This is a genomic window from Saccharopolyspora sp. NPDC047091 (genome assembly GCF_040643635.1).
Taxonomy (GTDB): Bacteria; Actinomycetota; Actinomycetes; order Mycobacteriales; family Pseudonocardiaceae; genus Saccharopolyspora_C.
In genome coordinates, this window is the sequence record NZ_JBEYUS010000014.1 from 1 (window position 1) to 56,635 (window position 56,635).

Annotated in this window: 51 protein-coding genes and 1 pseudogene (1 of these 52 cut by a window edge); 28 read left to right on the forward strand and 24 right to left on the reverse strand. The window is 72.8% G+C overall.

Annotation, left to right across the window (positions count from 1 at the left end; genetic code table 11):
• The first annotated feature begins 724 nt into the window (after positions 1-724).
• From ABZ805_RS09230 to ABZ805_RS09255, 6 genes are all read left to right on the forward strand, one after another.
• A complete protein-coding gene (locus tag ABZ805_RS09230; RefSeq protein WP_358436691.1) occupies positions 725-3,190 on the forward strand; it encodes an FAD-dependent oxidoreductase in 2,466 nt (821 codons plus the stop codon).
• Positions 3,191-3,293: 103 nt separating this feature from the next.
• Positions 3,294-3,914, forward strand: coding sequence for a cyclodeaminase/cyclohydrolase family protein (locus ABZ805_RS09235; RefSeq protein WP_358436694.1), 621 nt, complete (start codon positions 3,294-3,296; stop codon positions 3,912-3,914).
• Positions 3,915-4,147: 233 nt separating this feature from the next.
• Positions 4,148-5,053, forward strand: a complete 906-nt coding sequence (locus ABZ805_RS09240) for a bifunctional 5,10-methylenetetrahydrofolate dehydrogenase/5,10-methenyltetrahydrofolate cyclohydrolase (RefSeq protein ID WP_358436697.1) — start codon at positions 4,148-4,150, stop codon at positions 5,051-5,053.
• 9 nt (positions 5,054-5,062) lie between these two features.
• The gene (locus tag ABZ805_RS09245; RefSeq protein WP_358436699.1) at positions 5,063-6,436 is read left to right on the forward strand and encodes an L-serine ammonia-lyase; all 1,374 of its coding nucleotides are present in this window, start codon (positions 5,063-5,065) and stop codon (positions 6,434-6,436) included.
• A gap of 47 nt (positions 6,437-6,483) precedes the next feature.
• Positions 6,484-7,332, forward strand: a complete 849-nt coding sequence (gene purU / locus ABZ805_RS09250) for a formyltetrahydrofolate deformylase (protein WP_358436701.1) — start codon at positions 6,484-6,486, stop codon at positions 7,330-7,332.
• Positions 7,333-7,562: 230 nt separating this feature from the next.
• Positions 7,563-8,708, forward strand: coding sequence for an aromatic ring-hydroxylating dioxygenase subunit alpha (locus ABZ805_RS09255; RefSeq protein WP_358436704.1), 1,146 nt, complete (start codon positions 7,563-7,565; stop codon positions 8,706-8,708).
• A gap of 427 nt (positions 8,709-9,135) precedes the next feature.
• Here the strand turns inward: ABZ805_RS09255 and ABZ805_RS09260 are convergent, their stop codons facing one another.
• Positions 9,136-10,569, reverse strand: a complete 1,434-nt coding sequence (locus ABZ805_RS09260) for an MFS transporter (protein ID WP_358436707.1) — start codon at positions 10,567-10,569, stop codon at positions 9,136-9,138.
• A 432-nt stretch (positions 10,570-11,001) separates the two neighbouring features.
• Here ABZ805_RS09260 and ABZ805_RS09265 point away from each other — a divergent pair, with 432 nt between their 5' ends.
• Positions 11,002-11,346: a bifunctional 3-phenylpropionate/cinnamic acid dioxygenase ferredoxin subunit gene (locus ABZ805_RS09265; protein WP_358436710.1), complete on the forward strand. Its 345-nt coding sequence runs from the start codon at positions 11,002-11,004 to the stop codon at positions 11,344-11,346.
• Positions 11,347-12,510 (forward strand): FAD-dependent oxidoreductase, encoded by a 1,164-nt coding sequence (locus ABZ805_RS09270; protein WP_358436713.1) that lies wholly within the window; start codon positions 11,347-11,349, stop codon positions 12,508-12,510. It abuts the gene before it with no gap.
• 83 nt (positions 12,511-12,593) lie between these two features.
• Here the strand turns inward: ABZ805_RS09270 and ABZ805_RS09275 are convergent, their stop codons facing one another.
• From ABZ805_RS09275 to ABZ805_RS09285, 3 genes are all read right to left on the reverse strand, one after another.
• Positions 12,594-13,256 (reverse strand): GntR family transcriptional regulator, encoded by a 663-nt coding sequence (locus ABZ805_RS09275; protein ID WP_358436716.1) that lies wholly within the window; start codon positions 13,254-13,256, stop codon positions 12,594-12,596.
• Between the two features lie 179 nt (positions 13,257-13,435).
• Complete coding sequence (locus tag ABZ805_RS09280; RefSeq protein WP_358436719.1) at positions 13,436-13,618, reverse strand: hypothetical protein; 183 nt, start codon at positions 13,616-13,618, stop codon at positions 13,436-13,438.
• 357 nt (positions 13,619-13,975) lie between these two features.
• The gene (locus tag ABZ805_RS09285) at positions 13,976-14,665 is read right to left on the reverse strand and encodes a type 1 glutamine amidotransferase domain-containing protein (RefSeq protein WP_358436721.1); all 690 of its coding nucleotides are present in this window, start codon (positions 14,663-14,665) and stop codon (positions 13,976-13,978) included.
• Positions 14,666-14,843: 178 nt separating this feature from the next.
• Here ABZ805_RS09285 and ABZ805_RS09290 point away from each other — a divergent pair, with 178 nt between their 5' ends.
• Both ABZ805_RS09290 and ABZ805_RS09295 read left to right on the forward strand, forming a co-directional pair.
• Positions 14,844-15,695: a helix-turn-helix transcriptional regulator gene (locus tag ABZ805_RS09290; protein ID WP_358436724.1), complete on the forward strand. Its 852-nt coding sequence runs from the start codon at positions 14,844-14,846 to the stop codon at positions 15,693-15,695.
• A 151-nt stretch (positions 15,696-15,846) separates the two neighbouring features.
• Positions 15,847-17,004 carry a nucleotide disphospho-sugar-binding domain-containing protein gene (locus ABZ805_RS09295; protein ID WP_358436727.1) on the forward strand — a complete coding sequence of 386 codons (1,158 nt, stop codon included), beginning with the start codon at positions 15,847-15,849 and terminating at the stop codon, positions 17,002-17,004.
• 56 nt (positions 17,005-17,060) lie between these two features.
• On the opposite strand, the gene ABZ805_RS09300 is transcribed toward ABZ805_RS09295, so the two are convergent.
• Complete coding sequence (locus ABZ805_RS09300) at positions 17,061-19,097, reverse strand: glycosyl hydrolase family 65 protein (protein WP_358436730.1); 2,037 nt, start codon at positions 19,095-19,097, stop codon at positions 17,061-17,063.
• 165 nt (positions 19,098-19,262) lie between these two features.
• A complete protein-coding gene (locus ABZ805_RS09305; RefSeq protein WP_358436733.1) occupies positions 19,263-20,810 on the reverse strand; it encodes an LCP family protein in 1,548 nt (515 codons plus the stop codon).
• Between the two features lie 190 nt (positions 20,811-21,000).
• On the opposite strand from ABZ805_RS09305, the pseudogene ABZ805_RS09310 reads away from it, so the two are divergent.
• Positions 21,001-21,147, forward strand: a pseudogene (locus ABZ805_RS09310) (twin-arginine translocase TatA/TatE family subunit); the annotation flags it as partial.
• Positions 21,148-21,590: 443 nt separating this feature from the next.
• Here ABZ805_RS09310 and ABZ805_RS09315 read toward each other — a convergent pair.
• Together ABZ805_RS09315 and ABZ805_RS09320 are read right to left on the reverse strand one after the other, a co-directional pair.
• On the reverse strand, positions 21,591-22,913 hold the full coding sequence (locus ABZ805_RS09315; protein WP_358436736.1) for a cytochrome P450: 1,323 nt from the start codon (positions 22,911-22,913) through the stop codon (positions 21,591-21,593).
• Between the two features lie 107 nt (positions 22,914-23,020).
• Positions 23,021-24,484: an amidase gene (locus tag ABZ805_RS09320; RefSeq protein ID WP_358436738.1), complete on the reverse strand. Its 1,464-nt coding sequence runs from the start codon at positions 24,482-24,484 to the stop codon at positions 23,021-23,023.
• 189 nt (positions 24,485-24,673) lie between these two features.
• On the opposite strand from ABZ805_RS09320, the gene ABZ805_RS09325 reads away from it, so the two are divergent.
• Positions 24,674-25,477 (forward strand): GNAT family N-acetyltransferase, encoded by an 804-nt coding sequence (locus ABZ805_RS09325; protein WP_358436741.1) that lies wholly within the window; start codon positions 24,674-24,676, stop codon positions 25,475-25,477.
• 306 nt (positions 25,478-25,783) lie between these two features.
• Here ABZ805_RS09325 and ABZ805_RS09330 read toward each other — a convergent pair whose 3' ends face one another.
• On the reverse strand, positions 25,784-26,335 hold the full coding sequence (locus ABZ805_RS09330) for a TetR/AcrR family transcriptional regulator C-terminal domain-containing protein (protein ID WP_358436744.1): 552 nt from the start codon (positions 26,333-26,335) through the stop codon (positions 25,784-25,786).
• 92 nt (positions 26,336-26,427) lie between these two features.
• Here ABZ805_RS09330 and bioB point away from each other — a divergent pair, with 92 nt between their 5' ends.
• Genes bioB through bioD form a run of 4 tightly spaced genes read left to right on the forward strand, consistent with a single transcriptional unit; the run spans position 26,428 to position 30,582 of the window.
• Entirely contained in the window at positions 26,428-27,483 is a 1,056-nt protein-coding gene (bioB, locus tag ABZ805_RS09335) for a biotin synthase BioB (RefSeq protein ID WP_358436747.1), read from the forward strand.
• A complete protein-coding gene (locus ABZ805_RS09340; protein ID WP_358436750.1) occupies positions 27,480-28,739 on the forward strand; it encodes an adenosylmethionine--8-amino-7-oxononanoate transaminase in 1,260 nt (419 codons plus the stop codon). The genes bioB and ABZ805_RS09340 overlap by 4 nt, the downstream gene beginning before the upstream one ends.
• Positions 28,736-29,887: an 8-amino-7-oxononanoate synthase gene (locus ABZ805_RS09345; RefSeq protein ID WP_358436752.1), complete on the forward strand. Its 1,152-nt coding sequence runs from the start codon at positions 28,736-28,738 to the stop codon at positions 29,885-29,887. The genes ABZ805_RS09340 and ABZ805_RS09345 overlap by 4 nt, the downstream gene beginning before the upstream one ends.
• Positions 29,884-30,582, forward strand: a complete 699-nt coding sequence (gene bioD / locus ABZ805_RS09350) for a dethiobiotin synthase (protein ID WP_358436755.1) — start codon at positions 29,884-29,886, stop codon at positions 30,580-30,582. The genes ABZ805_RS09345 and bioD overlap by 4 nt, the downstream gene beginning before the upstream one ends.
• On the opposite strand, the gene ABZ805_RS09355 is transcribed toward bioD, so the two are convergent.
• The 4 genes from ABZ805_RS09355 to ABZ805_RS09370 form a co-directional block, all read right to left on the reverse strand.
• Positions 30,572-31,345 carry a 3-oxoacyl-ACP reductase gene (locus ABZ805_RS09355; RefSeq protein ID WP_358436758.1) on the reverse strand — a complete coding sequence of 258 codons (774 nt, stop codon included), beginning with the start codon at positions 31,343-31,345 and terminating at the stop codon, positions 30,572-30,574. The genes bioD and ABZ805_RS09355 overlap by 11 nt on opposite strands.
• 17 nt (positions 31,346-31,362) lie before the next feature.
• The gene (locus ABZ805_RS09360) at positions 31,363-33,171 is read right to left on the reverse strand and encodes an ABC transporter ATP-binding protein (RefSeq protein WP_358436760.1); all 1,809 of its coding nucleotides are present in this window, start codon (positions 33,169-33,171) and stop codon (positions 31,363-31,365) included.
• Positions 33,168-34,901 (reverse strand): ABC transporter ATP-binding protein, encoded by a 1,734-nt coding sequence (locus ABZ805_RS09365; protein ID WP_358436763.1) that lies wholly within the window; start codon positions 34,899-34,901, stop codon positions 33,168-33,170. The genes ABZ805_RS09360 and ABZ805_RS09365 overlap by 4 nt, the downstream gene beginning before the upstream one ends.
• A 413-nt stretch (positions 34,902-35,314) precedes the next feature.
• Entirely contained in the window at positions 35,315-36,886 is a 1,572-nt protein-coding gene (locus ABZ805_RS09370; RefSeq protein WP_358436766.1) for a GMC oxidoreductase, read from the reverse strand.
• Between the two features lie 135 nt (positions 36,887-37,021).
• On the opposite strand from ABZ805_RS09370, the gene ABZ805_RS09375 reads away from it, so the two are divergent.
• Together ABZ805_RS09375 and ABZ805_RS09380 are read left to right on the forward strand one after the other, a co-directional pair.
• Positions 37,022-37,591, forward strand: a complete 570-nt coding sequence (locus ABZ805_RS09375; protein WP_358436769.1) for a helix-turn-helix domain-containing protein — start codon at positions 37,022-37,024, stop codon at positions 37,589-37,591.
• 67 nt (positions 37,592-37,658) lie between these two features.
• Positions 37,659-38,630 (forward strand): TIGR03557 family F420-dependent LLM class oxidoreductase, encoded by a 972-nt coding sequence (locus ABZ805_RS09380; protein WP_358436771.1) that lies wholly within the window; start codon positions 37,659-37,661, stop codon positions 38,628-38,630.
• Positions 38,631-38,804: 174 nt separating this feature from the next.
• Here ABZ805_RS09380 and ABZ805_RS09385 read toward each other — a convergent pair whose 3' ends face one another.
• Entirely contained in the window at positions 38,805-39,617 is an 813-nt protein-coding gene (locus tag ABZ805_RS09385; protein WP_358436773.1) for a phosphatase PAP2 family protein, read from the reverse strand.
• Positions 39,618-39,970: 353 nt separating this feature from the next.
• Here ABZ805_RS09385 and ABZ805_RS09390 point away from each other — a divergent pair, with 353 nt between their 5' ends.
• The 7 genes from ABZ805_RS09390 (at position 39,971) to ABZ805_RS09420 (ending at position 45,784) form a co-directional block, all read left to right on the forward strand.
• Positions 39,971-41,299: an ATP-binding protein gene (locus ABZ805_RS09390; RefSeq protein WP_358436776.1), complete on the forward strand. Its 1,329-nt coding sequence runs from the start codon at positions 39,971-39,973 to the stop codon at positions 41,297-41,299.
• Positions 41,296-41,721, forward strand: a complete 426-nt coding sequence (locus tag ABZ805_RS09395) for a roadblock/LC7 domain-containing protein (RefSeq protein ID WP_358436779.1) — start codon at positions 41,296-41,298, stop codon at positions 41,719-41,721. The genes ABZ805_RS09390 and ABZ805_RS09395 overlap by 4 nt, the downstream gene beginning before the upstream one ends.
• Positions 41,718-42,086 carry a DUF742 domain-containing protein gene (locus ABZ805_RS09400; protein ID WP_358436782.1) on the forward strand — a complete coding sequence of 123 codons (369 nt, stop codon included), beginning with the start codon at positions 41,718-41,720 and terminating at the stop codon, positions 42,084-42,086. The genes ABZ805_RS09395 and ABZ805_RS09400 overlap by 4 nt, the downstream gene beginning before the upstream one ends.
• Positions 42,055-42,687 (forward strand): ATP/GTP-binding protein, encoded by a 633-nt coding sequence (locus tag ABZ805_RS09405; RefSeq protein WP_358436784.1) that lies wholly within the window; start codon positions 42,055-42,057, stop codon positions 42,685-42,687. Before ABZ805_RS09400 ends, ABZ805_RS09405 begins: the two co-directional genes overlap by 32 nt.
• Before the next feature lie 46 nt (positions 42,688-42,733).
• Positions 42,734-43,984 (forward strand): cytochrome P450, encoded by a 1,251-nt coding sequence (locus ABZ805_RS09410; RefSeq protein WP_358436787.1) that lies wholly within the window; start codon positions 42,734-42,736, stop codon positions 43,982-43,984.
• Positions 43,960-45,183, forward strand: a complete 1,224-nt coding sequence (locus ABZ805_RS09415; RefSeq protein WP_358436790.1) for a cytochrome P450 — start codon at positions 43,960-43,962, stop codon at positions 45,181-45,183. Before ABZ805_RS09410 ends, ABZ805_RS09415 begins: the two co-directional genes overlap by 25 nt.
• A 124-nt stretch (positions 45,184-45,307) precedes the next feature.
• On the forward strand, positions 45,308-45,784 hold the full coding sequence (locus ABZ805_RS09420) for a histidine phosphatase family protein (protein WP_358436793.1): 477 nt from the start codon (positions 45,308-45,310) through the stop codon (positions 45,782-45,784).
• 275 nt (positions 45,785-46,059) lie between these two features.
• Here ABZ805_RS09420 and ABZ805_RS09425 read toward each other — a convergent pair whose 3' ends face one another.
• The gene (locus ABZ805_RS09425; protein WP_358436795.1) at positions 46,060-47,058 is read right to left on the reverse strand and encodes an NAD(P)-dependent alcohol dehydrogenase; all 999 of its coding nucleotides are present in this window, start codon (positions 47,056-47,058) and stop codon (positions 46,060-46,062) included.
• Between the two features lie 81 nt (positions 47,059-47,139).
• Between ABZ805_RS09425 and ABZ805_RS09430 the strand changes: the two genes are divergently transcribed.
• The gene (locus ABZ805_RS09430; protein WP_358436798.1) at positions 47,140-48,030 is read left to right on the forward strand and encodes an AraC family transcriptional regulator; all 891 of its coding nucleotides are present in this window, start codon (positions 47,140-47,142) and stop codon (positions 48,028-48,030) included.
• Positions 48,031-48,395: 365 nt separating this feature from the next.
• Here ABZ805_RS09430 and ABZ805_RS09435 read toward each other — a convergent pair whose 3' ends face one another.
• From ABZ805_RS09435 to ABZ805_RS09445, 3 genes are all read right to left on the reverse strand, one after another.
• On the reverse strand, positions 48,396-49,670 hold the full coding sequence (locus ABZ805_RS09435; protein ID WP_358436913.1) for an MFS transporter: 1,275 nt from the start codon (positions 49,668-49,670) through the stop codon (positions 48,396-48,398).
• A gap of 555 nt (positions 49,671-50,225) precedes the next feature.
• Positions 50,226-50,609, reverse strand: a complete 384-nt coding sequence (locus ABZ805_RS09440) for an Imm1 family immunity protein (RefSeq protein ID WP_358436801.1) — start codon at positions 50,607-50,609, stop codon at positions 50,226-50,228.
• Between the two features lie 11 nt (positions 50,610-50,620).
• The gene (locus ABZ805_RS09445) at positions 50,621-51,400 is read right to left on the reverse strand and encodes a DddA-like double-stranded DNA deaminase toxin (RefSeq protein WP_358436804.1); all 780 of its coding nucleotides are present in this window, start codon (positions 51,398-51,400) and stop codon (positions 50,621-50,623) included.
• Positions 51,401-51,779: 379 nt separating this feature from the next.
• Between ABZ805_RS09445 and ABZ805_RS09450 the strand changes: the two genes are divergently transcribed.
• Positions 51,780-51,857, forward strand: a complete 78-nt coding sequence (locus ABZ805_RS09450; RefSeq protein ID WP_358436915.1) for a putative leader peptide — start codon at positions 51,780-51,782, stop codon at positions 51,855-51,857.
• Positions 51,858-51,918: 61 nt separating this feature from the next.
• A complete protein-coding gene (locus ABZ805_RS09455) occupies positions 51,919-53,244 on the forward strand; it encodes an MFS transporter (RefSeq protein WP_358436807.1) in 1,326 nt (441 codons plus the stop codon).
• 4 nt (positions 53,245-53,248) lie between these two features.
• On the opposite strand, the gene ABZ805_RS09460 is transcribed toward ABZ805_RS09455, so the two are convergent.
• The 6 genes from ABZ805_RS09460 to ABZ805_RS09485 form a co-directional block, all read right to left on the reverse strand.
• Entirely contained in the window at positions 53,249-53,440 is a 192-nt protein-coding gene (locus ABZ805_RS09460; protein WP_358436810.1) for a DUF397 domain-containing protein, read from the reverse strand.
• 64 nt (positions 53,441-53,504) lie between these two features.
• On the reverse strand, positions 53,505-53,693 hold the full coding sequence (locus ABZ805_RS09465) for a DUF397 domain-containing protein (protein ID WP_358436812.1): 189 nt from the start codon (positions 53,691-53,693) through the stop codon (positions 53,505-53,507).
• A gap of 10 nt (positions 53,694-53,703) precedes the next feature.
• Complete coding sequence (locus ABZ805_RS09470) at positions 53,704-53,988, reverse strand: Scr1 family TA system antitoxin-like transcriptional regulator (RefSeq protein ID WP_358436815.1); 285 nt, start codon at positions 53,986-53,988, stop codon at positions 53,704-53,706.
• 77 nt (positions 53,989-54,065) lie between these two features.
• On the reverse strand, positions 54,066-54,302 hold the full coding sequence (locus tag ABZ805_RS09475) for a hypothetical protein (RefSeq protein ID WP_358436818.1): 237 nt from the start codon (positions 54,300-54,302) through the stop codon (positions 54,066-54,068).
• 417 nt (positions 54,303-54,719) lie between these two features.
• Positions 54,720-55,862 carry an LLM class flavin-dependent oxidoreductase gene (locus tag ABZ805_RS09480; RefSeq protein ID WP_358436821.1) on the reverse strand — a complete coding sequence of 381 codons (1,143 nt, stop codon included), beginning with the start codon at positions 55,860-55,862 and terminating at the stop codon, positions 54,720-54,722.
• A gap of 289 nt (positions 55,863-56,151) precedes the next feature.
• Positions 56,152-56,635, reverse strand: partial view of an SDR family oxidoreductase gene (locus tag ABZ805_RS09485; RefSeq protein WP_358436823.1) — the 3' portion only. The gene runs 425 nt beyond the window's last position; 484 of the gene's 909 nt are visible here — the last part of the coding sequence; the start codon falls outside the window, past its right edge; it ends in the stop codon at positions 56,152-56,154.

The window sequence follows — 56,635 nt, forward strand, 5'->3', positions numbered from 1 at the left end:
ACGCGATCATCTCCAACGTGTTCTGCTGACGACCCAGCTCCGCCCCCACAGCAGCGGCCACCTCCGGATCCACCACCGCAAGCCGGTCGTTGAACGCATCGATGCCCGCGGTGTTCCCGGAGGGGTTCGAGGGGGTGCCGGACGAGCTCATGGGACTCCTTCGGTGCGGGGAATCTGCATGGGAGCACTGGAGAGACGGCGGCTGAACGGCCGACCGGACGACTACCATCCAACTGAAATATCAGATGGCTTCCCGAGCGTAAGCAGCGGAATTCCCGGGGTCAAGGGCCGAAGGTCGCGGATGCGCGAACCCGCCGCGACCTGCGCCGACCACTGCCGCGCGACGCGCCCGGAGTAGCGACGCGCCGTGCGGCGGCCCGCGCGTTCAGCCATCCGCGTGCACTGCGACCAGGTGCGCCGAATCGACTCTTGACCGCCGCTCCTACCAGTGCTTACTCTGCCGTTCACTTGATATATCAGTCTTGTGTTCAGCTGTTCCGGTCGGTCCGGGGGCACACCCGGAATCCGGCATCCGGCTCGGCCAGGTCACCGCCGTCGGGCGGCCCGTTCCGACACGTCCCCCGTGCTCCGCGGAACTCCGCATCGGACGACCACCGAACCCCACCACTCCCCTTCGCCAGACCCGAGCTCCTGCCCCGTGGCACCCAGTCCGCACCTGCCGTCCTCGCAGCGGTCGCCGCAGGCCGCCCGTTAGGAGACCAGCATGAGCACCCCCCGCGTCGTCATCATCGGAGCCGGGATCGTCGGCACCAACCTCGCCGACGAGCTCACCGAACGCGGCTGGAACCGCGTCACCGTCCTCGACCAGGGACCGCTGCCGCTCACCGGCGGTTCCACCTCGCACGCCCCCGGACTCGTCTTCCAGACCGCCGGGTCGAAGACGATGACCGAGTTCGCCACCTACACCAGGGACAAGCTCGCCTCGCTGGACGTCGACGGCGGGTGGTGCTTCAACCAGGTCGGCGGTCTGGAGATCGCCACCACGCCGGAACGGCTCGCCGACCTGCACCGCAAGCAGGGCTGGGCGACCTCCTGGGGCGTGCCCGGCACCGTCCTCGACCCGGCGGAGTGCGCGAAGCTGCACCCGCTGCTGGACCGGGACCGCGTCCTCGGCGGGCTGCACACCCCCACCGACGGGCTGGCCAAGGCCTCCCGCGCCGTCATCGCCCTCGCCCGCCGCGCCGAAGCCCGCGGCGCCCGCTTCCAGGGCTCCACCCGGGTCCTCGGCATCAGCACCAGCGGCGGCAAGGTCACCGGCGTCGAGACCGACCAGGGCGAGGTGCCCGCCGACATCGTGGTCTCCTGCGCCGGGTTCTGGGGCCAGGCCATCGGCGACATGGTCGGCATGCGGGTGCCGCTGCTGCCGCTGGCGCACCAGTACGCGCAGACCGACCAGCTGCCCGAACTCGCCGGGCGCAACGACCCGCGGATCGAGGCGCGGCTGCCGATCCTGCGCCACCAGGACCACGACCTGTACTACCGCGAGCACGACGACCGGCTCGGCATCGGCACCTACGCGCACCGCCCCATCCCGGTCGGGCTGGACGAGCTGCCGCAGGACGAGGACGCGCCCAGCGAAGCGGCGATGCCGTCGATGCTGGCGTTCACCGAGGAGGACTTCGCCCCGTCCTGGGAGCACAGCAAGCGGCTGCTGCCCGCGCTGCGCACCGCGAAGGTCGAGACCGGGTTCAACGGCGTCTTCTCCTTCACCCCCGACGGCGGGCCGCTGGTCGGCGAATCCCCCGACGTGGCCGGGTTCTGGATCGCCGAGGCGGTGTGGGTGACGCACTCCTCCGGCGTGGCGCGCGCCGTCGCGCAACTGCTGGTGGACGGGCGCAGCGAGATCGAACTGCACGGCTGCGACGTGCAGCGCTTCGACGAGATCGAGGTGACCCCGCAGCACGCGGACGAGACCTCGCAGCGCAACTTCGTGGAGATCTACGACGTCAAGCACCCGCTGCAGCCGAAGTTCTCCCCGCGGGACCTGCGGGTCAGCCCGTTCCACGCCCGGCAGCGCGAACTCGGCGCGTTCTTCCTGGAAGCGCACGGCTGGGAGCGCCCGCACTGGTACGAGGCCAACGCGCCGCTGGTCAAGGAACTGCCGATGGAGTGGCAGCCGCCGTCGCGGGACGCCTGGTCCGCGATGTTCCACTCCCCCGTCGCCGCCGTCGAGGCGTGGAAGACCCGCACCGCCGTCGCCCTCTACGACATGACCCCGCTGAAGCGGCTGGAGGTGTCCGGTCCCGGGTCGCTGGAGTTCCTGGACCGGCTCACCACCGGCAAGATGGACAAGTCCGTCGGCTCGGTCACCTACACGCTGATGCTGGACCGGGCGGGCGGCGTGCGCAGCGACCTCACCGTGGCGCGGCTCGGCGAACGGCTGTTCCAGGTCGGCGCCAACGGGAACCTGGACCTGGACCACCTGCGGCGGAACCTGCCCGACGACCACGGCGTGCAGGTCAGGGACATCACCGGCGGCACCTGCTGCGTCGGGGTGTGGGGGCCGCTGGCCCGGGATCTGGTGCAGCCGTTGAGCCGGGACGACTTCTCCCACGAGGGCTTGAAGTTCTTCCGCTGCAAGCAGGCGCGCATCGCGGGCATCCCGGTCACCGCGATGCGGGTGTCCTACGTCGGCGAGCTCGGCTGGGAGATCTACACCAGCGCCGAGTACGGGCAGCGGCTGTGGGACGTGCTGTTCGAGGCGGGCCGCGAGCTCGGGGTGGTCGCCGCGGGGCGCGCCGCGTTCAACAGCCTGCGGCTGGAGAAGGGCTACCGGGCGTGGGGCGCGGACATGACCACCGAGCACGACCCGTTCGAAGCGGGCGTCGGGTTCGCGGTCCGCCGGAACAAGGGCGACTTCGTCGGCAAGGACGCGCTGGAGGGCCGCGACCAGGAGTCGGTGGCGCGGCGGCTGTCCTGCCTGACGATCGACGACGGGCGCAGCGTGGTGCTCGGCGCGGAGCCGGTGTTCGTCGACTCGGCGCCCGCCGGGTACGTCACCTCGGCGGCGTTCTCGCACACCCTGGGCTTCCCCATCGCCTACGCGTGGCTGCCCGCCTCGGCGGAACCCGGGACCTCGGTGGAGATCAAGTACTTCGACCGGATGGTGCGGGCCACCGTCGCCGCCGAACCGCTCGTCGACCCGGAGATGCACCGGATCCGCAGGTGATCCCGGACCGCTCGCGAGGTGGGCGGCCCCTCCGCTCCGAGCGGGGTGGGCCGCCGGCCCGGTCACCTGGAACGGGTTTTCCGCACTACGACGAAGGATGCTGATGCGCACGGATTCGATCGACACCTTCCTGCAGCGGCTCGCCTCCCGCGATCCCGCCCCGGGCGGGGGCGCGACCGCCGGGCTGCACGCCGCGCAGGGCGCCGCCCTGATCGCCATGGTCGCGCGGTTCAGCGACGGCCCGAAGTACGCCGAGCACGCGGCGGAGATCGACGCGGTGCTGACCGCGGCCGACGAGCTGCGCGGCCTGGCGCTGGATCTGGCGGAGCGGGACGCCACCGCGTTCGGCGCGGTCGGCGCCGCCTACGGCCTGCCGAAGGACACCGCGGAGGCGAAGGCGGCGCGGTCCCGGGCGATCGCGGCGGCCCTGGCCGAGGCGAGCCGGGTGCCCGCCCAGGTCATCGCGGTCGCCGGCCGGGTAGTGGGGCTCGCCGAGCGGTTGCGGCCGATCGGGAACCGCAACGTGATCACCGATGTCGCGGCGGCCGCGGACGCGGCGCGCGCGGCCGCCGCCACCTCGCGGGTGAACGCGGAGGTGAACCTGCCCGGCATCGCCGACCCGGCGATGCGGGACGAACTGGCCGCGGCGATCGCCGCGGCCACCGATGTCCTCCACCGAGCCGATGAGACCACCACCGCGGTACGGGAGCAGATCCAGCGATGACCACTTCCCCGGCAGTGCCCGACACCGACCCGCCGACGGCCGACGTGTCCGAAGCCGCCCGGTCCGAAACCCCGGCGTCCGAAACCCCAGCGTCCGAAACCCCTCGGGCCGAAGCCGCTGTGCCCGAAAACCCCGTGCCCGCAACCTCTCTGTCCGAAACCCCTGCGTCCGAAACCGCTGCGCCCGCAACCGATCCGCCCGCGACCGGCGCACCCGCCACCGCGACGCCGCCGGTGGAGACCGCGGTCCTGGACGGCACCGGCCCGGCCCGTGCCATCCGGGCCGAGGTCGCCGCCGCGGCGGCCGAACTCGCCGCCGCGGGAGTGCCCGCCCGGCTGGCCGTCGTGGTGGCCACCGACGACGAGTCGAGCGCCTGGTACGTGCGCTCGATCGCGAAGGCCGCCGCGAAGTCCGGCGTGGAGTGCGAGGTCGTGGACCTCGGCGCCGACGCCACCGCGGACCGCATCCGCGAGGAGCTCGCCTCGCTGAGCGCCGAACCGGAAGTGCACGGCATCATCCTGCAGACCCCGCTGCCGCCGGGCGCCGACTTCGACGAGCTGGCCGCCGCGATCGCGCCGGACAAGGACGTGGACGGGGCGAACCCGCTGTCCGCGGGCAGGCTCGCCGCCGGGCTGCCCGCGTTCCCGCCCGCGACGGCGGCCGCGGTGCTGGCGGTGCTGGACCACCACGGCGTGCCGCTCGCGGGCCGGGACTGCGCGGTGGTGGGCCGTTCCACCGTGGTGGGGAAACCGGTGGCGCAGCTGCTGCTGCAGCGGGACGCGACGGTGACGGTCTGCCACCGGCACACCGCGGACCTGGCCACGCGCACCCGCGCCGCGGAGGTGCTGGTGGTGGCGGTCGGCCGGCCCGACCTGATCGCGGAGGCGCACGTGCACCCGGGTTCGGTCGTGGTGGACGTGGGCACCAATCCGACGCCGGACGGCGGGCTGGTCGGCGACGTGGCTCCCGGGGTGTCCGGCCGGGTCGCGGCGTTGACGCCGGTGCCGGGCGGGGTGGGGCCGGTGACGACGGCGCTGCTGCTGCGGCACACCGTGCGGGCCGCGCTCGCGGAGAGCGGCCGTGAGCCGGCTGTCGACGGCGCGGACCGCGCCGCGCCGGACCGGGAAACCTCCAGGTGAGGAGCGCGCATGACCCTCTCAGTGTTCGACCTGTTCAAAGTGGGCATCGGGCCGTCGAGTTCGCACACGGTCGGCCCGATGCTGGCCGCCTTCCGGTTCGTGGCGCGGCTGCGCGAGTCCGGGGTGCTGCCCCGGGTGGCGGCGGTGCGCTGCGAGCTGTTCGGTTCGCTGGGCGCGACGGGCCACGGCCACGGCAGCGTCCCGGCGGTGGTGCTGGGCCTGCTGGGCGAGCAACCGCACCTGGTGGACCCGGTGCGCACCGAACCGGACGTGCGGGCGGTGCGGGAGGAGGGCCGGATCAGCCTCGGCGGGGAGCGCAAGATCGCGTTCTCGGTGGACCGGGACGTGGTGCTGCACCGGCGGAAGCGGCTGGAGTTCCACACCAACGGCATGCGCTTCGACGCGTTCGACGAGCACGGGGAACCGCTGCTGCGCCGCGAGTTCTTCTCGGTCGGCGGCGGTTTCGTGCTGGACGAGGACGAGGCGGGCCGGCCGGTGCTGGTGGCGGGCGGGCCGGAGGTGCGCTTCCCGTTCCGCACCGGCGCGGAACTGCTGGCGCGGGCCCGGGAATCCGGCTCGCGGATCAGCGACGTGATGCTGGCGAACGAGCTGTCCTGGCGGCCCGAGCAGGAGACCCGGGACGGCCTGCTGCACATCTGGTCGGTGATGCGGGAGTGCGTGGACAACGGTTCCCGCACCGGTGGCGTGCTGCCCGGCGGGCTGCGGGTGCGGCGCCGGGCCAAGGAGCTGCGGGAGCGGCTGGAGTCCGGCGTCGACGAGAGCGACGCGCTGCACGCGATGGAGTGGGTGACGCTCTACGCGCTGGCGGTGAACGAGGAGAACGCGGCGGGCGGCCGGGTCGTGACGGCGCCGACGAACGGCGCGGCCGGGATCGTGCCCGCGGTGCTGCACTACGCGCACCGGTTCCTGGCCGGGTTCGACGAGGACTCGGTGGTGCGGTTCCTGCTGACGGCGAGCGCGATCGGCGTGCTGTTCAAGGAGAACGCGTCGATCTCGGGTGCCGAGGTGGGTTGCCAGGGCGAGGTCGGGTCGGCGTGCTCGATGGCCGCCGCCGGCCTGGCGGAGGTGCTGGGCGGCACCCCGGAGCAAGTGGAGAACGCCGCGGAGATCGGCATCGAGCACAACCTGGGCCTCACCTGCGATCCGGTGGGCGGCCTGGTGCAGATCCCGTGCATCGAGCGGAACGCGGTGGCCGCGATCAAGGCGATCACGGCGGCCCGGATGGCGCTGCGCGGCGACGGCGAGCACCACGTCTCCCTGGACAAGGCGATCAAGACGATGCGCGAGACCGGGGCGGACATGAAGGACAAGTACAAGGAGACCGCCCGCGGCGGCCTCGCCCTCAACGTCGTCGAGTGCTGACGACCCCCGACCGCGACCAGAGCCGTGCGAGCACAGGAGGAACGACGATGACCAGGAAGTTCACCCTGACGTTGAGCTGCCCCAACCGCAGCGGCATCGTCCACGCGGTCAGCAGCTACCTGGTGGGCCAGGGCTGCGACATCGCCGAGTACCGCCAGTTCGACGACGGCGTGAAGGGCCGCTTGTTCCTGCGCACCCAGGTGACGGCGGACCGCGAGGTGGACCTGGCGGCGGTGTCGCGCGGGTTCGAGCCGGTGGCCGCGGACTTCGAGATGTCCTTCTCGTTCGACGCGGACCGCGACGCCCGGGTGCTGGTGATGGTCTCGAAGCTGGGCCACTGCCTGAACGACCTCATCTTCCGCTGGCGGTCCGGCGGGTTGAGCGCGGACATCGTGGCCGTGGTGTCGAACCACGAGACACTGCGGCCGATGGCGGAGTCGGCGGGCCTGCCGTTCATCCACGTGCCGGTGACGCCGGAGACGAAGGCCGCCGCCGAGGCCCGGCTGCTGGAGCTGGTGGACGAGTACGACGTGGAGCTGGTGGTGCTGGCCCGCTACATGCAGGTGCTCTCGGACGAGGCGTGCAAGGCGCTGGAGGGCCGGGCGATCAACATCCACCACTCGTTCCTGCCGGGCTTCAAGGGCGCGAAGCCGTACCACCAGGCGTATTCGCGCGGGGTGAAGCTGGTGGGCGCGACGGCGCACTACGTGACCCCGGACCTGGACGAAGGCCCGATCATCGAGCAGGAGGTGATCCGCATCGACCACACGCACGACCCGGTGGCGCTGCAGACGGTGGGCCGGGACGCGGAGGCGCTGGCGCTGTCCCGGGCGGTGCGCTGGCACTGCGAGCGGCGGGTGCTGCCGAACGGGCACAGCACCGTGGTGTTCCGGTGACCGGTTCCGGCCGCGGGTCTTGACATCCCGTTCGCGACGCGCTGCCATCTGTAGCGCAATGCGCACCCCGTTGCTGTTCGTGCAACGACTCTCGACTTCCACTCAGCAGCCACCGCGCGGAATCCGCCGCGCGGTGCGTTCCCGACGTTCCGCGGGCGGCCCCTGCGCCCGCCGGTTCCGATGCCGTAGCGAGTTGTGTCCCCTTCCCCTCTGCCGCGAGGAGCACTGCCATGACCACCGGTGAGCTGTCCACTCCCGACACCGGCGAAGCGCTGCCCGAGAGCCTGCGCGAGACGCTGGCCGGCTACTACTACACGGACCCGTCGATCTTCCGGACCGAGCAGGAGGCGATCTTCGAGGCGGGCTGGTTCTGCGCGGTGCTCAGCGCCGACCTGGAGCGCCCCGGCCAGTACGAGACGGTGCAGATCGGCCGGGAGAGCGTTCTGGTGACCCGCGGCCGGGACGGTGCCGTGAAGGCCTACCTGAACGTGTGCAGGCACCGCGGGGCCCGGTTGTGCACGGAGGAGAAGGGCGAGGTGCGGCGCTCCTTCCAGTGCCCGTACCACGCGTGGACGTACGGCTTGGACGGCAAGCTGGTGGCGGCGCCGAACCTGAACGCAATGCAGGACATCGACCGCGTCGAGTACGGGCTGCACACCGTGCACGTGCAGGAGTGGCTGGGGTACGTGTGGCTGTGCCTGGCCGAGGACCCGCCGTCGTTCGAGGAGACGGTGATCGGGGACGTCACCAACCGCCTGGGCTCGCCGGAGGCGATCGTGGGCTACCAGGTGGCGGACCTGAAGCTGGGCAGGCGCATCGAGTACGACGTGCGGGCGAACTGGAAGCAGATCGTCGAGAACTTCATGGAGTGCTACCACTGCGCGACGATCCACCCGGAGCTCACCGAGGTGCTGCCGGAGTTCGCCGACGGCCTCGCCGCGCAGTACTTCGTCGGCCACGGCGCCGAGTTCGGCGAGGAGGTGCAGGGCTTCACCGTCGACGGCTCGGCGGGCCTGGATCGGATTCCCGGCGTGCACGAGGACCAGGACCGCCGCTACTACGCGATCACGGTGCGCCCGCAGGTGTTCATCAACCTGGTGCCGGACCACGTGGTGTTCCACCGGATGTTCCCGCTGTCGGCGGAGCGCACGATCGTGCGCTGCGACTGGCTGTACCTGCCGGAGGTGGTGGATTCCGGCGCGGACATCGACCGGTCGGTGGAGCTGTTCCACCGGGTGAACCAGCAGGACTTCGACGCGTGCGAGCGCTGCCAGCTGGCGATGGACTCGCGGTCGTACCGCAAGGGCGGGGTGCTGGTGCCGAGCGAGCACCACATCGGCGAGTTCCACGACTGGGTGCGCGAGCGGGTGGGCTGAGCGCCGTTCTCCCGGCCCCGCGCGGCTTCCCGCCGCGCGGGGTCCTCGTGCTGCCCTGGTCCGGGCGCGGTCTCGGTCGCGGCCGCTCGATTCTCCCGGTGCGGCAACGGTTTCCGCCGGCGCGGACTCGCACTGCGCCGGGTGCGGAGTCGGGCGGAACGGGAGCGGGCGGCGCGGAGCCGGACAGCGCGGACCGGGGCCGAGCCGACGGCGCGGCGCAGATCCCGACACGGCGCGGCGCAGGACCGGGCGGCACAACGCGGAGCCGGTCGGCACTGGACCGGGCAGCACGGGACCGGGCAGTACGGGACCGGACAGCACGGCGCCGGGCAGGACAGGACACGCAGCGCAGCACGGCACAGGACCAGGCAGCGCAGGATCAGGCAGGGCAGGACCAGACAGCGCAGCACAGGACAGCGCCGCCCGCCTACTGCCGCGGGCTCTCCAGCGGCACCCCGTCGGCGGACAGCGGCGGCGACGGGAGCTCGGAGCTGGAGGTCAGCGGCGCCGCCCCGTCCAGCGGCCGCCCCGCCTGCTCGCTGAGGAAGTGCGTGCTGACGACCCCGACGATCCCCGCCCCCACCAGGAAGTAGCCCGGCCAGTCCAGGTTCCCCGTCGCGGTCGCCAGCGCTTCGATGATGGTCGGCGCGGTCCCCGCGAACAGCGACACGGCGAGGTTGAACAGCACCGCCAGGCTGCTGTACCGGATCATGGTGGGGAACAGCGCGGGCAGCGTGGACGGCGAGACGGCGGCGAAGCACACCAGGGCGAGCCCGATGATGAGCAGCCCGGCGACCTGCCCCACCAGTCCCGCGCGCAGCAGCCAGATCGCGGGCAGTCCCAGCAGGATCAGCCCGACGCTCCCGGTCATCAGCACGGGTTTCCGCCCGACGCGATCGCTGAGCCGCCCCACCGAGACGATCACGCACAGCATCAGCACCATGACGACGACCTGGAGCGCGGTGGCGACCTCGGGGCTGGTCCCGCCGAGCCCGTAGCGCGGCAGCGTGCCGGTGAGGTAGGTCGGGATGTAGTTCGTCAGCACGTAGTTCGTGACGTTCCAGGCCACCACGACGCCGACGGCGACGAGCGCGGCCGCCCGGTACCGGGTCACCACGATCTGCAGCGCGCGCCGGGAGGACATCGTGGCCAGCGCCGGTGAGCGTTCCATGAGCTGCCGGAACGCCGGGGTGTCCTCCAGCCGCAGCCGCAGGTAGATGCCGGTGATGCCGAGCGGCAGCGCGAGCATGAACGGCACCCGCCAGCCCCAGGCGAGCAGGTCCTGCTCGGGCAGCACGGCGATCACCGTCCAGCACACCCCGGCGCCGAACGTGTAGCCGGTGAGGGTGCCGAACTCCAGCCAGCTGCCGAAGAAACCGCGCCTGCGGTCCGGTGCGTACTCGGCGACGAGGGTGAGCGCCCCGGTGTACTCACCACCCGCGGAGAAGCCCTGCAGCATCCGCACGAACAGCACCAGCAGCGGCGCGGCCACGCCGATGGCCCCGTAGGCCGGGATGAGCCCGAGCAGCACGGTGGACACGGCCATCAGCACGACGGTGGCGGAGAGGACCTTGGTGCGCCCGATCTTGTCGCCGAGCCTGCCGAACACGAGTCCGCCGAGCGGGCGCATCAGGAAGGCCGCCGCGAACGCACCGAGGGTGTAGGCGGTGGCCCACTGGCCGCCTTCCGGGAAGAACACCCGGCCGAGCACGACGGCGGCGAGGTAGGAGTAGATCCCGAAGTCGTACCACTCCGCGACGTTGCCGATCGCGGCCGCGGCGACGGCGCGGCGGACGGTGCGCTCCTCCTCCACGGCCGGTCTGCGGAAGACCCGCTTGGGCCGCTTCGATCGGTCGATCATGAGGTCTCCCCCGCTGCGCGCTGCCGCGAGCCGCGGCGCGGCCGCGCGGTCCCGGCTGCCCCATCTCCTTCGAAGCCAGGTCCGGTGGTTGATATATCTGTTGCACGATAAGCCGTGGTCAGGGCCGGGTCAACACGCCGTTCCGGTGCCCTCGCGGTCCGTCCAGAACCCGCCCTGGACCCCATCGCGGGCACCGGCGGCCGGGCGCTCCCCGGCGGGCGGCTCGCCGCGAACTTCCCACAGCACTAGGGGTTTTCGCTACCGGCGGGTTTCCGCGCGTTACACCCGCGGCAACTCTCAGGCCTCCGTGGGCCCCGATTCGCCCGCTCGGCGAAGACGGCGAATTTCATCGTTGACGACCAAGGTGACGAGCCTCATTCTATCGGTTGCGCATTGCAGTACGGGTTCCGCCATCTGCAACAGGAGGCCAGAATGATTCTAGTGGGCGCGCTGTCCGACATCCCCCCCGGCGAGTCGGCCCGGGTGCAGGGCGAGGTGGCGATCGCTGTGTTCAACGTGGACGGCGAGCTGTTCGCCATCGACGACACCTGCACGCACCAGGACGCTTCGCTCTCCGACGGTTGGCTCGAAGGCTGCGCGGTCGAATGTCCGCTGCACGCGGCCTGCTTCGACCTGCGCACCGGCCGCCCCAGCGGCCCGCCCGCCAAGAAACCCGTGCGAACCCACCGGGTCGCCGTGGACGACGGACTCGTCTACGTGCTCGAGACCAGCGACGTCGAGGTCGCCGCCGGTGCCGTCGTGGAAGAGGTGAGTTGATTGCGCGAGATCACCGTCGTCGGAGCCTCGCTCGCCGGCCTCACCGCGGTCCGCGCACTGCGCGAGCACGGCTTCGATGGGCGCATCGTCGTCGTCGGCGATGAGGAGCACGCCCCCTACGACCGGCCGCCCCTGTCCAAGGAGTACCTCGCGGGCACCGCCTCCGAGGACGACATCGCCCTGACCGAACCGGACGATTCCGCGCTGGAGGTGGACTGGCGGCTGGGCCGCGCGGCCACCGGCCTGGACGCCCGGGACCGCGCCGTGCTGCTCGAAGGCGGCGCGCGGATCACCTCCGACGCCGTCGTGCTCGCCACCGGCGCCCGCGCCCGCCCGTTCCCCGGACCGGTTCCGGAGGGCGTCCGGACCTTGCGCACCCTCGACGACGCCCGCGCGCTGCGCAAGGAACTCGTGCCCGGCGCCCGCCTCGTCGTCATCGGCGCCGGCTTCATCGGTGCCGAGATCGCCTCGACCGCGGTCGGGCTCGGCGTCGAAGTGGACGTGGTCGAGGCCGCCGCCGTCCCGCTGCACCGCGCGCTCGGCCCCGAGATGGGCGAGGTGTGCGGCAGGCTGCACGCCCGCAACGGGGTGCGGATGCACGTCGGCACCGGCGTCGCCGGACTCGTCGGCGATCCCCGGGTGACCGCCGTGCGGCTCGACGACGGCCGCGAACTGCCCGCCGACGTGGTCGTGGTCGGCATCGGGGCGCAGCCGAACGTCGAATGGCTGGAGGGCTCCGGGATCCCGCTGCAGAACGGCGTGCGCACCGACGCCGCGGGCCGGACCGAGGTACCGGAGGTGGTGGCGGTCGGCGACTGCGCCAACGCCCACCGGGACTACACGTCCGAACCGCTGCGGCTGGAGCACTGGACCAACGCCGCGCAGCACCCGGCGGCCGCGGCCGCCGCACTGCTCGGCGCCGAGCACTCCGCCCCGGCGCACCACGCGGTCCCGTACTTCTGGTCCGACCAGTACGGCAGCAAGATCCAGTTCGCCGGGCACCGGAGCCCCGGCTGCACGATCCGGATCGAAGAGGGCGACGTCGACTCCGGCGAGTTCCTCGCGCTGTACCTGGATTCCGCGGACGAACCGGTCGGAGTGCTCTCGGTCGACCGGACCAAGTCGTTCGGGCGCTGGCGACGACGGCTCGCCGCCAGGTTGTGATCGCGCACCCGGTCCGGCAGCCGCGGCCGTGACCCCGTCCCGGAAGGAGCGAGGCGCCCTGCTCCCTCGCTCCGCCCGGCGGATCACACCACCGCGCGGATGGCCTCCTCGAAGCCGAGCACGTGGTCGCAGGCCAGCTGCTCGGCCTCGTCGGCGGACCGGGAACCGATCGCGCGCAGCAGCCCGGAGTGCTCGCCGACGTGGCTGTCGAAGTGCGACATGCGCTCCAGGAACAGGCAGAAGATGCGGGTGGCGAGGTTGTCGTAGCGCACCAGGGTGTCCTCCAGGTGCGGGTTCCCCGCGGCCCGGTAGATCGCGCGGTGGACGTGCAGGTCCCAGCGCATCAGCTCGTCGCGGCTCAGCGACCGCACGTCGACCTCGTCCAGCTCGTCGGCCATCTCCAGCAGCTCGGCCAGCACGGCGGCGCTCGCGGATTCGGCGGCGCGGCGGGCCGCCAGCGGTTCCAGCTGCACCCGCAGCTCGGAGATGTAGGCCAGGTCGGTGATGTCCACCGCGGTCGCGAAGGTCCCCCGGCGCGGGTAGGACACCACGAGCCGGTCGATCTCCAGCCGCTTCAGCGCCTCGCGCACGGGCGTCCGCCCCACGTCCAGCGATTTCGCCAGCGCCACGTCGTCGATCGCGGTCATGGGCGGGATGTCGAGCATGATGAGCCGGTCGCAGATCTCCGCGTAGGCCTTGTCGGCCAACGACGCGTAGACGGGTTCATCGGTGGTCGCCGGGCTCATCGCAGCCTCGGCTTCACCGAGGGGCGGTCGATTCCGCACATCTCCAGCCTTGACATATCAGCACTGTATCTGTTGGCGGTCTGTACACGAACAGAACCCGTCTCGGCTTCCACCGAGTGGACGCGCGCGGCCGCGCCACCCTCGTGGCGCGGCCGGGGTGCTCCCGCGCCGATCCGGGTTCAGAGCTTCTTGCCGCCGCGCTTGGCCGCCTTGCACTCCGGGCAGGTCGGCATGCCGCTGAAGAACGTGTCCTCGTAGGTCGCGTGCAGGAAGAACTTGCCGCACAGCGAGGTGGCATCGCTGTTCCAGGGCGAGACCTTCCCGCAGTGCCGAATGCCGTCGTGAATGATGTCGGTTGCCATGAGCCTTGCCTCCAGCTCTCGTGCCATCTTCCGGATGAACAACTCCCCGATCGGAGGTTCACTCCAGCACGTTCGGTAATCAGAAGGCAGCTCATTTTTCCGCTCAACGCCGTGCGGTCACACCATTGCGGCCAGCGGTAGATCAACATTCGGCCGAAGTGATGACCTAGTGCATTGTTCAATCTTTTCCCTTAGCCCGATCGGGTGTGATCATCGGGCGCGCTGGTCCGGTGGGGCGGCGACCGGCGCCGGACGGGGCAACCGCCTGCACCGGTCGCCGCAACCCGCTCGCGGGCGCGACCCGGATCACGTCCCTGCCCAGCTCAGGACGAGGACCGGGTGGCGGCCCGCCCGGGGTCACAGCGCCGCCAGCACCTCCCGCGCCATCGGACCGCTCGACGCCGGGTTCTGACCGGTGAACAGGTTCCCGTCCCGCACGGTGAACGGCTGGTAGGCGGGCCCGCCCTCGTGCACCGCACCCCGCTCCCGCAACCGGCTCGCCAGCAGCCACGGCGCGCCGTCCGCGGTGCCGAAGAGCCGCTCCTCCTCGTCGGTGAACGCGGCCATCCGCCGCCGCGCGAACCGCCAGTCCCCCGCCTCGTCCACGGCGCTGAGCAGCGCGGCCGGGCCGTGGCAGACGGCGGCGATGGCGACCCCCGCGCGGTCCGCCGCCACCAGCAGCCGGCCGAGGTCGGCGTCCTCGTGCAGGTCCACCACCGGCCCGTGCCCGCCGGGCAGCACGATCGCCGCGTAGTCGTCGAGCACCACCTCCGCCAGCGGCAGCAGCGGGCCGAACTCGCGCAGCGCGGCCGCCGCGTGCTCGACGTGGCGCGCGCACTCCGGCCCGGCGATCTCCGGGTCGGCGCTGTGCCGGTCCAGCGGCTGCAGCACCCCGCCCGGCGAGGCGAAGTCCACCGCGAACCCGGCGGCGGTGAACTCCGCGTGCGGCGCGGCGAGCTCCTCCGCCCAATACCCCGTCGGGTAGGCCGACCCGTCGGTGCGGATCCAGGTGTCGGCGGCGGACATGACGATCAGAACCTTGCGCATCGGGCGCCTCCCGGTCTCGGCGGGGGTTCCTCCCCCGGCTCGACCCCCAGCCTGGTCGCCGGAGATCGCCGGAATCGGTGCCGCGCGCGCCCTGCCGGGGCGCGGACCCGCGAACCTGGGACTCGGAGGTCCACCCGCACGCCCGCGCGGGGACCCGGGCGGCGGCAGAATCGCGGGCATGGCCCAGCACAACCGCGAACTCGCCGACTTCCTGCGCCGCGCCCGCGGCCTCGGTGATCCCGCCCGCGCGGGTCTGCCCGCCGATGGGCGGGTGCGGCGCGTCCCCGGGCTGCGGCGCGAAGAGGTCGCGCTGCTGGCCGGGGTGTCCACCGACTACTACGCGCGGCTCGAACAGGGACGGCGGATCGTGCCCTCGCCCGCCGTGGTCGCGGCGATCGGACGGGCGCTCGACCTGGACGCCGCGGGCCGCGCGCACCTGGAGACCCTCGTCGGCCGGACCGCGAGCCCCCGCAGCCGGCCGAACTCGGTGCAGCGGCTGCGGCCCGGCGTCCACCAGTTGCTCGACTCGCTGGACGGGGAACCGGCGCTGGTGCTCGGCAGGCGCACCGACGTGCTCGCGAGCAACCGGATGGCGCGGGCGCTGTTCACCGACTTCGAGCGGATGCCCGCGGCGCGGCGCAACTACGCGCGCTGGATGTTCCTGGACGACGGCGCGCGGGAGCTGTTCGCCGACTGGGAGGTGCACGCGCGGGCCACCGTGGAGAGCCTGCGCCTCGACGTCGGCGCCGACCCCGCGGACCGGGCGGCGATCGCCCTGGTCGCCGAACTGCGCGCGGGCAGCCGCGAATTCGGCCGGTGGTGGGACGAGCACCGGGTGCACCAGCGCACCCACGGGTCGAAGCGGCTGCGGCACCCGGTGGTCGGCGAGCTCACCGTCGAGTACGAGACCTTCGCATTGCCCGGCGATCCGGACACCACCCTGTTCGTCTACACCGCCGAACCCGGCTCGCCCTCCCGCGAGGCGCTGGGCCTGCTCGCCAGCTGGGGCGTGCCCGCCCGGCCGCGCTGACCGGCGAGGATTTTCCCCGCGGAGAAGGGAATTCCGGCCCTTCCCGGCAGGTGCCACCGGCCCCATCCTTAGCGTGGGAGCCGGTGGCGCCGCGGCGCCACCGGTCGAGCGCGCGACACCGCGCGCCCCCTTCAGCTCTTGGAGTCGCCCCGTGCGCGTGCTGTTCAGCGCCGTCCCCGCCTACGGCCACCTTCTTCCGCTCGCCCCGCTGATCGAGGCCGCGCTCGCCGACGGGCACCAGGCCGCGGTGCTCACCAGCGGCGACATGCGGCCCGCCGTCGAGGACGAGCTGGCGGCCGAGGTGGAGCTGCTCGCCGCCGGTCCGACCGCGATCGAGTTCACCACCGAAGCCGCGCGCCGCACCGGGACCGACGTGATGCGCCCGACGCCGGAGGTCGTCGGCGAGGTCTTCGGCGCCTGCCGCCTGGAGCTCGGCGGTGCCGAGTCGATCGAACGCGCGCGGGACTGGGCGCCGGACCTGGTGATCGCCGAGTACTACGACGCCCTCGGCCCGTTCGTCGCCGCCGCGCTCGGAATTCCTTGGCACCAGGCGGGAATCGGCCCGGCGGTACCGCCCGAGCTCGCCGAGCTGATCGAGGCTTCGGCGGCCCGCCACCACGACGAACGCGGGATCGTCGTCGAACCGCCCACCACCTACCTGGACCCGTGGCCGGAGGAGTTGCAGGAGCCGGGCTGGTCCAGCGCGGTGCCGCCGCTGCCGATGCGCGGCCGGGCGCACCGCCGCCCGGAAGGCCGGGAGGCACCGCAGCGCGGCTTCGCGGCCGCGGACCGGCCGACCGCGCTCGTCACGCTGGGCACCGTGTTCTCCGACCCGCGGGTGCTGGACGAGTTCGTCGCGGCCGTGTCGAGCAGGCCGCTGAACCTGCGCGTCACGCTGGGCATGTCCCACGGCGCGGGGCCGAACGCGGCGCGCGCCGACGAGGTGCGCGACTCCGGCGCCGAGATCCACTACGTGCCGTTCGCGCCGCTGGACGACCTGCTCGACGGGGTGGGCGTGGTGGTGGGCGCCGGTGGTTCGGGCACCGTGCTCGGCGCGTTGAGCCGCGGGGTTCCGCTGGTGCTGTGCCCGCAGGGCGCGGATCAGCCGGTCAACGCGGCGCGGGCGGAAGCCGCCGGGGTCGCGGTGGTCGTCGACTCCCCCGCCGGGATCGCCGCCGCGATCGAGCGGGTGCTGTCCGATCCGTCGTACGCGGAGCGGGCCGCGGCCGTCGCGGCGGAGCTCGCCACCCGTCCCGCGCCCGCCGACGTGCTGCGCGCCCTCACCGGCTCCCCCGAACCCGTGGCCTGAACACCGAGGTGAATGGCCCACCAGCCCGATCCCCTTGGGCGAATGGGCCATTCACCTCAGGTGGTGGTGCGCCAGGACTGGAGCTCGGTGATGCCGACGGCTCCGCCGTCCGCGCGCTCCGGGGTGATCCGCAACGCGTCGGTGCGCACCGGCGGGTCCGGCCGCACGCGGGCGGGTTCGCCGGGGACCGGCGGGCTCGTCGGCAGGTCCACCCACTCCGCGCCGCGCCGGTACTGCAGCCGGTACGAGTCGGGGGTGCGCACCTCGCCGCCGTCGTCGTAGAACGAGATCCGCACGTCCGAGACGTCGATCGGCTCGGCCGTCTCGACCTGCAGGTGGTCGATGGCGTTCGGGCTGCCGTGGTTCGTCCACCGGGTGCCGGGCCGGTCGAGGTGGAAGTCCTGCCCGTCGATCGCCTCACCCGGTTCGTCGCCTTCCCCGGAGTAGGTGGCGGTGGCCGTCGGGAACCCCTCGCCGTCCGCGTTGACCAGGTCGTCGACCTGCTCCGGGAGGTCCGGCGCCCGGCCCGCGACCGGCAGCCGCACCGGAGCCAGGTCGTCCTGCCGGTGCACCTCGGCGCCGTCGACGAGCACGCGCAGCCCGGCGCCCGTGCCGTAGTGCCGGCCGTCCCGGTCCCACACCACGCTCAGGTCGTGCCCGTGGTACGCGACGTCCTCCACCGCGAAGTGGTCCCAGTCGCCGGGGACGAGCGGGGCGATCCGCACGGTGTCGTCCTGCTGCGGGCGGATGCCGAGCAGCCCGGACAGCACCAGGTCGGTGTAGGTGGAGTGGTTGTAGTCCTCGCTGTGCCCGGGCGAGTCGTACAGCCACCGGTCCTCGTCGGGGTGGTGCGCTTCGGCGACGTAGGGCTCGCCGTCCTTGCGCTGGGTGAGCGCGTAGCCGCGCAGCAGCTCGTAGTAGTCCTGCCGGTCCACGTGCCGCTGCGCGGGCTGCTCGTCGAGCAGCTTCGCCAGCGCGGTCAGCGTCTGGCTGGTCGCGTACGGCCAGCTCGGCCCGGACCAGCGGCAGCAGCCCTCCTCGGCCTCGTGCAGGTACCAGGGACTGCGTCGCTCCACAGTGGTCGGTCCGTGCGCGGCGGCGAAGCCCTCCGGGTCGGTCAGCTGGTCCCACGCGCCGGCGCGCTCCGGCCCGGCCATGCCGAAGTACCAGGGCACGAAGCCCATCTGCTCGCGGTCCGAGATCGGGGTGCGGTCCGGGTTCCCGTCGCGCATCACGTGCTTGTAGAAGCCGTCGTCCAGCAGCTTCTCGTCCACAGTGGACTTGAGCTGGTCGGCGCGGCGCTCGTAGTCCGCGGCTCCGGCGTCATCCCCGGTGCGGCGCAGCAGGCTCGCGATCGCCTTCGCATCGCCGTACTGGTAGGCGTTCAGCGTCGGCCGGAAGCCTTCGCCGCCGTGGTACGGGTCATCGCTCTGGTAGGAGCTCGCGGTGTACTCCATCGCGTCCCACACCGGGGTCTGCCAGTACAGCCCGAGATCCGCGTCGAACTGCGGGTCCCAGCCGTGCCACTGCTCCTCCAGCGCGGGCAGCTCCGCGGCGGCGCGGTCCCAGCGCCCGTCGACGGAGGCGCGGGCGACGACGGCGTCGGCGATCCAGAACGAGTACTGGTGCGCCCAGTCGGTCGTGTTCGGGTTCAGCTCCTCGGTCGCGGGCTTCGGCCCGGCACCGCTGCCGGAGAGCCAGTAGTCGAGGTAGTCGTCCAAGTAGCGGGTGTCGCGCAGCCACCGGCCCTCGTAGACGTGGTGCCCCGCGGCGGCGGAGATCCCGCCGCCCGGCGCGGAATAGCCGACGGGGCCGAGGAATTCGGAGACGATCCAGCCGTCGTCCGGGCCGGTGTACTTCAGCGCCTCCTTGAAGGTGCGCCAGCGGTAGTAGTAGGTGTCCTCGACCGTCGCGTCCGGCAGGTCCACGAACGGGACGTTGTCCCGGTACCAGCCGGGGTCGACGTACCCCGCGAGCTTCTCGTCCCGGTCGATCAGCCCGCCCGCGCGCGGCTCGGCCGCGGCGCCGCCCGGCAGCAGCCCGGCCAGCAACGTCCCGGCGATCAGCGCGGTGCCCAGCCTCCGTCGGACCACGTCCGCCCCCCTGCGTCGCAGCGGTGCCTCGGCGCACCGACCACCGCTTCATACCGGATCACCCGCCGGATGTCCCCCGCCCGGCGACTTCTCGAAGCAGCTCCCGATCACCCGTCCGGCCGCAGCCGGGGTGGCCCGGCTGCCGGACGGGGCCACCCGGGGCGCTCAGTTGATGCAGGGGATGCCGTCCGCGGTGATCACGTCCGCAGCGGCGCCGGAGCGCTGCACCTGGTGGCCGTCGAGGCGGATCAGCGGGGCCGGGGCGAGTTCGCCGACGTTCGGATCGTCGTAGTCCGCGCCCAGCAGCACCTGCACGTGCCCGCGCGGCTGCGCCGGATCGGCCGCGGTCGCCAGGCCGCCGAGGTGTTCGGCGATGAACGCCGCCACCTCGGCGTCGTCCGGATGGTGGGTGACCCGCGAGGTGGCGGTGAGCGGCCCGTCCGCGACCTCGCCGACGGCGATGTCCTCGGCGCCGAGCTCGGCCTGCACGCGACCGGCCATGCCGCCGGTGTCGGTGCCGTTGAGCACGTCGGCCACGGCGCTCTCCAGCGCGACGGGGCGCGGCGGCGCGGCGGGCAGCCCGTCGTTGACCCGGCCGATGGTCAGCTGCACCTTGTGCGGGTTGACCTGCACGGCCTGCCCGTCGGGCGTGTCGTGCTCGGGGTCCTCCACGGGGATGGTGCCGAAGGTGATGTCGCCGCCCGCGAGACCGCGCAGGTCCGCGGCGAAGGCCAGCGGGTCCCAGCCCTCGTCGAGCACCACGGACTGCTCCACCGCCGTGAAGATCCGGTCCAGCTTCGCCGGGTTCGCCAGCGTCCCGGTGGCGAGCATCGCGCGGGCCAGCCCCGCCAGGAACGCCTGCTGCCGCTGCACCCGGTCCAGGTCGCCGCGCAGCAGCCCGTGCCGCTGGCGCACGAAGGCCAGCGCGTCCCCGCCGGAGATGCGCTGGCGCCCGGCGGCGAAGCGGGCCCCCGAGTACGGGTCGTCCACCGCGTCGTTCAAGCAGACCTCGACGCCGCCGATCGCCTTGGTGAGCTGGTAGAAGCCCAGCAGGTTCACCTCGGCGTAGTGGTCCACGTCGACGCCGGTGAGCTGCTGCACGGTCCGCACCAGCAGCTTGCGGCCGCCGTCGGCGGAACCGCGCTCCAGCGCCGCGGGATCGGTGACGCCCTGGGCCTCCAACCGCTTCCGCTCCGCCGCCTTGCCCCGCCCGTACGCAGAATTGATCTTGTGGTGGCCGTGGCCCGGCACGTCCACGTACGAATCGCGCGGCAGCGAGTACGCCACCGCCCGCGACCGGTCCGCGGGCACGTGCAGCAGGATCAGCGTGTCGGTGAGGCTGGAACCGCTGTCCTCGGTGTGCAGCTCGCGCAGCACCTCCGGCGGCAACGGATCGCCGTGCGCGTCGGTCCGGCCGTCCAAGCCGACCAGCAGGACGTCCAGCGAGCCGTCCGCCTTGGCCCCCGCCGTCACGTCGCTGGTCGCCAGCCCGCCGCGGAGCGCGCCGAGGGTGTTCCAGCCGTAACCGGTCACCAGCAGCACCAGCGTCGAGACGAGCGCCACCAGGGTGCGCCCCGCCGCGCGCAGCGCCCGCGAGCCGCGGCGCCGGACCGGCGGCCCGGTCGGCGGCATCGGGAGGACCTGCTCGGCGTCGGCGAGATCACCGCGGAACCGGATGGTGCGGCCGGACTTCGAACCACCGTCGCCGACCACGCGCTCTCCTCACCCCGCGCCCGGAGCCGGGCCGCTGCTTCCGCTGCCCGCGGGAAGCAGGCCCGCACGACGAGCGACAGAGTACTCGGGCGTTCCCGGCGGCCCGCCGAGGTGAGCGCGGTGCGCGGCCGGCGGTGTGCCACTGTGGGAGACCGGATCGGGGGAACGCGACGACGAGAGGGACGAGACCATGAGCATGCCGGGTGGATGGGAGCTGGTGCTCATCGCGGGCGTGCTGGTGCTGCTGTTCGGCTCCAGCAAGCTGCCGGAGATGGCCCGTTCGCTGGGCCAGTCCGCGCGAGTGCTCAAAGCGGAGGCGCGCGGCATGAAGGAGGACGCCCGGCCGACCGCGGGAAGCGAGCACGGATCGACGAGCCGGGCGGGGCAGAGCTCGGCGGGCTAGCACTCGGCAGGGCAGGACTCGGCGAACCAGGGCTCGGCGGAGCAGGGCTCGGCGGAGCAGGCGCCCGGTCGGACCGGGCGCCCCGGCGGGCCGGACGCCCGGGCGGACCATGATCCCCGAAGGACCAGGCACCCGGGCTGACCAGGCACCCGGGTGGACAATGCTCCCCGACGGGCCGGACGTCGGGCGGATCGGATGCTCGGCGGACTTGAGCCTCAGCGGACCTGAGACTCGGCGGACGGACGCCCGAGCGGGCCGGGTCGGGCGGACCGGTCCTCGCCGCGAGCCGTCCGCACCACCGACCTCGCCGCCGCCGCACCACCAGCCGCGCCGCACCCGGAGCCGCACCGCACGCGCCCGGGCGGCACGACCGCCCGTCAGTCCCAGGCCACCGGCAGCGAGTGCACCCCGTAGATGACCATCTCGGTGCGCAGCCCGACCTCCGCGGGCGGGACGGCCAGCCGCAGCCCGGGCAGCCGCGCCAGCAGTTCCGCCAGCCCGATGCGCAGTTCCACCCGCGCCAGCTGCTGCCCCAGGCACTGGTGCACGCCGTGCCCGAACGCCAAGTGGTGGTTGCGGGTGCGCCGCACGTCCAGCCGGTCCGGTTCGGGCCAGCGGCCGGGGTCCCGGTCCACTTCGGGCAGCGACACCATCACGGTGTCCCCGGCGCGGACGGTGACCCCGCCCAGCTCGACGTCCTGCACCGCGACCCGCACCGGCCCGGTGTGCACCACGGACAGGTAGCGCAGCAGCTCCTCCACCGCGGTGTCGATCAGGCCGGGTTCCGCGCGCAGCGCCGCGAGCTGGTCCGGGTGCTCCAGCAGCGCGAAGGTGCCGAGAGCGAGCATGTTCGCGGTGGTCTCGTGCCCCGCGCCGAGCAGCATCGAGGCGATGTCGACCAGCTCCCGGTCGGTCAGCGCCGGGTCCGCGTCGCCGTGCACCAGCCCGGAGATCAGGTCGTCGGTGGGGTGGGCCCGCTTGTCCGCGACGAGGCCGCGCATGAACTCGTCCTGCTCGGCGTAGGCCCGCAACCGGGTGGCCTCGTCCGCGTCCAGGTTCACCAGCACGGCGGTGCGGTCCTGGAACCCGTCGCGGTCGGCGGGGGCGACGCCGAGCAGTTCGCAGATCACCAGCGAGGGCAGCGGCAGCGCGAAGTCGGCCACCAGGTCGGCCGGGGCGCCCGCGGCCCGCATCGCCTCGACGTGCTCGACGGCGATCTCCCGCACCCTGGCTTCGAGCGCCCGCATCCGCCGCACGGTGAACTGGCCGACGAGCAGCTTGCGCAGCCGGGTGTGCTCGGGCGGGTCCATGAAGATGAACCGGCCGCTGGTGGACGGCCGGTCGGTGACCGGGCAGCCGCCGGTGCCCGCGGCGACGGCGGCCTGGTGGGCCACCACCTGCTCGGGGTCGAGCTGCATGGCGTTGGGGTGGCGGTGGGTGTCGGCGCTGAACCGCTCGTCGGTGAGCAGCGCCTTCGATTCGGCGAACCCGGTGACCATCCACAGGTGCGCGCCGTTGCGCAGCCGCACGCCCGCCACCGGGCCCTGCGCCCGCACCTCGTCGAGGCCGGGTGGCGGGGCGAACGGGTCGGTACCGCGCGCCATGAGCTCCGGTGGCAGCGGGCGCCGGATCAGCACGTCGGTCGAGACGGCGGAGTCGTCGGTGTCGGGGGTGGAGGTCCGGTCGCCGGTGGTGGTCATCGAGGTCCTCTCGTCGCTCGGGAGCGCCCGGTTCCGGCGGCGCGGACTGCGGACCGCGCCGGTTCCGGAACCACCGACCACGGTACGCGGAGCGCGATCACGCGCGGCTACGCGGAAATCGGCGGCCGCGCGTCCGACCACGGCACCGCCCGCTCCAGCTGGGCGGCGAGCCGGATCAGCACGTCCTCCCGCCCGTAGGCGGCGACGAGCTGCACGCCGATCGGCAGGCCATCGGCGCGGTGCAGCGGCAGCGAGATCGCGGGCTGCCCGGTGAGGTTGAACGGCGCGGTGAACGCGATGCGCGCGGCGGTCTCCGCGAGCAGCACCAGCGGGTCCTGCTCGGGTGCGAGCAGGCCGAGCGGGGCGGGCGGTTCCGGCAGGGTGGGCACGAGCAGCACGTCGAACTCGTCCTCCCACAGCGCGGCGAGCCTGCGGGACCAGGCCTGCGCGGAGGCCATGCCCGCGAGCCACTGCGCGGCGGTCACCGCGGCGCCCTGCTCGGCTAGCAGCGCGGTCATCGGCTCCAGCTCGGTCAGCTCGATGCGCCTGCCGAGGCGCTGCGACCAGCGCTCCAGCTCCCAGGCGGCGGTGGCGCCGAACACGGTCGCCATCGAGGCCATCGGCTCGGCGTCGTCCAGCGGGGCGGCCGCGGTGGGCGCCACGTGGTGGCCGAGCTCGGCCAGCGACCGGGCGGCCCCGTCGACGGCGGCCGCGCAGTCCGGGTGCACCGGTCCGCCGCCGGGCCGTTCGGTGCGGAAGCCGATGCGCAGCGCGCCGGGCTCAGCCTGGACCTCGTCGCGGTACGGCCGGGCGGGCGGTGGCGCGGTGTACGGATCGCCGGGCGCCATCCCGGCGATCGCGTCGAGCACCGCGGCCGTGTCCCGCACCGAGCGGGTGAGCACGTGCTCGTGCGTCACCGGACCCCAGTACTCGCCGTGGCCGGGGCCGAGGGAGGTGCGGGCCCTGGTCGGCTTCAGCCCGACGAGCCCGCAGCTGCTCGCCGGGATGCGGATCGATCCGGCCATGTCGTTGGCGTGCGCGACGGGGACGAGTCCGGCGGCGACGGCGGCGGCCGCGCCACCGCTGGAACCGCCCGGCGAATGCGCCGGGTTCCAGGGGTTGCGCGTCGGCCCGTGCGCGAGCGGTTCGGTGGTGATGCTCATGGCCAGTTCGGACAGGTTCGTCTTGCCGCAGAACACGAATCCGGCGGCGCGGAACCGGGCCGCCAGGTGCGAGTCCTCCTGCTCGACCCATCCCGCGTCGCGCAGCACCCGGAGCCCGGCGTGCAGCGGGTCGCCCGCCGAGTGGCAGACGGCGTCCTTGAGCAGCATCGGCACGCCGCGGAACGGCCCGGCGGGCAGGTCCGGGTCGGCGGCCTGCGCCAGCGCCTTCTCGAACAGCGGGGTGATCACCGAGTTGAGCTCGCCGTCGACGCGCTCGATGCGGTCCACGGCGGCTTCGACGAGTTCCCGCGGAGACACCTCGCCGCGGCGGACCAGCTCGGCCTGCGCGGTGGCGTCCAGCCAGGTGAGCTCGCCGTCGCGCAGATCTTCCCGCACCGCTTCCGCCATGCCGACACTCCCGCCGCAGTCGAGGAATTCCCGTCGTCGATCACCCTGCCACGCCGCCCCGCCGCGCAGGTCGGCCGCGTGGGACGGACCTGCGGAACCCACGGAAGGCCCAGCCGAACCCGCCTTCCAGCTGATCACGCATTGCTACGATGAGATCACCAGGTGTGCCCCGAACGGGAGGTGCGGACGATGACGGCGATCGACGCGGCAGCGGTGGAATCCCTGCATCAGCTGACCGGCGGCTGGCGCACCCTGGTGCTCGACGCCGACCCGGCCGCCGACGTGCGCGACCTGCCGGGTGTGGCGGTGCGCTGGGCGGAGTCGCGGTTCGCGTTCTGGAACTGCGTCACCTTGACCGAGCACGGCCTCGGCGCGGACCTGCTCCCGGAGCGGCTGGCGCAGGCCGCGGCGATCATGCGGGAGAAGCAGGGCACCGGGTTCCTGTGGCTGTTCGAGGACCTGCTGGACCCGGCGGCCCGCGCCGAGCTGCCCGCGGCCGCCGAGCGCGCCGGGCTGGACCTGGCGTTCTCCGGCGCCGGCATGGCGGGCGACGTCCTGCCGCTGCCGGACCCCGAGCACCCGCTGCTGGAGTTCGTGCGGGTCCGCACCGAGGAGCAGCTGCTGGCCTACGCGGACCTGAACTCCCGCGCCTACGGCTTCCCGCTCGCCGACGGCCGGGACGGGCTGGCCGGTTCGCGGCTGTGGCGCACCGACGTGCACGCCTACCTCGGGTTGCGGGACGGCGTACCGGTGACGGCGGCCGCGACCGTCCCGTGCGCGGGCAGGCTGTTCGTGGTGCTGGTGGCCACCGATCCGGAGCAGGAGCGGCAGGGCTTCGGCGAGGCGGTCACGCGCAAGGCGCTGCACGAGGGCGCCCGCGCCACCGGCCTCACCCGTGCGACCCTGCACGCCACCGCAGCGGGCGCCCCCGTCTACCCGCGCATCGGCTTCGTCCCGAACACCCCGATCCACTTCTACGCCCTGCGCCCCTGAGCCGGATCGCCCGCGACACTGCCTGTCTCGCTACTTCTGCCGCGTAGTGCTCGGGTGGCGGAACCTCAGCGACTTCCTCGCTGCGGGATCGATGTCTGATGTATGTCCAACACACGGCGACATCGCTGTCCTCGCGAGGAAGCCGCTGAGAACCCGCGGCGGTGCCGGTGTCTCAGGTGGTCGTCGGCTCAGCGGCTCCGCCGCTGACAGGAAACCGACACGACCCGCCGGGCAGGTTCAGGGACGGGCAGTGCGGTTCCGCCACCCCGGTGCTACGCGAACCGAGCACCACTAAGGAACTCCAGATCAGTCGACCCGGGCGCGGAGGCCGTCGAGGACGAGGTCGAGGCTCTGCTCGAAGTCGGCGTGCCCGCCGGGTTCGCGGTCGATGGCGCCCGCGCTGGCGGCTTGCAGCGCGGTCTGCTCCTCGTTGGTGTGGCCGAACACGAGGTGCAGGAAGGTGCGGGTGGCGACGTCGACCAGTTCGGCGGGCAGTCCCCCGTCGGTGAGCGCGGCCCGCAGCCTGCCCGCCGGTTCGTCCTCGCCGAGGCCGAAGGTGTGGGCGGTGGCGACGACTTCGGCGCCGTCGCGGTAGGCGAGCATCGCGTCGCGCAGTTCGGTGCAGATCTCCACCACCCGGGCGTCCCACTCGCGGGCGCGGTGCGGCCGCCGCCCGCGGCGCACGATCTCGTCGGCGACGGCGGCCAGCAACGACTGCTTGTTCGGCACGTGGTGGTAGAGCGCGCTGGGCTGCACGCCGAGTTCGGCGGCCAGCCGCCGCATGGTCAGCGATTCGAGCCCGTAGTCGTCCAGGACCGCGAGGGCGCGGTCGATGACGTCGCCGCGGTGGTAGCGCACGTGGTTCCTCCCGTTGACGGTCCGGCACCTCCAGTTTAACCTGAACGCCGTTCACCTGAACGGTGTTCAGGTCGCCGACCTCTGGAGCAACGATGACCAGCGACTTCGACCGGCTCGCCGACGCGATCCTCGCGGGCAGCCCGGCCGGCCCCGACGACGCGCTCGCGGTGCTGCGCGCCGCCGACGCCGAGCTGCTGCACGTGGTGGCCGCGGCGGGCCGGCTGCGCCGCGCGCACTTCGGCAACACCGTGAAGGTCAACTACCTGGTGAACCTGAAATCGGGGCTGTGCCCGGAGAACTGCAACTACTGCTCGCAGGCGCTCGGCTCCAGCGCCCCCATCCTGAAGTACTCCTGGCTGTCCCAGGACGCCACGCTCGACCAGGCCGCGGCGGGCCTGCACGGCGGGGCCTGCCGGGTGTGCCTGGTCGCCTCCGGACGCGGTCCCTCCGACCGGGACGTCGACAAGGTCGCCGACCTGGCGGGCGCGCTCAAGCGGCAGCACCCGGACGTGGAGGTCTGCGCCTGCCTCGGACTGCTCAAGGACGGCCAGGCGCAGCGGCTCAAGGACGCCGGGGTCGACGCCTACAACCACAACATCAACACCGCCGAGAGCCACCACGCCGAGATCGTGCAGACCCACACCTACGCGGACCGGGTGGACACCGTGCAGCGCGCGAAGGACGCCGGGCTCTCCCCCTGCTCCGGGCTCATCGCCGGGCTCGGCGAGACGGACGAGCAGCTGGTGGAAGCGCTGTTCGCGCTGCGCGAGCTGGATTCCGACTCGATCCCGGTGAACTTCCTGATCCCGTTCGACGGCACCCCGCTCCAGCACACCTGGGACCTCACCCCCACCCGCTGCCTGCTGGTGCTGGCGATGGCGCGGTTCGTCTGCCCGGACCGGGAGATCCGCATCGCCGGCGGCCGCGAGCTGCACCTGCGGTCGGTGCAGTCGATCGCGCTGCACCTGGCGAACTCGATCTTCCTCGGCGACTACCTGACCTCCGAGGGGCAGGAGGCCGAGCGGGACCTGGAGCTGATCCGCGACGGCGGCTTCGTGGTCCTCGGGTCCGAGCAGGACCTCGCGCAGCGGGCCGAGCCCGCGATCCGCCGCCGCGGCGCGGGCACCGACGTGCTGCCGAACGCGTGACCGCGGACGGCGGCGCGCTGCTCCGGCGGGACCGGGCGCAGCTGTGGCACCCGTACTCGTCGATGACCGATCCGGCGCCGGCGCGGCTGGTCACCGGCGCGACCGGCAGCAGGATCACCCTGGACGGGATCGGGCCGGTGGTGGACGGGATGTCCTCCTGGTGGTCGGCGGTGCACGGCTACCGGCACCCGGTGCTGGACGAGGCGGTGCGCAGGCAGGTCGACCGGATGTCGCACGTCATGTTCGGCGGCCTCACCCACGAACCGGCGGTCGAACTCGCCGGGCGGCTCGTGGAGCTCACCGGGCTCGACCACGTCTTCCTCGCCGATTCCGGTTCGGTGGCGGTGGAAGTGGCGATGAAGATGGCGTTGCAGCACCAGCGCGGCACCGGCCGACCCGCCCGGAACCGGTTCCTCACCGTCCGCGGCGGCTACCACGGCGACACCTTCGACTGCATGAGCGTGTGCGATCCGGTGGGCGGCATGCACTCGATGTGGTCCGGGCTGCTGCCGCCGCAGGTGTTCGGCGACCTGCCACCGGAGCACGACGCCGAGGTTCCGGCGTGGGCGCAGCGGTTCCGGGCGCTCGCCGCCGAGCACGCCGACCGGCTCGCCGGGCTCGTCGTCGAACCGCTGCTGCAGGGCGCGGGCGGGATGCGGCCGTACTCCCCCGCCTGCCTGCGGGTGTTCCGCGAGGTCGCCGACGAGCACGGGCTCGTGCTGATCTTCGACGAGATCGCCACCGGGTTCGGCCGCACCGGGCACTTCTTCGCCGCCGACGCCGCCGGGGTGCGCCCGGACGTGATGTGCGTCGGCAAGGCGCTCACCGGCGGCTACCTGTCGCTGGCCGCGGCGGTGTGCAGCACCGAGGTCGCGCGGGGCGTGTCCGCGTCCGAGTCGGGTGCGCTGCTGCACGGCCCGACCTTCATGGGGAACCCGCTGGCGTGCGCGGTCGCCTGCGCCGCACTCGACCTGCTGTCCACTTCGGACTGGTCGGGTCGGGTGCGGCGGATCGGCGCGGGTTTGCAGGCGCTGCACCGCATTCCGGCCGCCGAGGTGCGGGTGCTCGGCGCGGTCGGGGTGGTGCGGCTCGACCACCAGGTGGACATGGCACGGGCGACCGAGGCGGCGCTGGCGCACGGGGTGTGGCTGCGGCCGTTCCGCGACCTGATCTACACGATGCCGCCGTACGTGTGCGACGACGCGGACATCGCGGCCGTGTGCGCCGCCATCGCCGCCGCGGCGGAGGCGGGATGAGCGGCTGGGACGACTGGCTCGCCGCGCAGCGGGCCGAGCGGGAACGCGCCGGGTTGCAGCGCGAGCTGCGGCCGCGGGCGGCCGACGAGGAGCTGCTGGACCTCGCGGGCAACGACTACCTCGGGTTGCGCCGCCACCCGGAGGTGCGGCGTGCCGCCGCCGCGGCCGGCTGGGAGTGGGGTGCCGGTGCGGGCGCGTCGCGGCTGGTCACCGGCACCACGACGCTGCACGCCGAACTGGAGCAGGAGCTCGCCGGGTTCGCGGGCCGGGAGTCGGCGCTGGTGCTCTCCACCGGCTACCAGGCGAACCTGGCCGCGGTCACCGCGCTGGCCGGGAAGGACGCGCTGATCGTCTCCGACGCGCACGCGCACGCCTCGCTGATCGACGCGGCCCGGCTGTCCCGGGCGGCGATCGAGGTGGTCCCGCACCACGACGTGGCCGCGGTCCGCGCGGCGCTGGCCGCGGCGGGCGGGCGGCGGGCGCTGGTGCTCACCGAGTCGATCTTCTCGGTGCTCGGGGACGCGGCACCGCTGCCGGAGCTGGCGGCGGTGTGCGCCGAGCACGACGCGCTGCTCGTCGTCGACGAGGCGCACGGGCTCGGCGTCGCCGGGCACGGCGGGCGCGGGCTCGTGCACGCGCGCGGGCTGGCCGGGCATCCGCACGTGGTGGTGACCGCGACGCTGTCGAAATCGTTCGGCGCGATGGGCGGCGCGGTGCTCGGCTCGGCGGCGCTGATCGACCACCTGGTCAACCGGGCGCGCCCGTTCGTCTTCGACACCGCACTGGCCCCGGCACCGGCGGCGGGCGCGCTGGCCGCGCTGCGGTTGCTGCGGCGGAATCCCGGGCTGCCCGCGCTGATCCACGAGCGCGGGGCGGCACTGGCCGCACGGCTCGGCGTGCCGCGGTCGGCGGGCGCGGTGCTGTCGGTGCCGATGCCGTCGCCGCGGTCCGCACTCGCCGCGCAGGCCGCGGTGCTGGCCGCCGGGGTCCGGGTCGGGTGCTTCCGGCCGCCGTCGGTGCCGGACGGGGTGTCCCGGCTGCGCGCCACCACTTCGGCCGGGCTCGGCGAGGCGGACTGGTCGCGGGCGGTCGACGTGCTCGCGCGGGTCGTCGGCGAGCAGCGCGCGGCAGGGCGGTGGAGCGCGTGATCACCGTCGTGACCGGTACCGGCACCGGGGTCGGCAAGACCGTGGCGACCGCGGCGCTCGCGGTCCGCGCCGGGCCGCAGGCGCTCGTGGTGAAGCCCGCGCAGACCGGCGTCGGGACCGACCGGCCCGACGTGGACGTGGTGCGGGCGCTCGCCGGGTGCGCGGTCGCCGAACTCGTGCGGCTGGCGGACCCGCTCGCGCCGGACACCGCGGCTCGGTTGCGCGGCGTCGAGATCCCGCCGGTCGCCGCGCACGCCGCCCGCATCCGCGAGCTCGCCCGCGGGCACGACCCGGTGCTCGTGGAAGGGGCCGGCGGAGTGCTGGTGCGCCTCGACACGGCGGGCGGGACGGTGCTGGACCTGGCCGTGGACCTCGCCCGGGACCACCCGGTGCGGGTGGTGCTGGTGACCGGGCTGGGCCTGGGCACGCTCAACCACACCGAGCTGGCGGTCGGCGCGCTGCGCTCCCGCGGGCTGGAACCGGGACTGGTGCTCGGTTCGGTCCCGGCCGAGCTCGACCAGGCCGAGCGGTGCAACCTCGCCGAACTCCCCCGCGTCACCGGAGCGCCCGTGTTCGGCGCCCTCCCCGCGGGAGCCGGGAACCTCCCGCCCGACCGCTTCCGCCACCTCGCCCCCGCCTGGTTCACCGGGGAACCCGCCCCCGACTCCCGAGGTCGGTGCGACGTCACCCGTTGACGAGACCGCCGTCGACGACGAGGTTCTGGCCGGTGACCGCCCGAGACCACGGGGAGGCGAAGAACAGCACCGCGTCGGCGAACTCCTCCGGGGTGACGACCCGCCGCAGCGGGGTGCCCGCGGCGATCCCGTCGAAGACGGCCTCGGGGGTGGCGGCGCTGGCGTCGGTGGTGCGCAGCAACCCGCCGGAGACCATGTTCACCAGGATCCCCTCCGGCCCGAGGTCGGCGGCGAGGGTGCGGGTCAGCGACAGCAGCGCGGCCTTGCCCGCCGTGTAGTCGTGGTAGGGCACCACGGGGTGCTGGAACAGGTTGGTGCCGATGTTGACGACCCGCCCGGCGCCGCGCTCCCGCATCCCGGGCAGCGCGGCCTGCACGGTGTGCAGCGCGCCGCGGACGGTGCCGCCGAACTGGGCGGCGAACTCGTCCCAGCGGATGCGGTCCGCCGGGGAGCGCTGGTCGCCGTTGAAGGAGAAGTCGGCGAGCGCGTTGTTGACCACGGTGGCCACCGGCGTGCCGAAGTGCTCCCGGCCCGCCGCGAACAGGTCCGCGACCTGCCGTTCGTCGGTGACGTCGGCCTGCACGGCCAGCGCCCGGTCCGCGCCGATGCTCGCCGCGAGCTCCTCGGCGGCGTCCCGGCTGTACCGGTAGTCGATCACGACCTGGGCGCCCTGGGCGGCGAACGCCCGCACCAGGGCCGCGCCGAGCCCGCGTCCGCCGCCGGTGATCAGCACCGGTCCGTCGACGATCCCCGCACTGCGCATGGTCCTCCCGTCGGTGTTCAGCCCACTTCGGCCGGTCCGGTGAACTGGGCCTGGTGCAGTCGCGCGTAGGCGCCGCCCTTCGCGACCAGTTCGTCGTGGGTGCCCTGTTCGACGATGTCGCCGCGCTCCAGCACCAGGATCACATCGGCGTCGCGGATGGTGGAGAGCCGGTGCGCGATGACGAACGCGGTGCGGCCGGTGCGCAACGTGGCCATGGCGCGCTGGATGAGCGCCTCGGTGCGGGTGTCGACGGAGCTGGTCGCCTCGTCCAGGATGAGGATCGCCGGGTCGGCGAGGAACGCCCGCGCGATGGTGATCAGCTGCTTCTCCCCCGCGCTGACCCCGGTGCCCTCGTCGTCGATGACGGTGTCGTAGCCGTCGGGCAGGCTGCGGGCGAAGTGGTCGACGTGCGCGGCCTTCGCCGCGGCCACCACTTCCTCGCGGGTGGCGTTCTGCCTGCCGTAGGCGATGTTCTCGGCGATGGTGCCGCCGAACAGCCAGGTGTCCTGCAGGACCATGCCGGTGGCGGCGCGCAGCCGTTCCCGGGACATGGCGCGGGTGTCCTCGCCGTCGAGGGTGATCCGGCCGCCGGTGACCTCGTAGAACCGCATCAGCAGGTTGACCAGCGTGGACTTGCCCGCGCCGGTGGGTCCGACGATGGCGACGGTGGCACCGGGTTCGGCGACCAGCGACAGGTCCTCGATCAGCGGTTCGTCCGGGTCGTAGCGGAACGCGACGTGCTCGAACTCGACGCGGCCGCGGGGGCGTTCGGTCTTCGGCGCCAGGTCCGGGGACGGTTCCTGCTCGGGCGCGTCGAGCAGCGCGAAGACCCGTTCGGCGGAGGCCAGGCCGGACTGCACCAGGTTCGCCATGCTCGCGACCTGGGTGAGCGGCTGGCTGAACTGCCGCGAGTACTGCACGAACGCCTGCACGTCGCCGATGGTCAGCGCCCCGGCCGAGACCCGCAGCGCGCCGACGACGGCGACGAGCAGGTAGTTCAGGTTGCTGAGGAACATCATGCTCGGCTGGATCACGCCGGACAGGAACTGCGCGCGGAACGAGGCCTTGGTCAGCGCTTCGTTGCGCTGCCGGAAGATCTCGGCGGATTCGCGCCCCCGGCCGAAGGCCTTGATGGTGGCGTGCCCGGTGTACATCTCCTCGACGTGCCCGTTGAGCTCGCCGGTGCTCTTCCACTGGGCCGCGAACTGCGGCTGCGCGCGCTTGCCGATCAGGATGGTGACCAGCGCCGAGATCGGGATGCTGACCAGCGCGAACACCGCCAGCAGCGGGGAGATGACGAACATCACCGCCAGCACACCGAGGATGGTCAGCACCGAGGTGATCACCTGCGAGAACGTCTGCTGCAGCGATTGCCCGACGTTGTCGATGTCGTTGGTGACCCGGCTGAGCACTTCGCCGCGGGATTGCCGGTCGAAGTGGCTCACCGGCAGCTTCGCCAGCTTCTCCTCCGCGTCCCGGCGCAGCCGGCTGGCGGTGCGCTGCACCGCGCCGTTGATCAGCCGGGCCTGGGCGACGCCGAACAGCCAGGATCCGACGTACACCGCCAGCGCCACCAGCAGCACGGTCCCGACGGCGCCGAAGTCGACGCCGGTGCCGCGGATGCCGCCCGCGACGACGAGGTCGGTGGCCTGCCCCAGGTAGCGCGGGCCCAGGACGCTGAGCAGCACGCTCACCACGGCCAGCACCAGCACCGCGATCAGCAGCGGTCGTTCGGGCCGCAGCAGCCCGAGCAGGCGACGGCCCGCGGTGGCGAACCCTTCCGGCCGGTTGTTGCCCGCCATGCCGGGACGTCCGGGGCCGGTCATGCCGCTTCCTCTTCGGTGAGCTGGGACAGGACGATCTCCCGGTAGGTCTCGTTGTCGCGCATCAGGTCGTGGTGGGTGCCGATGCCGACGAGCTCGCCCGCATCGAGCACGAGGATGCGGTCGGCGTCGCGGATGGTGCTGACCCGCTGGGCGACGATCACGACGGTCGCGTCGGCGGTGTCCCGGCGCAGCGCGGCGCGCACTTCGGCGTCGGTGGCGTAGTCGAGCGCGGAGAACGAGTCGTCGAACAGGTAGATCTCGGGGCGCCGCACCAGGGCTCTGGCGATCGCGAGCCGCTGCCGCTGGCCCCCGGAGACGTTGCCGCCGCCCTGGGACAGCTCGGCGTCGAGGCCGCCGGGCAGTGCGCGCACGAAGTCGGCGGCCGCGGCGACCTCCAGCGCGTGCCACAGGTCCTCGTCGGTGGCATCCGGGTCGCCGTGGCGCAGGTTGCTCGCGATGGTGCCGGAGAACAGGTAGGGCCGTTGCGGCACGTAGGAGACGGTGCGGGTCAGCAGGTCCGGGTCGATCTCCCGCACGTCCACCCCGTCGATGCGGATGGCGCCGTCGGTGGCGTCGGACAGCCGCGGGATGAGGTTGACCAGGGTGCTCTTGCCGCTGCCGGTGCTGCCGATGATCGCGGTGGTCTCCCCCGGCCCGGCTTCGAAGCCGATGCCGTGCAGCACCGGCTGTTCCGCGCCGGGATAGCGGAATCCGACGTCGTGCAGCGCGAGCCTGCCGTGCCCGGTGAGCTCGCGGACGGGGTGTTCCGGCAGCCGCACGGTGGTCTCGGTGTCGAGCACCTCCTGGATGCGTTCGGCGCAGACCTCGGCGCGCGGGATCATCATGAACATGAACGTCGCCATCATCACCGACATGAGGATCTGCATCAGGTAGGCGAGGAACGCGACGAGCGCCCCGACCTGCATGCTGCCGTCGTCGATGCGCCCGGCGCCGAACCAGGTGACGGCGACGCTGGAGATGTTCACGACGGCCAGCACGGTCGGGAACATCAGCGCCATCAGGTTACCGACACGCAGGGCGCTGCCGGTGAGCTCGGCGTTGGCGGCGCCGAAGCGGCGCTGCTCGTGCAGGTCCTTGCCGAACGCGCGGATCACCTGCAGGCCGTTGATCTGCTCGCGCAGCACCCGGTTGACGGTGTCGATGCGCTGCTGCATCTCGCGGAACACCGGGCGCAGCCGGGACACCAGCACGCCGATGAACGCGCCGAGCACCGGCACGATCACCAGCAGCAGCCCGGACAGCGGCACGTCCTGGTTGAGGGCCAGCAGGATGCCGCCGACGCACATGATCGGCGCGGTGATCATCATCGCGCAGGTCATCAGCACCAGCATCTGGATCTGCTGGACGTCGTTGGTGGTGCGGGTGATCAGCGATGGCGCGCCGAACCGGCCGACCTCGCGACCGGAGAAGGACTGCACCTGGTCGAACACGGAGGCCCGCAGGTCCCCGCCCAGCGACATCGCGATGCGCGCGGCGAAGCCGACGGCGGCGATCGAGCAGACCAGCTGCAGCAGCGACACCGCGAGCATCACGGCGCCGATGCGGAGGATGTAGCCCTCGTCGCCGGTGAGCACCCCGCGGTCGATGATGTCGGCGTTGAGCGTCGGCAGGTAGAGGGTGGCGACCGTCTGGACCAGCTGGAGCAGCACCAGCAGGACGATCGACGACCGGTAGGGCCTCAGGTGGGCCCGCAGCAATCGGAGCAGCACGCGATCTCTCTACGGTTCGGGGAGGTCGCCGCGATCGGCGGCGGACCATCGACCAGCTTAAACCGCGGCCACGACAAGCCCGGCGCCTCGGGCAGCGGCGATCGCCGCCGGTGATCGAGGCGGTACGCGCCGTGCTCACCGGCGCCGGATTCGCCCGCTTGGTGCGGAATTCGCGGGCGCCCGTCCTCCACCGGACGGTCGCGGACCCGGCCGCCGCGGCCGGGTCCGCGGCACACCGGTCAGCTCTCCGGTTCGAGCACCCGGAGCATCTCGGCGGCCTGCGGGCGGTCCACCACGAGCCGGGTGCTCACTCCGGCGCGGCGGTGCCGCGCACGCGGTACCCGCGGGCGGGCGCACCCGCCCGGGTCCGGCGACCTCGGTCCGATGTGGACGCCGGACCGCGGCCGACGCGGTCAGATGACGGTGCCCACGTCCTGGGCGATGAGCTCGTCGGTGGCCCGCTCGGCGACGGCGGCGATGGTCATGGACGGGTTGCAGGCGGCGCTGGTGCCGGGCAGCAGCGCGCCGTCGAGCACGTAGAGCCCGCGCTGGCCGAGCACCCGGCCGGCCAGGTCGCAGACCGAGCCCATCGACGCCCCGCCGAGCGGGTGCCAGGTGTTCGGCACCAGCGAGGTGGTGTCCAGCCGCACGGCGCCGTCCCCGGCGACGCGGGCGACGCGCTCGTCGACGTGCCGGGCCAGCTCGGCGTCGCCGTCGTGCGGCCAGTGCAGCACGGCGTCGTCGGTGCGCGGGTCGTAGACGAACTCGCCGCGGCCGTCGCTGACCCCGTAGCCGACGAGCATGGTGGTGCGCAGGTCCCCGATCGGCGGGATCGACGCCTGGATGACCGTGTTGGCCCGCGCCGGGTCGTCCCACTCCAGGCTGCCGTAGACGACCGGGCCGCCCTGGGGCGAGCCGAAGTCCTCGGCGAAGCTGGTCCAGGTGTAGATGCGGTCGCCGTTGGAGCCCCAGCCGGAACCGAGCCCGTCCGGCAGGTCGCGGATCTGCTCCTTCGCCGCGGCCCGCATCAGCAGCTTGGTGGTGTTCGCGGTCCCGGCCGCCATCACCAGCGCCCCGGCCGTGATGATCTTCTGTTCGAGCACGGTGCCGTCGGTGGCGATCCGGTCCACGTGCACCTGCCAGCGCCCGTCGCGGGCCCGCGCCACGTCGGTGACGTGGTGCTGGGCGGCGACGGTGACCTTGCCGGTGGCCTCGGCGGCGGCGAGGTAGGTGACGTCGACGGAGTGCTTGCCGCCGTTGTTCACCCCGAACGCGCAATCCCCGTTGGTGTAGGACGCCTTGAACTCGCCGGTGAGCTCGCGCAGCGCGTAGTCCCAGTCGATCGGCATCGGGATCTTCGACAGCGGGTACCCGGCGCGCTCGACGCCGCGGGCGAACGCGCGGGAGGGCGCGTAGGTCGAGCTCGCGATCAGCTCGTCCGGCGCGGTCGCCACCCGCAGCATCGACGCGACCCGCGGGTAGTGCTCCCGGGCCATCCGCCGGTAATCGAGCCGCTCGGGCAGCGTCGCGTTGAACACGTCCTCGTCCGGTTGCAGCGTCATGCCCTGGTAGACCAGCGAGCCGCCGCCGACGCCCGCGGCGCACATGATGTCCATGCCGCGGCCCGGGATCTGCTCGATCAGCCCGGTGCGGCGGTCGAACGGCGCGAGCTCCACGCCGAACAGCGAAGGCGTGGAACCCAGCCAGGAGATCCGCGAGTCGGGCCGGGTGATGCTCGGGAAGGTGTCCGCGTTCGGCCCGGTGGGCCAGCGGGCGCCGCGTTCCAGCACGAGCACCGGCACCCCGGCCTGGGCGAAGCGCAGCGCGGTGACGCCGCCGCCGAAGCCGGAGCCGATGACGACGACCCGGTGCTCCTCGCGGGTCAGCCGCACCCGGTTCGCCGCGGCGGCCCGCGGTGCCGCGAACGCGGCCAGTCCGGTGGCGGCGGCTCCGGCGAGGACGGAACGTCGGCTCAGTTCGGGCATGCGGGCTCCTGCTCGGTCGGGACTCGGGCGGCGTCGTCGCTGATCACGGCGGCGGATGGCTCGGAAGCGTAGGGAATCGAACCGAGAGCGGAAACCGGTCGACGTTCTCACTACGCACGGGTAGCATCACGCGTCGTGCGTGAACGGCGAGTGTTGCTGACCCCGCAGCGCACCGACGCCCGCCGCAACCGCGAGATGATCCTGCGCGCGGCGGACGAGGCGTTCGCCGAAGGCGCCGATTCCGTGCAGATCGAGGAGATCGCGCGCCGCGCGGGCCTCGGCCGCGCCACCGTCTACCGCCACTTCTCCGACCGGCACGCGCTGGCCACCACCGTCGCCGCGCACCGCATCGAAGCGCTCGAACGCCTCGTCAGCACCGCGGAACGCGAACGCCGCCCGTTCCGCGACCTGCTGCACTTCGTGCTCTCCGACCAGGTGGTGCGACGGCCGCTGGTCCACCTCATCCGGCAGCTGCCCGAGCAGGAGCAACGGCGCTTCGCCGACGCCCTGATCGCCGCGCTCACCCCCGCGTTCCGCCGCGCGCAGGCCGCGGCCGAGGTGCGCGCCGACCTCGAACCCGCCGACCTGATGCTCGTGCTGGAGATGATCGAAGGGGCGCTGGCGTCGAAGCTGCTGCGCTCGGGCGACGACGCGGTGCGCAAGCTGCTGTCCGTCACCCTCGACGGGCTCTGCCCCCGCCGCTGAACCGGCGTCCCCGCACCGCACGGGCCGCTCGGACGCGTTCAAGCGCGATGACTGCCAGCCTGAGCGCATGGTTCGGATCGGGTACACGTTGATGACCGAGCAGTCCGGCCCGCGCGCGCTGGTGCGCCACGCCCCGCTCGCCGAGGACGCGGGCTACGACTTCGCGGTGCTGAGCGACCACTACTCGCCCTGGCTGGACGCCCAAGCCCACTCGCCGTACGCGTGGAGCGTGCTGGGCGCCGTCACCCAGGTGACCGAGCGGCTGGAGCTGATGACGTACGTGACCGCGCCCATCCTGCGCTACCACCCGGCGATCGTGGCGCAGAAGGCCGCGACGATCGGCCTGCTCTCGCAGGACCGGTTCACCCTCGGGCTCGGCGCCGGGGAGAACCTCAACGAGCACGTGGTGGGCCGCGGTTGGCCGTCCGTCGGCGTCCGGCACGAGATGCTCGTCGAAGCCGTCGAGATCATCCGCGCGCTCTCCGGCGGCGACCGGCTCGACTACGCCGGGGAGCACTTCCGCGTGGACGCCGGGAAGTTGTGGGACGTGCCCGCGCGGCCGGTGCCGATCGGCATCGCCGTGTCCGGGCCCGAATCCACCGCCCGGTTCGCGCCGCTCGCCGAGACGATGATCGCCACCGATCCCAGCGAAGCGCTGTGCCGCGGCTGGGACTCCGCCGGTGGCGGCGACCGGAAGGTCGGGCAGCTGCCGGTGTCCTGGGGCACCGACCGGGACGCGGCGGTCAAGCGGGCGCACGAGCAGTTCCGCTGGTTCGCCGGCGGCTGGCGGGTCAACGCGGACCTGCCCGGACCGGCCGGGTTCGCCGCCGCGACCCGGTTCGTGCGGCCCGAGGACGTGGCCGAGAACATCCCGTGCGGCCCCGACGCCGAGCCGATCGTCGACGCCGTCACCTCGTTCCGGGACTGCGGGTTCACCGACGTGGCCCTGGTGCAGATCGGCGGGGACGACCACCAGGACGCCTTCTTCGAGTTCTCCCGGCGGGAACTCCTGCCCCGGCTGCGCAGCCTCCTCGGCTGAAGCCCGGCTCCTCCTGCCGGCCGGGTGGCGGAACCTCACGGCCTGTCTCGCTGCTCCTGCCGCGTAGTGCTCGGGTGGCGGAACCTCAGCGGTTTCCTCGCGGCGGTGCGGAGGACGCGGCCTGCGCCGCGCTCGGCGTTCGGCGCGGCTGTCCGGCCCCAGCAGGCGCTGCGGTCACCGGCGGATCGTGCGGAACTGGACCGTCGCGTCGTCCACCGCGGGGAGCTGGACCGTGCGGTCCTCGTCGACGGCGTCCTCGCCGCGGACGCCGCCGAAGTCGTCGAACTCGTCGAAGTGCTCGTGCTCGTCGCGGTCGTCGTAGTCGGCGAAGTCGTCCCAGCCGTCGTCGCCTCCGCCGAGCACCAGCTCACCCGCGGACGTCGCGCGCAGCCGCCCGACCAGCGGGGTGATCCGCTCGGCCAGCAGCGGCAGCAGCGCCGCCACGGCCCCGCCCAGCAGCAGGCCCACCAGCACGTCGTGCGGGTAGTGCACGCCGATGAACACCCGGGACAGCCCGGTCAGCAGCCCGACCACGACCGCGGCCCAGCCCCAGCTGCGGCGCGCGCAGAACAGGCCGATCGCGGCGGCCGCGGCGATCGTGGAGTGGTTGCTGGGGAACGACCAGTCGCCGAGTTCCGGGCAGGACGCGATGAAGTCCGCGTGCGCGACCGCGCGGCACGGCCGGTCCTCCTGGATGAAGGACTTGAGGACCTCGCTGAGCACGTAGGCGAGCGCGGTGCCCAGCGGCGGCAGCACGGCGCGCGCCATCACGTGGTCCTCGTCGTTGCGCGCCTGGACGAACAGCACGGCGAAGGCGGCGAGGAAACCGATGATCGCGGCCTCGGTGAAGAACTCGGCGAACGCCTGCAACCACTCCGGGCTCGCCGCGCCCGCACCCGCGATGCCCCGGTACAGGTCGGAGCTCACGCCGGGCACGTAGGGGTTCGGCTCGGCGGCCAACGACGGCTGAACGGCAGGTGTCGACATTCCCAACATCATATGAAGATCCGCCGCGGGCCCGGTACCCGCTCCACCGGAATGCGGGTACCTGCAGCGATGTCCCGAACGGCCCGTCGGGCACTCGTTCAGCGGTATCCGGCGGCGAAATCCGGCCTGCGAGAGCAGACGGCGGCGCTCCGCGCAAGGCCTCGGTCGCCCGTGCGGAGCAGCGCTCGATCACATTTCCGAAGTTGATCATGCCTGAACCGGCCAACTGTACTCAATGTGATCAACATTCGCTACGGTGGCCCGCGTGCGCCGTGGTGCTGCCGCACGCAGCACCACGAGCCGGCTGGCAAGGCCGAGGAACCCGCGGTGGCGCGGGATGGGTGAGGACGGCGATGCAACAAACGACAGGGTGGATACTCGGCGGCCTGGTGATCCTGGTGGTGCTGCTGGGAGCCGCGGTGGCGTTGTTGAGCGCTCGGTTGCGCCAACAGCACAAGGAGATCGAGCAGCTCGCGGCGCTCGACCCGCTCCCGGCACCGGAGCCCGCGCAGGCACCGGCCCCCGCGGCGCTGGAACCGCCGACCGCTCCCGCGCTGGAACCGATGCCCGCCCAACCGGACGAGCGGTTCCGCCGCGAGGTCGTGCAGGGCGCCCAGGAGGCGCTCGGCGGCACGATGCGGCGCATCCTCGCGCTGACCAACAACGCGGCCGGGCGGCTGCACGACATGCAGCGCACCCACGGGCCGGACGTGCTGGAGGACCTGCTGCCGATCGACCACCTGCTGGCGCAGGCGCAGCGGCGCGCCCAGCTGGTGACCGTGCTGTGCGGATCGCCGCCCGGCCAGCAGCGCACCCCGCAGCTGATGGCGCGGCTCGTCGGCGCCGCCCAGTCCCGCATCCACGACTACGAGCGGGTGCGGCTGTCCACCCGCGACACCACCACCGCGGTGCTGGGGCGCGTGGTCGAACCGCTGAGCGCCGCGCTGGCGGAACTGCTGGACAACGCGACCCGCTCCTCGCCGCCGACCGCGCCGGTGGACGTGCTGATCACCGCCGAGTACCACGGCGTCTCGCTGGAGATCCACGACGGCGGGGTCGGAATGCCGCCGGACGCGCTGAACCAGGCCAACGCGCTGCTGTCCCGCGGCGACTCCGAGATCGAGCTGACCGAGCTGGGCAACCCGCCGCGCACCGGCCTCGCCGGGTGCAGCGTGCTGGCCGCGAACTACGGGTTCACCGTGCGGCTCGACGCCGCCTCCAGCCGCGGCGGCCTGCGCGCGGTGCTGCTGGTGCCGCACCACCTGCTGACCACGCTGGAGCAGCAGCCGGTGATCTCCGCCGGGCGGGACGAGCCCGCGCTCGTCCCGGAACCGGCGCCCGCACCGGCACCGGCTCCGGTCGCCGCCGAACCGGACGCACCCCGGCACCGCCAGCCCGAACCGGCCACCACGACCGCCGCCGGGCTGCCCAAGCGGCCGCGCCGCACCATGACCCGCTCCGGCGACCTGTCCGCGCCGGACAGCGCCTCCGTGCAGCCCATCGCCGACGGGGCGCAGCGCCGCACCACCGACGCGGCCCAAGGCCTGCGCGGGCTCCAGCGCGCCACTCGCGCCACCGACGACGGCGACGCGGCCACCGAGATCGAACCGGGCCCGGCCGCCGAGCACGACGGCGACGACCCGGTGGACACGTCCACTTCCAGAAGGGATGCACGAGCATGACCGAGACGGCCCTGACGGCGCCGAAACCCGACCGGAGCTGGGTGCTCGACGACCTCGTCGAGCACTCCGGCATCCGGGCGGCCATCGCGGTGTCCGGCGACGGGATGCTCCTGGTCAAGAACAGCGGCCTCGACCAGGCCGACGCCGAGCGCTGGGCGGCGGTCAGCGCGCCGCTGCAGGCCTGCGCCCGGCACGGGATGGAACCGCTGGGCTACCCCACCGGCGGTTTCGAGCAGGTGCTGGTGCAGCACGCGCAGGGCTACCAGCTGCTGCAACCGTTCGGCGAGGAGTCCTACCTCGTGCTGGTGACCGACGCCGACACCGACCTGGGCGTGGTGTCGACCGAGATGCAGATGACCGCCAAGCGGCTCGGGCAGGAGATGGGCACGGCTGCGCGCACCGCCGCCAGGCGGAGTTCGTGACCCCGGGACCGCACCGGCGGGAGTCGGAGCTGGTGCGCTCCTACGTGCTCACCCGGGGCCGGGCCCGGGCCGAGCAACCGGTGGAACCGGCCGCCCTGGTGCGGGCGGCGGCCACCGGTGCGGTGTCCGAGCTCGATCCGGACCGCCGCCGGATCGTGCAGGTCGCCCAAGGCGGTGCGCTGTCGGTGGCCGAGATCGCCGCGCACACCGAACTGCCGCTGACGGTGACGCTGGTGGTGGTGGCCGACCTGATCGACGAGGGATACCTGACGCCCGCCTCGGCGAACCGCCCGGCGTCGGTGCCCAGCACGGATCTGCTGCAGGAGGTGCTCGATGGACTCCGCCGCCTGGACACCTCCGCCTGAGTCGGCCTACGTCGCCGACACGGTGCGACGATCGGCGAAGATCCTGGTGGTCGGCCCGGCCGGTGTCGGCAAGACCACGTTCGTCGACACCATGTCGGAGATCATGCCGCTGCACACCGAGGAATCGCTGACCTCGGCCAGCGAGGCGGTCGACGACCTGCACCTCACCCCGGCGAAGACGACGACCACGGTGGCGCTGGACTTCGGCCGCCGCACCCTCAACGATCAGCTGGTGCTGTACCTGTTCGGCACGCCCGGCCAGCAGCGGTTCACCTACCTGTGGCGGACGCTGGCGAACGGCTCGCTCGGCGCGCTGGTGCTGGCGGACACCCGCCGGCTGGCGGATTCGTTCGAGGTGATGGACCGGGTGGAGGAGCTGGGCCTGCCCTACGCGATCGCGGTGAACGCGTTCGACTCCGCCCCGCTGCACTCGGTGGCGGACCTGCGCGAAGCGCTCGACCCGCCGCCGGAGACGCCGGTCGCGGTGTGCGACGCGCGGGACGTCGCCTCCTGCACCCGGGTGCTGGTCGACCTGGTCGAGCACGTGCTGCTGACCTCGACCTCCGGCAGGCACGCCGCCGACCCGACGGTGCGCTCGTGACCGCACTCCCCCAGCCCCCGACGACCTCCCCGACGACGGAGCGACCATGACGGCCCTGTCCGGCCCCGACCTGCAAGACCGCATCCCGCTGCACGGCGAGGAGTTCACCGCGCACCCGGATCGGGTGTACGCGCGGCTGCGCTCCCGCGGCCCGATCGTGCCGGTGACGCTGGCGCCCGACGTGCCCGCGATGCTGGTGGTCGACTACGAGACGGCGCTGCAGGTGCTGCGCAGCCCGCACGTGTTCGTCAAGGACTCGCGCCGCTGGCAGGACACCGCGCCGCCGGACACCCCGGTGCTGCCGATGATGTCCTGGCGGCCGAACACGCTGTTCGCCGACGGGCAGCGGCACGCGCGGCTGCGCCCGCCGGTGGAGCACAGCCTCACCGCGGTGAAACCCGCGCAGCTGCGGCGCTTCGTGCAGTCCAGCGCGATCCGGCTGATCACCGGGTTCACCGGCCGCGGCCACGCCGACCTGCTCGGCGAGTACGCGGCGCAGCTGCCGATGCTGGTGCTGCAGCAGATGTTCGGCTGCCCCGCCGAGATCGCGCAGGCCATGGTCGCCGCGATCGCCGCGCTGTGGGACGGCACCGACCCGCAGCTGGCGAACCGGTACCTGGAGGAGAGCGTCAACGACCTCGTCCGGTACAAGCGCGCGAACCCCGGGGACGACGTGACGACCCGGATGATCGAGCACCCGCACGGCCTCGACGACGACGAGCTGCAGCACCAGCTGATCATCACGATGGGCGCCGGCGCGGAACCGCTGGGCAACTGGATCGCGAACGCGCTGTACCTGCTGCTCACCGAGCACCGGGTGGCCGACGCGGTCGCCACCGGCAGCGTCGCGCTGGACGAGGCGCTCGACGACGTGCTGTGGCGGTTCACCCCGCTGGCGAACTACGCGATCACCTACCCGCGGCACCCGGTGTACCTGGGCCGCGTGCTGCTGCCCGCCGACGAACCGGTGGTGATCTCGATGGCCGCGATCAACACCGACCCGGCGCTGCACCCGTCCGGGCAGATCCCGGCGGGCAACCGGGCGCACCTCGCGTTCAGCGCGGGCGCGCACACCTGCCCGGCGAGCAGGCCCGCGCGCTTGATCGCGACCGTGGCGCTGGAGACCCTTTTGGACTACGTTCCCGAAGTCGAGCTGGATGATCAGCAACCGCTGCGGTGGCGTCCCGGCCCCTTCCACCGGGCGCTGACGGCCCTGCCGGTGCGCTTCCCAGCCGTGTCCTCGCTCGCCGAACCCACCACAGGAGGATCCGCATGTCCGCATCGCAGTGCCCCGTGACCGCTCTCGACCCGGCCGGTGCCGACGTGCACGGCGAGAACGACCGGTTGCGCGCGCACGGCTCGGCCGCACTGATCGCGCTCCCCGGGGACGTGCCCGCCTGGGTGGTCACCGATCACGGCGAGCTGCGCGGGCTGCTGTCCGATCCGCGGGTGTCCAAGGACCCGCGGCAGCACTGGCCCGCGTGGATCAACGGCGAGATCCCGGCGGACTGGCCGCTGATCTCCTGGGTCGGCGTGGACAACATGTTCACCGCGTTCGGCTCGGAGCACACCCGGCTGCGCGGCCTCGTGTCGAAGGCGTTCACGCCGCGCCGCGTGCAGGCGCTGCGGCCCCGCATCGAGCAGATCACCGCGGAACTGCTGGACGGGCTGGCCGCGGAGACCGGTGAGGTGGACCTGCGCACCGGCTTCACCTACCCGCTGCCGATCGCGGTCATCACCGACCTGTTCGGGGTGCCCGACGAGATGCGCGGGAAGCTGCGCCACATCGTCGACGAGGTGTTCCGCACCTCCGCCACCCCCGAGGAGACGGCGGCGACGGCGCAGGAGATGGGCCGCTTCCTCACCGACCTCATCGAGTCGAAGCGGCAGCACCCCGGCGACGACCTCACCAGCGGGCTGCTCGCGGCCCGCGACGAGGAGCAGAACCGGCTCAGCGAACGGGAACTCGCCGACACCCTGATCCTCATGATCGGTGCCGGGCACGAGACCACGGTGAACCTGCTCGGCCAGGCCGTCGTCGCGCTGACCACGCACCCCGAGCAGCGCGCCGCGCTGCGCGCGGGCGACATCGGCTGGGACGACGTGATCGAGGAGACGCTGCGCTGGCAGCCCGCGCTGGCGAACGTGCCGCTGCGGTTCGCCACCACCGACATCAAGCTCGCCGACGGCACCGTCATCGCCGAAGGCGACGCGATCCTCGCGTCCTACGCGGCGGCGAACCGGGACCCCGGCCACTACGACGCGCCGGAGGTGTTCGACGCCCGGCGCGGCGCGCGGGACCACCTGGCGTTCGGCTTCGGCCCGCACTTCTGCCTGGGTGCGGCGCTGGCCAGGCTGGAGGCGCAGATCGCGCTGCCCGCCCTGTTCGACCGGTTCCCCGACCTCGCCCTCGCGGTCGGGTCGGACGCGCTGGAGCCCTCCGAGTCGTTCATCTCCAACGGCCCGAAGGCGCTGCCGGTGCGGCTCGCCGGTTGAGCCCGGACTGCGCGGTTCGCCCGCTTCCGGCGGGAAACACGGCTCCGGGCGCCGGATTCGACGGGCTCCCCGGCGGCGCTCGTCCTACTACCCTGGACGCCACGGACGATGAGGAACGGTGGCGATGACACGCACTCTGGTGGTGTGCAGGCACGCGAAGTCGGCGTGGCCGGACGACGTCGACGACTTCGAACGCCCGCTCACGGAACGTGGCGAACGGGACGCTCCGGAAGCGGGGAGGTGGCTGGCCGAGCGGGTGCCCGACATCGGCTTCGCGCTCTGCTCCCCCGCCAAGCGGGCGCGCCGCACCTGGCAGCTGATCTCGGGCGTGACCGGCAAGGTCGAGACCCGGCACGACAAGCGCCTCTACGGTGCCACGGCCGGTGAGCTGATCGCGGTGCTCAACGAAGTGCCCGACGAAGCCGACACCGCGGTGCTGGTGGGCCACAACCCCGGGCTGGAGGACCTGGTCGCGGTGCTGACCGGGGTCCCGCACCAGCTGGCCACGGCGGAACTGGCGGTCCTCACCGGCACGGGGTCCTGGTCCCAGCTGGAACCAGGCTGGGCCAAACTCCAGGACTCCGCGAAACCCCGGGGATGATCTCTCCCGGTCTTCTTGCTCGTCGGGGCGGGTGGCGGAACCTCAGCGCCCTCCTCGCTGCGGGATCGTTTTCACAGGTGGCTCCGCCACATGAGAAAACGCTGTCCTCGCGAGGAGGGCGCTGAGAACCCGCTGCGGTGCGAGTTGCTCTGGTGGTCGCTGCTCAGCGGCTTCGCCGCTGACAAGAGGGAAACGGCCGTCACTCCGCGGAAGCGGGCAGCGAGGGGAACGCTGAGGTTCCGCCACCCATCCCCCGCGCACCATGAGCAGGGAGATCAGTCCCCGATGACCACTTTGCCGATCCTGTCGGTGGTGGCGAAGTGGGTGAACGCCTCGGCGGCTTCGTCGAAGGGGAAGGCCCGGTCGATGAGCGGGTGCAGCCGGTGCTGTTCGAGGACGCGGATCATCCGCTCGAAGTCGCTGCGGCTGCCGACCGTGGTGGTGCGCAGCGTCGCCCCGCGGCTCAAGAAGGCCCCGAGGTCCATGCCCGGCCCGTCGGCGAGGTTCCCGACCAGGGAGATCAGCCCGCCGTGGGCGAGGGCGCGGATCGACTGCCCGATGGATCCGGCGCCGCCGATCTCCACCACCCGGTCCACGCCGCGTCCGCCGGTGCGCGCCCGGACCTCGTCGCCCCACTCGGGGACGGCGGCGCGGTCGATGACGTCGGGGGCGCCGAGTTCGCGCAGCCACCGCGCCTTCACCGGGCTGGACGTGGTGATCAGCACCCGCGCTCCGGCGAGCCGGGCGAACTGCAGCGCGAACATCGACACCCCGCCGGAGCCCTGCAGCAGCACCGAGTCCCCGGGTCCGATGCCGTCCAGCGCGGCGAACGCGGTGAGCGCGGCGCACGGCAGCGTCGCGGCCTCTTCGAACGACAGGTGTTCCGGCACCGGCAGCACGGCGTGCTCGGCGACGGCGACGTGTTCGGCGAGCCACCCGTCGCGCTGCACCCCGTACAGCTCGCCCCAGCCGTCGAGCGCCCCGTACAGCCAGTCCGGGTGGAAGGTGCTCATCACCCGGTCGCCGACCTGGAGGCCGCGCACCCCCGCGCCGACCGCGTCGACGGTGCCCGCGGCGTCGGACAGCGGAATCCTCCCGGGCGGCACCGGCATCGAGTAGCGCCCTTCCACGATCGGCAGGTCGCGCGCGTTGATCGAGCGGGCGCGGACCCGCACCAGCACCTCACCGGCGGCAGGAGCGGGCACCGGCCGGTCCCGCATCCGCAGCGGTCCGCCGTCGCCGGACACCTCGAACGTGCGCATCGTTGGTCCCATGCCCTCGACGGTAGCCCGAACGGGCTGGACGATCCGTACCATCGCGTCCGTGATTCGGTGCAGTTCGTCCAGGAGCCGGGCGTGGACCCGGTAGACGACCTCCTCGCCACGATGCGGATCGAGGAGTCCCGGTACGTGCGGATGACGGCGCGCGCGCCGTGGGGGATCTCGTTCCGCTCCCGGCGGGTGGCGCGGCTGGTGCTGATCACCACCGGGTCGTGCTGGCTGACCGGGGCGGCGCTGCGGGAGCCGCTGCGGCTGTCCGCGGACGACTGCGTGCTGGTGCGGGCGGGCACCGGGTTCGCGCTGCAGGACGAGCCGGGCCGCCCGCTGGTCGATTGCGAGGGCGACGTCCGGTTCGGCGGGGACGGGGAGCCGACCGAGCTGGTGTCGGCCCGGTTCAGCTTCGACGCGGTCGCCGCGGACGCGCTGTTCGGACTGCTGCCGCCGCTGTTCCGGCTGCGCCTGGACTCGGCGGGGGGCGAGCTGCTGCGCGGCACGTTCGACCTGATCGCGCGGGAGTCCGCGGCGGCCGCGCTCGGCTCCGGGTTCGTCACGAGCCGCCTGTCGGACGTGCTGTTCGTGCAGGCGGTGCGCGCCTGCTGCGCGGACGTGGGCGGCGGCACCATCGGCTGGGTGGCGGCATTGCGGGATCCGCGGCTGGCCGGTGCGGTGCGGGCGCTGCACGCGGATCTGGCGCACCCGTGGACGGTGCGTTCGCTGGCGGAGGTGGCCGGGATGTCGCGTTCGGCGTTCGCGGCTCTGTTCAAGGAGCGGACAGGTGACACACCGCTGGGGTACCTGGCGGCGTGGCGGACGTACCGGGTGAAGGCGCTGCTGCGGGAGACCTCGTGGAGCGTGCAGGAGATCGCGGTGCGCGTCGGCTACCCCACCGGCACCGCGCTGAGCCGCGCCTTCCACCGGCGCGAAGGCGTCTCCCCCACCACCTGGCGCGCGACCCGCACCAGGTGAACGGCCCGCTGCTCGCACCGGCGACCACCTGGAACCGCCGCGCAGGGTGAACGGCCCACCCGCGCGGCCGGTCGAACGGGCGCCCCAGCGGACACGACCGGCAGCGTGAGCCGCTCGGCCGGTCGAGCGGGCGCCCCATCTGAAAACGACCGGCAAGGTGAACCGCGGCCGGTCGAACGGGCGCCCCGCCGGAAAGGACCGGCAACGTGAACCGCGAAGTCCGTCGAACGGGCGCCCGACCTGAAAAGGATCGGCAACGTGCACCGCCCACCCGCAGAACCGGTCGAACGGGCCACCCACCTGCGACGATCAGGAAGGTGGGCGCCCCCGTCCGGCTAGCCAGGTGGGCCGTTCGACCGACGTGCTCAGCGCGTCGCGACCACCGGGGCCGGGTCGTCCCGGAGATCCCAGCGGCGGCGGCGCAGCACCACCGGCACCTGGTCGCCGCGGTCCTGCGCGGTGAGCACGGCGGCGCGCACCCGGCGCCACCACACGGCGGTGCGGAACGCGCTCAGCAGCAGCACGGCGACGAGCGCGAGCAGCGCCACCCGGTAGCCGCCGCCGGCCAGCTGCAGCACCAGGCCGACGGCGAGCACGCTGAGCGCGGTGGCGCTGTGCCCGCCGACGTTGGCGATGCCGGTGGCGGTGCCGACCTGGCTGATCGGGTTGTAGTCGCGCACCAGCGCGAACGCCACGCTGGAAACGGGCCCGCCCATCGCGAACACGAGGAACGCGCCGCACACCACGGCCAGCGGCGGCCGCGCGAAGCTCAGCAGCACCACCCAGGTCAGCCCGTTGGCCGCGAGGTAGCCGAGCACGATCGGCATCCGGCACGCCGGGAACCGCCCGATGATCGCGCCGACGAGCGGCCCGCCCGCGACCTGCCCGATGATCAGCAGGCTGAGCACGACGCTCGCGGTGGCGGGCGGCACGCCGACGCCTTCGACGAGGTACGGGTAGCCCCACAGCAGGCTCAGCGCGTTGGGCACGAACATGGTGCCGAAGTGCGCCCAGAACGCGAGCCGGGTGCCGGGGATCGACCAGGCGGACCGCACCTTCCGCAGGATGGCGCCGGCGTCCTCGGCACCGGAGGTGGTGCCGGGCACGTCGCGCACCACCCCGGTCGTCACGCCCGCGTAGGCGGCGGTGATCGCGCCGACGAGCAGGAACGTCCAGGTCCAGCCGAGCGAGCCGAGCAGCGCGGTGAGCGGGAACGTCGCGGCGACGCCGCCGAGGGCGCCCGCCGCGGCGGACAGGGTGGCGACCAGCGCGTACTGGCGGGCGGAGAACCGGGTGGCCACGAGCCGCAGGATGCTCACCCAGGTCAGCGCGTCACCGACGCCGAGGACGCCGCGCGCCAGCAGCCCCATCGGGTAGGAGGTGGCGAGCGCGAACAGCAGCTGCCCGCAGCCGAGCAGCAGCACGGCGGCGGTGAGCACGCGGCGGGAGCCGAACCGGTCCACCAGGAGCCCGGTGGGGATCTGCATGGCGGCGTAGATCCCGACCTGCAGCACGGTGAAGGCGCTCAGCGCGGCGGGCCCGACCTCGAACCGGTCGATGGCCAGGGGGCCTGCGACGCCGAGCGTCCCGCGGTGGAACACGGCGGCGAGGTAGGTGAGCACGGCGGCGCCCCAGATCAGCCACGCCTGCCGCGCCCCGCTTCCCGCTGATCGGGACGGCGGTGGGGTGCTGCCCGGGTTCGCCGAGGTGGCGGCCACTCGGGTGATCGGTGGCGGTGCCCCGCCACTGCGATCACGGTCGTCCGATTGCCGACTCTCCGGTCGGTCGCCTGCCACGTCGTGCCCCTTCCGCGCTTTTTCCGGTTCCGCACTCATCGTCGTCGGCCGAGCGCGAGAAGTTAGCGCCCGAAAGCGTGGAATCCGCCACAGTGACCATCCACTGTGGACGAAACGTGGTTCGGCGAGACCATCCGGGACCGGCATCCGCCCCGATCCGCTGGCCCGACGGGGCGTCCGCCGTTCGGGACCCGCCGCGGTGTCCCAGCATCCGGGAGCGGGGCGGGTGCCGGCGCCGGTGCGTTGACAGCGTTCGCAGCCGTTCCTAGCGTCGTCGCGTGCGACCGGCCCTGCTCACCTCGCGCCACCACGTGGAGGGAAGGCCGCCACCGAACACGACAGACCCCCGCACCGGTTCGGGACGAATCCCGGATGGAACGGGGGTTGGTGTCGTCTTGCCTACCGAGCAGCCCACTCGATGCAGGTCGGCCGCTGACCGGTCCGCAGGAACTCGCGGGTCACCTGAAGCGCGGCTTCGGCCGGGATCTCCGAAAACCTCGGGAACGGAGCGTGGTGGTCGGCCCACCAGTAGTCCGCGGGTTCCGGGTTCGAACCATCGGCCGGGAGGTGAGCCGTCTTGCCATCCCAGTAGATCAGCGCACCGCGCTCACCGTTGAGCCCGACTTTCAGAGTCGGCGCGGTGGTGTTGTCGATGTCGGTGTAGAACGACCACATCTGCTGCGTGCGCTCATGATCCGCGCGCCGCAACACCTCGGCGACCTCTTCCGGAGTCTCTTCGAGGTCCGAGACCTGCGTGCCGCCGTCTTCGAGCAGCTCCTCCACAGCGCTGCTGGTCATCCCTGCTCCTGTCCTCGGTAGTTCCACTGGAACGGCTCGTTGTCCCGCGTTGTGCCGTAGACGGTGACGCTATACCCCGGTGGCAGGAACTTGGGCAGAACCTTGTGGCAGACGTCCTGGAATCGCTTCTGCCGCTCGTACCCGCACGGGGTGTGGTTGATGGCGACCTCAGCGTTCGGGACCTTCCACTCGGCCATCATCGCAGCCACCTTGATCTCCACGTGGTGTTCGAGCTGATCCGTCTGCACGTTGATCGCATCGAGTCGATCGCGGATCAGTGCCACCCAGTGCGGATCCTCCCCCGAGCTGATCGGGACCGTCTTGTCGCCGATCTTGGCTCGCCCCTTGGTGCGCTGCTTGGCACCTGGTTCAACCCGCCGCGGCAAGTTCTCGACGAGCCCGGCGGCTTCGGGCGGGTACTGATCGCCGTGGGAGTTCGTGATCGTTCTCGCCCGAGTCGGGGCGGCCGACGACGAAGTGGCGTCGGGGACGCTGCTCGGCGTTGCGGGTTCGCCGCCGATGCCGACCCGGTACTCGCCGATCGCCACGACGACCTGGCCCAACGCCACGAACACCCGACGCAGGACGTCTGCGACGACGCTCTGCCGAGCGAGCGCAGCCTGCATCTCCGAATCCTGGGAAGTCTGCGCGATCACGAACAAAGCCGAAGCGGCCTCCGCCTGCCGCTCGATGGCCACCCGGAGATGCTTCCTGCCTTCCTCGGTCTTTCCCGCGGCCGCGTGTAGCCCTTTCCCAACCTCCTCGAATGCGCTCACCAGGCCGGCCCCTACTGTCGGCGACAACGACGAACGGCAGAGTGCCAGCCCCCTACGACATTTCCGCGACCTGCCGACCTCGCCGGACGGCAGGTCCTCGCCCTTCCCGGGAAGTTGTCGCCGGGGCGCTTGAGCACCGGGTCGCACCATCGTGCTCAATCACCGCGTCCCACGAACTGCTGTGCGATCAGGTCGTGCGTGTTCCACGTGCCCGGGTGGCGATGTCGGCCTGATCCTTCATTCCGCCATCGGGTGGCGATCACCTCGTCGAACATGCCGGTGCAGGAACCCGATACCGCGGTGTCCCAGCATCCGGGAGCGGGGTGGGTGTCGGCGCCCGCGCGTTGACAGCGGTCGCGGCCGTTCCTAGCGTCGTCGCGTGCGACCGGCCCTGCTCACCTCGCGCCACCACGTGGATCTGCTGCGGGTGGCGTCCGCGGGCTGTCCCGACTCCTGACCGTCCCCGCACCGGCCGCGCCCGCGCGCCGCACCCCGCCGCAGCCAGGAGTCCTCCGAGCATGACCACCGCCCTGACCGAGCCGGCCGAGCACGGCTCGCCGGCGAAGAACGTCCGCACCGTCATCACGTCGAGCCTCATCGGCACGACCGTCGAGTGGTACGACTTCTTCCTCTACAGCACCGCCGCCAGCCTGGTGTTCGACAAGCTGTTCTTCCCGACCGCCGATCCGACCGTCGGCACGATGCTGGCGTTCACCACCTTCTTCGTCGGGTTCGTGGCCCGGCCGCTGGGCGGCATCCTGTTCGGCCACATCGGCGACCGGATCGGCCGCAAGCGCACCCTCGTCACCACGATGGTCGTGATGGGGCTGGCCACGGCGGCGATGGGCGCGCTGCCGACCTACGAGCAGGTGGGCATGTGGGCGCCGCTGCTGCTGGTGCTGCTGCGGCTGTTCCAGGGCCTGGCGATCGGCGGCGAGTGGGCCGGGGCGGTGTTGATGGCCGTCGAGTACGCGCCACCCGGCAAGCGCTCGTCCTACGGTTCCTGGCCGCAGGTGGGCCTCGCGCTCGGCCTCGGCCTGGGCACCGGGTTGTTCGCGCTGCTGGGCAACGTGCTCGACGACGAGCAGTTCCTCGGCTACGGCTGGCGGATCGCGTTCGGGCTGAGCCTGGTGCTGGTGCTGGTCGGCCTGGTGATCCGGCTGCGGGTGGCGGAGACGCCCGCGTTCCAGCAGATGCGGGAGCTGCAGGGCACCGCGCGGGTGCCGTTCCTGGAGCTGTTCCGGGACCGGGCGACCCGCCGCAACACGGTGCTGGGCCTGCTGTCGCGGTACTCGGAGGGCGCTGCGTTCAACACCTGGGCGGTGTTCTTCCTGACCTACGCGACCGGCACGCTCGGCCTGCCGCGCAACGACGCGCTCATCGGCGTGATGGCGGCGGCGCTGGTGCTGGCCGTGCTGATCCCCGTCGTGGGGCGGATCGGCGACCGGCGTTCCCCGCGGCTGCTGTACGCGCTCGGCTCGGCGCTGTTCGCGCTGTCGGTGTACCCGGCGTTCCTGGCGTTCCAGCTGCGCAGCCCGCTGCTGACCGGCGTGGTGATCGTGCTGGTGCTGGGCGTGGTGCACTCGGTGATCTACGCGCCGCAGGGCACGTTCTACGCCCAGCTGTCGCCGGTGCGGCTGCGCTACACCGGCATGTCGTTCATCTACCAGTTCTCCGGGATCTACGCGTCCGGCCTGACCCCGCTGATCGTGACGGCGCTGCTCGCGGCGGGCGGCGGCGCGCCGTGGCTGGCGTGCGGCTACCTGGTCGCCACGGGTGTCGTCGGAGCGGGGGCGACCCTGCTGCTGCGCCGCGAGGACCTCCACTTCACCACCGGGCGGTAGCCGCTCAGCGCTGGAACCCGCCCGACTTGATCGCGTCCACGAACCGGCCGAATGCCGCAGGCGCCACGCTGAGCACCGGCGAGCGGTCACCCAGCCTGGAATCCCTGATCAAGGCGGCACCGCACCGTCCCGCGGTCTGCACGCACTGACCGCCCTGCGTCGAACGCGACGACGTCTTCCACTGGAACTCGGACATTCTCGTGCCCCTCACAGCCCGGAGAACTTCTCGGCGAGTGAAGTGAGCGTTCCGCGCGCGGTGATCAGCGGGCGAAGGCGTCGTGCTTCACGTCGTGGATGAAGCGGCCGAACGCCGTGTCGGACAGCCGCAGGTGCGCTCCCGCCGGATCCTTGGAATCGCGGATCGCCGGGAACCCACCCCGGCGGGCGGTCTCGACGCAATTGCTGCCCTGAGCGCTGCGCGACGACTTCTTCCACCCCGCGTCGGACACTGCCTGCTCCTCACTGACGACGCCGGAACTCGTCGGCCAGTCTACGCACCAACACCATCGATTGATCAACATCCAGAGCAGCGCGGTGCAATTCGCCGAACAGCCTGGAGAGCTCTGAGGTATCCCTCGAACCGTCCACGATCCGGCCGCTCAGCGGTGTGTCGACGAATGCGATGTCGCCCGTGTTCGCGGGGAATCGCAAGACGGCGAAAGACCCCTGCGGACTGATGTGCGCACCGGCGTCGAACGCCAGCACTTGAAGGACGACGTCGTCCTTCGCCGCTTTCTCCGACAAAGCGTCGACGGCCCGCTCACCCGGCAGGAGCGGGCGGGCCGTTCAGCCGATCAGCGGTGCGGTCGCCGGGTTCCGGGCTACTTCCGGACGAAGGAGAGCTCGACGGATGCGAAGAACTGCTCGACGTCGGCCAGCTGCCAGCCGATCGGTTCGAGCGCCTTCTTGATCCGCTCGATCTCGCGACGCACCTGCCGCATCGACGTCCGCCGGAGGTTCACGTCGAAACCGGCGACGTACACGAGCTCGCCCGCCTCGTAATCCCGCCTCGCTTCCGACACGAGCTTCGACATGTAGTAGGCGTGCAGCAACCCCATGGCGTCCTCCCCAGAACGAGCGGGCGAGTCCGCGGGGAACACCTCCGCGCGCCCGACGTTCGAACCGTACGGAGGAACGTCCGGTACCAATCCGCAGCAGCGCCGGATCTGCCGTGCAGGTCCGGATCGACCGGCGAAATCGGCCCATCCGGCGTATCGGATCACCTGGCGACATCGGCCCACCCGGTGGAATCGGCGCACCCGGCGACATCGGCCCGTCCTGCGTACCGAGTCGCTCGGCGAACCAGGTCACCCGACGAACCGGATCACCTGACAAGGGGACCGCTCGGCGAACCGGATCACCTGACAAGGGGATCACTCGGCGAACCGAGTCACCCATCGAACCGGGTCACTCGGCGAACCAGGTCACCCGGCGAACCGGATCACTCGGCGGATCGAGCCACCCGGCGCAGGAGGTCACTCCGCGAACGGGATCGCCTGCGCCGCAACGGGTTCCGGCGCGCCCGGATGCCGCCACAGGCCCTTGCGCTCCAGGATCGGCAACACGCCTTCGCCGAACCAGTACGCCTCCTCCAGGTGCGGGTGCCCGGAGAGCACGAACTCGTCCAGGCCCAGCGCCGCGTACTCCTCGATCCGCGCCGCGACCTCTTCGTGGCTGCCGACCAGGGCGGTGCCCGCGCCGCCGCGCACCAGCCCCACCCCGGCCCACAGGTTCGGGTAGATCTCCAGGTCGTCGGACTTGCCGCCGTGCAGTTCCAGCATCCGCCGCTGGCCTTCCGATTCGCTGCGGGACAGGCCCTGCTGCACCTGCTCGATCGTCGCCGGGTCCAGCGCGTCCAGCAGCCGCCGCGCCTCCGCCCACGCCTGCTCCGAGGTGTCCCGGCTGATCACGTGCAGCCGGATGCCGAAGCGCGGCGTGCGGCCCTGCTCGGCGGCGAGCGACGTGATCCAGGCGATCTTCTCCGCGACCTTCGCGGGCGGCTCGCCCCACGTCAGGTACACGTCCGAGTGCTTCGCGGCCACCGCGCCCGCCGCGGGCGAGGAACCGCCGAAGTAGATGTCCGGCACCGGATCCGGCGTGCGGGTCAGCTCCGCGCCCTCCACCCGCACGTGCTCACCGCTGAAGTCCACCCGCTCGCCGCGCCACAACGCGCGCACCACGTGCAGGAACTCGTCGCCGCGCGCGTAGCGGCCCTCCTTGTCCAGGAAGTCGCCGTAGGCGCGCTGCTCGTGGCTCTCCCCACCGGTGACCACGTTCAACAGCAGCCTGCCGCCGGAGTGCCGCTGGTAGGTCGCGGCCATCTGCGCGCCCAGCGTCGGCGACAGCAGGCCGGGGCGGAACGCGACGAGGAACTTCAACCGCTCGGTGACCTCGGCGAGCATCGCCGTGGACAGCCAGGCGTCCTCGCACCACGCGCCGGTCGGCGTCAACGCGCCCTCGAAGCCCAGCTGCTCGGCGCTGCGCGCGATCTGCCCCAGGTACGCCAGCGTCGCCGGGCGGGCCCCGCCCGCCGTGGAGGTCTTCACCCCGTGACCACCGCCGACGAGGTAGCGGCTGTCGCCGTAGGTGGGCAGGAACCAGTGGAACGTGAGCGGCATCGGGCTTCTCCGAGATGGGTGCGAAGGAGGACGTCCAGGACGCGCTGCGGCAGGAACCGCCCGCGACGGAGCGGAACCCCGCGCGCGGGGCAGTGGCGTCAGCCGCGACAGCGCTGCGCCGCGACGCGCACGAAATCCACGTGTCGGCGTCGGGTCAGCAGCGGCGGAATCACTTTTCCATCCGAGCAAAGGCCCTGTGCGCTGTCAATGAGTCCTCCCTCATGCCACCGGCCGGTCACCGGGAGCGGAAGCCGCCGAGCACGGCGACGGCTTCCGCCCGCGGCGGGCACTAGTCCGCGACCGCCTGCTGCGCCGCGTCCGGGACGACGAGCGGGTAGTGCCGGGCGAAGAACTCGCGGTAGCCGGTCGGCCGGTAGCCGATGAGGCGTTCCAGATCTCCGGTGTTCGCCCCGAACTCGCCGCGGTTGATCGCCGCCGTCCACTCCGCCATGAACTCGGCGAGGGCGCGGGGCACGCCGAGCTCGGCGACCATGCCGTCCACGTAGGCCTCCGGCGCCACGGGCACGTGCGGAACGGGCGCGCGGTGGATCTCGCTCAGCGCGGCGGCGATCTCGCGGAACGAACCGGATTCGCTGCCGCTGAGCGTGTAGGTCGTGTTCTCGTGGCCGTCCTCGGTGAGCACCGCCGTGCTCGCCGCCGCCAGGTCGCGCCGCAGCGCCGGCGCCACCGCGCCCGCGCCGTCGGGCACCCGCACCCCGTTCCGGTAGGGGTCGGCGCCCAGGTTCGTGCCCAGCACGTCGAGGAAGATCGGC

Bases quoted from the DNA above. Each gene is read 5' to 3' on its own strand.
- ABZ805_RS09275 (WP_358436716.1), bottom strand. From the start codon at position 13,256: ATGAGCCCGGCGACCACCGATGAACCCGTCTACGCGTCGTTGGCCGAC.
- ABZ805_RS09385 (WP_358436773.1), bottom strand. From the start codon at position 39,617: ATGTCGACACCTGCCGTTCAGCCGTCGTTGGCCGCCGAGCCGAACCCC.
- ABZ805_RS09285 (WP_358436721.1), bottom strand. From the start codon at position 14,665: ATGCGCAAGGTTCTGATCGTCATGTCCGCCGCCGACACCTGGATCCGC.
- bioB (WP_358436747.1), top strand. From the start codon at position 26,428: ATGACCAGCGACTTCGACCGGCTCGCCGACGCGATCCTCGCGGGCAGC.
- ABZ805_RS09460 (WP_358436810.1), bottom strand. From the start codon at position 53,440: ATGTCCGAGTTCCAGTGGAAGACGTCGTCGCGTTCGACGCAGGGCGGT.
- ABZ805_RS09235 (WP_358436694.1), top strand. From the start codon at position 3,294: ATGCGCACGGATTCGATCGACACCTTCCTGCAGCGGCTCGCCTCCCGC.
- ABZ805_RS09355 (WP_358436758.1), bottom strand. From the start codon at position 31,345: ATGCGCAGTGCGGGGATCGTCGACGGACCGGTGCTGATCACCGGCGGC.
- ABZ805_RS09290 (WP_358436724.1), top strand. From the start codon at position 14,844: ATGGCCCAGCACAACCGCGAACTCGCCGACTTCCTGCGCCGCGCCCGC.
- ABZ805_RS09405 (WP_358436784.1), top strand. From the start codon at position 42,055: ATGGACTCCGCCGCCTGGACACCTCCGCCTGAGTCGGCCTACGTCGCC.
- ABZ805_RS09425 (WP_358436795.1), bottom strand. From the start codon at position 47,058: ATGGGACCAACGATGCGCACGTTCGAGGTGTCCGGCGACGGCGGACCG.
- ABZ805_RS09415 (WP_358436790.1), top strand. From the start codon at position 43,960: ATGTCCGCATCGCAGTGCCCCGTGACCGCTCTCGACCCGGCCGGTGCC.
- ABZ805_RS09420 (WP_358436793.1), top strand. From the start codon at position 45,308: ATGACACGCACTCTGGTGGTGTGCAGGCACGCGAAGTCGGCGTGGCCG.
- ABZ805_RS09380 (WP_358436771.1), top strand. From the start codon at position 37,659: ATGGTTCGGATCGGGTACACGTTGATGACCGAGCAGTCCGGCCCGCGC.
- ABZ805_RS09230 (WP_358436691.1), top strand. From the start codon at position 725: ATGAGCACCCCCCGCGTCGTCATCATCGGAGCCGGGATCGTCGGCACC.
- ABZ805_RS09475 (WP_358436818.1), bottom strand. From the start codon at position 54,302: ATGGGGTTGCTGCACGCCTACTACATGTCGAAGCTCGTGTCGGAAGCG.
- ABZ805_RS09245 (WP_358436699.1), top strand. From the start codon at position 5,063: ATGACCCTCTCAGTGTTCGACCTGTTCAAAGTGGGCATCGGGCCGTCG.
- ABZ805_RS09395 (WP_358436779.1), top strand. From the start codon at position 41,296: ATGACCGAGACGGCCCTGACGGCGCCGAAACCCGACCGGAGCTGGGTG.
- ABZ805_RS09345 (WP_358436752.1), top strand. From the start codon at position 28,736: ATGAGCGGCTGGGACGACTGGCTCGCCGCGCAGCGGGCCGAGCGGGAA.
- ABZ805_RS09280 (WP_358436719.1), bottom strand. From the start codon at position 13,618: ATGGCAACCGACATCATTCACGACGGCATTCGGCACTGCGGGAAGGTC.
- ABZ805_RS09255 (WP_358436704.1), top strand. From the start codon at position 7,563: ATGACCACCGGTGAGCTGTCCACTCCCGACACCGGCGAAGCGCTGCCC.
- purU (WP_358436701.1), top strand. From the start codon at position 6,484: ATGACCAGGAAGTTCACCCTGACGTTGAGCTGCCCCAACCGCAGCGGC.
- ABZ805_RS09265 (WP_358436710.1), top strand. From the start codon at position 11,002: ATGATTCTAGTGGGCGCGCTGTCCGACATCCCCCCCGGCGAGTCGGCC.
- ABZ805_RS09325 (WP_358436741.1), top strand. From the start codon at position 24,674: ATGACGGCGATCGACGCGGCAGCGGTGGAATCCCTGCATCAGCTGACC.
- ABZ805_RS09320 (WP_358436738.1), bottom strand. From the start codon at position 24,484: ATGGCGGAAGCGGTGCGGGAAGATCTGCGCGACGGCGAGCTCACCTGG.
- ABZ805_RS09260 (WP_358436707.1), bottom strand. From the start codon at position 10,569: ATGATCGACCGATCGAAGCGGCCCAAGCGGGTCTTCCGCAGACCGGCC.
- ABZ805_RS09315 (WP_358436736.1), bottom strand. From the start codon at position 22,913: ATGACCACCACCGGCGACCGGACCTCCACCCCCGACACCGACGACTCC.
- ABZ805_RS09410 (WP_358436787.1), top strand. From the start codon at position 42,734: ATGACGGCCCTGTCCGGCCCCGACCTGCAAGACCGCATCCCGCTGCAC.
- ABZ805_RS09370 (WP_358436766.1), bottom strand. From the start codon at position 36,886: ATGCCCGAACTGAGCCGACGTTCCGTCCTCGCCGGAGCCGCCGCCACC.
- ABZ805_RS09390 (WP_358436776.1), top strand. From the start codon at position 39,971: ATGCAACAAACGACAGGGTGGATACTCGGCGGCCTGGTGATCCTGGTG.
- ABZ805_RS09480 (WP_358436821.1), bottom strand. From the start codon at position 55,862: ATGCCGCTCACGTTCCACTGGTTCCTGCCCACCTACGGCGACAGCCGC.
- ABZ805_RS09455 (WP_358436807.1), top strand. From the start codon at position 51,919: ATGACCACCGCCCTGACCGAGCCGGCCGAGCACGGCTCGCCGGCGAAG.
- ABZ805_RS09360 (WP_358436760.1), bottom strand. From the start codon at position 33,171: ATGACCGGCCCCGGACGTCCCGGCATGGCGGGCAACAACCGGCCGGAA.